Source organism: Williamsia sp. M5A3_1d (assembly GCF_053345315.1).
Map to the genome: position 1 here is coordinate 57672 of NZ_JBKEZX010000003.1, position 57671 is coordinate 115342.

The 57671-nt window shown below is 68.5% G+C and carries 47 protein-coding genes and 4 tRNA genes (2 of these 51 cut by a window edge); 43 read left to right on the forward strand and 8 right to left on the reverse strand.

Annotation, left to right across the window (positions count from 1 at the left end):
• A protein-coding gene (locus ACLBW1_RS12740) for an amino acid adenylation domain-containing protein (RefSeq protein ID WP_447812224.1) crosses the window boundary here: on the forward strand, positions 1–11200 show its 3' portion. 6734 nt of this gene lie to the left of the window's left edge; the window shows 11200 of its 17934 coding nt (coding positions 6735–17934); its start codon lies off the left edge, out of view; it ends in the stop codon at positions 11198–11200.
• Positions 11201–11202: 2 nt separating this feature from the next.
• Entirely contained in the window at positions 11203–12990 is a 1788-nt protein-coding gene (locus ACLBW1_RS12745) for a DUF4012 domain-containing protein (protein WP_447812225.1), read from the forward strand.
• A 20-nt stretch (positions 12991–13010) separates the two neighbouring features.
• Here the strand turns inward: ACLBW1_RS12745 and ACLBW1_RS12750 are convergent, their stop codons facing one another.
• Entirely contained in the window at positions 13011–13553 is a 543-nt protein-coding gene (locus tag ACLBW1_RS12750) for a YdcF family protein (protein ID WP_447812226.1), read from the reverse strand.
• Between the two features lie 56 nt (positions 13554–13609).
• On the opposite strand from ACLBW1_RS12750, the gene ACLBW1_RS12755 reads away from it, so the two are divergent.
• From ACLBW1_RS12755 to ACLBW1_RS12770, 4 genes are all read left to right on the forward strand, one after another.
• Positions 13610–14599, forward strand: coding sequence for an ATP-binding cassette domain-containing protein (locus tag ACLBW1_RS12755; RefSeq protein WP_447812227.1), 990 nt, complete (start codon positions 13610–13612; stop codon positions 14597–14599).
• Positions 14596–15450 (forward strand): ABC transporter permease, encoded by an 855-nt coding sequence (locus tag ACLBW1_RS12760; protein WP_447812228.1) that lies wholly within the window; start codon positions 14596–14598, stop codon positions 15448–15450. Before ACLBW1_RS12755 ends, ACLBW1_RS12760 begins: the two co-directional genes overlap by 4 nt.
• A gap of 143 nt (positions 15451–15593) precedes the next feature.
• Positions 15594–17141 (forward strand): sugar transferase, encoded by a 1548-nt coding sequence (locus tag ACLBW1_RS12765; RefSeq protein ID WP_447812229.1) that lies wholly within the window; start codon positions 15594–15596, stop codon positions 17139–17141.
• Between the two features lie 28 nt (positions 17142–17169).
• Positions 17170–17712, forward strand: a complete 543-nt coding sequence (locus ACLBW1_RS12770) for an arsenate reductase/protein-tyrosine-phosphatase family protein (protein ID WP_447812230.1) — start codon at positions 17170–17172, stop codon at positions 17710–17712.
• 422 nt (positions 17713–18134) lie between these two features.
• Here the strand turns inward: ACLBW1_RS12770 and ACLBW1_RS12775 are convergent, their stop codons facing one another.
• Positions 18135–19070: a 1,4-dihydroxy-2-naphthoyl-CoA synthase gene (locus ACLBW1_RS12775; RefSeq protein WP_447812231.1), complete on the reverse strand. Its 936-nt coding sequence runs from the start codon at positions 19068–19070 to the stop codon at positions 18135–18137.
• A 63-nt stretch (positions 19071–19133) separates the two neighbouring features.
• On the opposite strand from ACLBW1_RS12775, the gene ACLBW1_RS12780 reads away from it, so the two are divergent.
• Positions 19134–19751 (forward strand): PaaI family thioesterase, encoded by a 618-nt coding sequence (locus ACLBW1_RS12780; protein WP_447812232.1) that lies wholly within the window; start codon positions 19134–19136, stop codon positions 19749–19751.
• Positions 19752–19883: 132 nt separating this feature from the next.
• On the forward strand, positions 19884–21404 hold the full coding sequence (locus tag ACLBW1_RS12785) for a sugar transferase (protein WP_447812233.1): 1521 nt from the start codon (positions 19884–19886) through the stop codon (positions 21402–21404).
• A gap of 24 nt (positions 21405–21428) precedes the next feature.
• Here the strand turns inward: ACLBW1_RS12785 and ACLBW1_RS12790 are convergent, their stop codons facing one another.
• The gene (locus ACLBW1_RS12790; protein ID WP_447812234.1) at positions 21429–22685 is read right to left on the reverse strand and encodes a saccharopine dehydrogenase family protein; all 1257 of its coding nucleotides are present in this window, start codon (positions 22683–22685) and stop codon (positions 21429–21431) included.
• Entirely contained in the window at positions 22682–23824 is a 1143-nt protein-coding gene (locus ACLBW1_RS12795) for an AbrB family transcriptional regulator (protein WP_447812956.1), read from the reverse strand. Before ACLBW1_RS12795 ends, ACLBW1_RS12790 begins: the two co-directional genes overlap by 4 nt.
• A gap of 78 nt (positions 23825–23902) precedes the next feature.
• Here ACLBW1_RS12795 and ACLBW1_RS12800 point away from each other — a divergent pair, with 78 nt between their 5' ends.
• The 4 genes from ACLBW1_RS12800 (at position 23903) to ACLBW1_RS12815 (ending at position 25964) form a co-directional block, all read left to right on the forward strand.
• Positions 23903–24340, forward strand: a complete 438-nt coding sequence (locus ACLBW1_RS12800) for a MarR family winged helix-turn-helix transcriptional regulator (RefSeq protein ID WP_447812235.1) — start codon at positions 23903–23905, stop codon at positions 24338–24340.
• Positions 24341–24457: 117 nt separating this feature from the next.
• Positions 24458–24649: a hypothetical protein gene (locus tag ACLBW1_RS12805; protein ID WP_447812236.1), complete on the forward strand. Its 192-nt coding sequence runs from the start codon at positions 24458–24460 to the stop codon at positions 24647–24649.
• A 6-nt stretch (positions 24650–24655) separates the two neighbouring features.
• Entirely contained in the window at positions 24656–25357 is a 702-nt protein-coding gene (locus ACLBW1_RS12810) for a molybdopterin-dependent oxidoreductase (RefSeq protein ID WP_447812237.1), read from the forward strand.
• A complete protein-coding gene (locus ACLBW1_RS12815) occupies positions 25329–25964 on the forward strand; it encodes a cytochrome b/b6 domain-containing protein (protein WP_447812238.1) in 636 nt (211 codons plus the stop codon). Before ACLBW1_RS12810 ends, ACLBW1_RS12815 begins: the two co-directional genes overlap by 29 nt.
• Positions 25965–25982: 18 nt before the next feature.
• Here the strand turns inward: ACLBW1_RS12815 and ACLBW1_RS12820 are convergent, their stop codons facing one another.
• Complete coding sequence (locus ACLBW1_RS12820) at positions 25983–26831, reverse strand: helix-turn-helix transcriptional regulator (protein WP_447812239.1); 849 nt, start codon at positions 26829–26831, stop codon at positions 25983–25985.
• Positions 26832–26916: 85 nt separating this feature from the next.
• Here ACLBW1_RS12820 and ACLBW1_RS12825 point away from each other — a divergent pair, with 85 nt between their 5' ends.
• The 6 genes from ACLBW1_RS12825 to ACLBW1_RS12850 all read left to right on the forward strand — a co-directional run bounded on the left by ACLBW1_RS12825 (position 26917) and on the right by ACLBW1_RS12850 (position 33797).
• Positions 26917–27702 (forward strand): SDR family NAD(P)-dependent oxidoreductase, encoded by a 786-nt coding sequence (locus tag ACLBW1_RS12825; protein ID WP_447812240.1) that lies wholly within the window; start codon positions 26917–26919, stop codon positions 27700–27702.
• Positions 27703–27881: 179 nt separating this feature from the next.
• A complete protein-coding gene (gene menD, locus ACLBW1_RS12830; protein ID WP_447812241.1) occupies positions 27882–29525 on the forward strand; it encodes a 2-succinyl-5-enolpyruvyl-6-hydroxy-3-cyclohexene-1-carboxylic-acid synthase in 1644 nt (547 codons plus the stop codon).
• A 72-nt stretch (positions 29526–29597) separates the two neighbouring features.
• Positions 29598–30083, forward strand: a complete 486-nt coding sequence (locus ACLBW1_RS12835) for a hypothetical protein (RefSeq protein WP_447812242.1) — start codon at positions 29598–29600, stop codon at positions 30081–30083.
• Between the two features lie 82 nt (positions 30084–30165).
• Positions 30166–31311: a glycosyltransferase family 4 protein gene (locus ACLBW1_RS12840; protein WP_447812243.1), complete on the forward strand. Its 1146-nt coding sequence runs from the start codon at positions 30166–30168 to the stop codon at positions 31309–31311.
• A gap of 68 nt (positions 31312–31379) precedes the next feature.
• Positions 31380–32069 carry a demethylmenaquinone methyltransferase gene (locus ACLBW1_RS12845; RefSeq protein ID WP_447812244.1) on the forward strand — a complete coding sequence of 230 codons (690 nt, stop codon included), beginning with the start codon at positions 31380–31382 and terminating at the stop codon, positions 32067–32069.
• A 480-nt stretch (positions 32070–32549) separates the two neighbouring features.
• A complete protein-coding gene (locus ACLBW1_RS12850; protein WP_447812245.1) occupies positions 32550–33797 on the forward strand; it encodes a glycosyltransferase family 4 protein in 1248 nt (415 codons plus the stop codon).
• A gap of 254 nt (positions 33798–34051) precedes the next feature.
• Here the strand turns inward: ACLBW1_RS12850 and ACLBW1_RS12855 are convergent, their stop codons facing one another.
• Positions 34052–35326 (reverse strand): geranylgeranyl reductase family protein, encoded by a 1275-nt coding sequence (locus tag ACLBW1_RS12855; protein WP_447812246.1) that lies wholly within the window; start codon positions 35324–35326, stop codon positions 34052–34054.
• A 132-nt stretch (positions 35327–35458) separates the two neighbouring features.
• Here ACLBW1_RS12855 and ACLBW1_RS12860 point away from each other — a divergent pair, with 132 nt between their 5' ends.
• Complete coding sequence (locus ACLBW1_RS12860) at positions 35459–36475, forward strand: polyprenyl synthetase family protein (protein ID WP_447812247.1); 1017 nt, start codon at positions 35459–35461, stop codon at positions 36473–36475.
• Positions 36476–36558: 83 nt separating this feature from the next.
• Positions 36559–37425 carry a zinc metalloprotease HtpX gene (htpX, locus tag ACLBW1_RS12865; RefSeq protein WP_447812248.1) on the forward strand — a complete coding sequence of 289 codons (867 nt, stop codon included), beginning with the start codon at positions 36559–36561 and terminating at the stop codon, positions 37423–37425.
• 4 nt (positions 37426–37429) lie between these two features.
• Here the strand turns inward: htpX and ACLBW1_RS12870 are convergent, their stop codons facing one another.
• Positions 37430–37921, reverse strand: coding sequence for a YajQ family cyclic di-GMP-binding protein (locus tag ACLBW1_RS12870; RefSeq protein WP_434214487.1), 492 nt, complete (start codon positions 37919–37921; stop codon positions 37430–37432).
• Between the two features lie 219 nt (positions 37922–38140).
• Between ACLBW1_RS12870 and ACLBW1_RS12875 the strand changes: the two genes are divergently transcribed.
• From ACLBW1_RS12875 to ACLBW1_RS12935, 13 genes are all read left to right on the forward strand, one after another.
• Entirely contained in the window at positions 38141–39049 is a 909-nt protein-coding gene (locus tag ACLBW1_RS12875; RefSeq protein WP_447812249.1) for a hypothetical protein, read from the forward strand.
• 179 nt (positions 39050–39228) lie between these two features.
• Positions 39229–39312 (forward strand) — tRNA-Tyr (locus ACLBW1_RS12880).
• Between the two features lie 153 nt (positions 39313–39465).
• Positions 39466–39538: transfer RNA gene (locus tag ACLBW1_RS12885), tRNA-Thr, on the forward strand.
• A 38-nt stretch (positions 39539–39576) separates the two neighbouring features.
• A tRNA-Met gene (locus ACLBW1_RS12890) sits at positions 39577–39650 on the forward strand.
• Between the two features lie 83 nt (positions 39651–39733).
• Positions 39734–39901, forward strand: coding sequence for a 50S ribosomal protein L33 (rpmG, locus tag ACLBW1_RS12895; RefSeq protein ID WP_045823858.1), 168 nt, complete (start codon positions 39734–39736; stop codon positions 39899–39901).
• 160 nt (positions 39902–40061) lie between these two features.
• Positions 40062–41147 (forward strand): fused (3R)-hydroxyacyl-ACP dehydratase subunits HadA/HadB, encoded by a 1086-nt coding sequence (locus ACLBW1_RS12900; protein WP_447812250.1) that lies wholly within the window; start codon positions 40062–40064, stop codon positions 41145–41147.
• Between the two features lie 221 nt (positions 41148–41368).
• A tRNA-Trp gene (locus tag ACLBW1_RS12905) sits at positions 41369–41441 on the forward strand.
• A gap of 97 nt (positions 41442–41538) precedes the next feature.
• Positions 41539–41985 carry a preprotein translocase subunit SecE gene (gene secE, locus ACLBW1_RS12910; RefSeq protein WP_447812251.1) on the forward strand — a complete coding sequence of 149 codons (447 nt, stop codon included), beginning with the start codon at positions 41539–41541 and terminating at the stop codon, positions 41983–41985.
• 103 nt (positions 41986–42088) lie between these two features.
• The gene (gene nusG, locus ACLBW1_RS12915) at positions 42089–42934 is read left to right on the forward strand and encodes a transcription termination/antitermination protein NusG (protein ID WP_447812252.1); all 846 of its coding nucleotides are present in this window, start codon (positions 42089–42091) and stop codon (positions 42932–42934) included.
• A gap of 93 nt (positions 42935–43027) precedes the next feature.
• Positions 43028–43462: a 50S ribosomal protein L11 gene (gene rplK, locus ACLBW1_RS12920; protein ID WP_434214483.1), complete on the forward strand. Its 435-nt coding sequence runs from the start codon at positions 43028–43030 to the stop codon at positions 43460–43462.
• 92 nt (positions 43463–43554) lie between these two features.
• Entirely contained in the window at positions 43555–44277 is a 723-nt protein-coding gene (rplA, locus tag ACLBW1_RS12925; RefSeq protein WP_447812253.1) for a 50S ribosomal protein L1, read from the forward strand.
• Between the two features lie 108 nt (positions 44278–44385).
• Entirely contained in the window at positions 44386–45207 is an 822-nt protein-coding gene (locus tag ACLBW1_RS12930; RefSeq protein WP_447812254.1) for a DUF2786 domain-containing protein, read from the forward strand.
• On the forward strand, positions 45204–45707 hold the full coding sequence (locus ACLBW1_RS12935; RefSeq protein WP_447812255.1) for a TIGR04338 family metallohydrolase: 504 nt from the start codon (positions 45204–45206) through the stop codon (positions 45705–45707). The genes ACLBW1_RS12930 and ACLBW1_RS12935 overlap by 4 nt, the downstream gene beginning before the upstream one ends.
• Positions 45708–45875: 168 nt before the next feature.
• Here ACLBW1_RS12935 and ACLBW1_RS12940 read toward each other — a convergent pair whose 3' ends face one another.
• Positions 45876–47924, reverse strand: a complete 2049-nt coding sequence (locus ACLBW1_RS12940) for a CocE/NonD family hydrolase (RefSeq protein WP_447812957.1) — start codon at positions 47922–47924, stop codon at positions 45876–45878.
• A gap of 598 nt (positions 47925–48522) precedes the next feature.
• On the opposite strand from ACLBW1_RS12940, the gene rplJ reads away from it, so the two are divergent.
• The 10 genes from rplJ to ACLBW1_RS12990 form a co-directional block, all read left to right on the forward strand.
• A complete protein-coding gene (gene rplJ / locus ACLBW1_RS12945) occupies positions 48523–49095 on the forward strand; it encodes a 50S ribosomal protein L10 (RefSeq protein WP_447812256.1) in 573 nt (190 codons plus the stop codon).
• Between the two features lie 69 nt (positions 49096–49164).
• On the forward strand, positions 49165–49551 hold the full coding sequence (gene rplL, locus ACLBW1_RS12950) for a 50S ribosomal protein L7/L12 (protein ID WP_447812257.1): 387 nt from the start codon (positions 49165–49167) through the stop codon (positions 49549–49551).
• Between the two features lie 196 nt (positions 49552–49747).
• Entirely contained in the window at positions 49748–50869 is a 1122-nt protein-coding gene (locus ACLBW1_RS12955; RefSeq protein ID WP_447812258.1) for an ABC transporter ATP-binding protein, read from the forward strand.
• A gap of 44 nt (positions 50870–50913) precedes the next feature.
• Positions 50914–51720, forward strand: a complete 807-nt coding sequence (locus ACLBW1_RS12960) for an ABC transporter permease (RefSeq protein ID WP_434214478.1) — start codon at positions 50914–50916, stop codon at positions 51718–51720.
• A gap of 12 nt (positions 51721–51732) precedes the next feature.
• Positions 51733–52593 (forward strand): MlaE family ABC transporter permease, encoded by an 861-nt coding sequence (locus ACLBW1_RS12965; RefSeq protein WP_045823813.1) that lies wholly within the window; start codon positions 51733–51735, stop codon positions 52591–52593.
• Between the two features lie 3 nt (positions 52594–52596).
• Positions 52597–53928, forward strand: a complete 1332-nt coding sequence (locus ACLBW1_RS12970; protein WP_447812259.1) for an MCE family protein — start codon at positions 52597–52599, stop codon at positions 53926–53928.
• Positions 53925–54998 carry an MCE family protein gene (locus ACLBW1_RS12975; protein WP_447812260.1) on the forward strand — a complete coding sequence of 358 codons (1074 nt, stop codon included), beginning with the start codon at positions 53925–53927 and terminating at the stop codon, positions 54996–54998. Before ACLBW1_RS12970 ends, ACLBW1_RS12975 begins: the two co-directional genes overlap by 4 nt.
• A gap of 13 nt (positions 54999–55011) precedes the next feature.
• Entirely contained in the window at positions 55012–56055 is a 1044-nt protein-coding gene (locus tag ACLBW1_RS12980; RefSeq protein ID WP_447812261.1) for an MCE family protein, read from the forward strand.
• Positions 56052–57326, forward strand: a complete 1275-nt coding sequence (locus ACLBW1_RS12985; protein WP_447812263.1) for an MCE family protein — start codon at positions 56052–56054, stop codon at positions 57324–57326. Before ACLBW1_RS12980 ends, ACLBW1_RS12985 begins: the two co-directional genes overlap by 4 nt.
• Positions 57327–57378: 52 nt before the next feature.
• Positions 57379–57671 carry the 5' portion of an MCE family protein gene (locus tag ACLBW1_RS12990; RefSeq protein ID WP_447812958.1) on the forward strand. 976 nt of this gene lie beyond the right edge of the window, so only the first 293 of its 1269 coding nucleotides appear in the window; it begins with the start codon at positions 57379–57381; its stop codon lies beyond the right edge, outside the window.

Below are 57671 nucleotides of genomic sequence, written 5' to 3' on the forward strand. Positions count from 1 at the left end.
GTTGACCGCGCGGATGAGTGGCGTCGAGCCGCAGTGGGATGCGCGGGCCACGCCGTACCGCCGCTATGCCGACCGGATGACCGCGGCGATGCGCTCGTCGTACGCAGACGCCGAGTACTGGACCGCGCATCTCGCCGACGCGCCGGTACACCTTCCGCTCCCGCGACCCGGTGTGGTGCCTGCCGAGCGGTCCGAGCCCGAACCGGCACACCACATCGACGTCCATCTCGACGCCGCGGTGCGCACGGCTGCGGCACACACTGCCCGCGAGGCCGGCACCACGCTGTTCCACCTGATCCACGTCGCACTCGCGCAGACCCTGGCCGCGTTCACCGGCACCGACGACATCGTGATCGGCACCCCCACCGCCGGGCGCGACACCGTCGATGATCTCGCCGGGGTGGGCATGTACGTCCGGACCGTGTTGCTGCGCAGCGGAATTTATCGTGGGCTGTCGCTGAGGGAGATGCTCACCGCGAGCGATCGGGAACTCGCCGACGCCACACGGCACGGCACCCTCGCCTACGAGGGGATCGTGTCGGCGTTGGCGCCGCCGCGCACCAGCGACACCGACCCCTACCTCGACGTGCTGTTCGCCTTCGCCCAACCGATCGACAACCCGGCGCCTGGCGTTGACGCACTCGACGCCTTCGTGGTGCGACCGATGCGCGTACCGCATGCGCGGGTGCCGTTGGAGCTCAGCGTGATCGACCACGGCGCCGTCGAGGGGGTGGACCTGACCCTCGTCGTGGGGCAGTGGCGGGTCGACACCGACATCGCGCATCGCATACTGCTGCACCTCACCGACGTGATCACCGCGTTGGCCGGCACCGACCTCGACGCGACGCCGCCCGCGGTGGGCGCCCCTGCGGTCACCGACGCTCAGGCTGCGCCTGCGAATGACGACCCGATCGTCACCATCCGCGCGGTTGCCGCCGCGATGCCCGACGCGATCGCGGTGGTCAGCCCCACCTCGATGGTCACCTACCGCGAGCTTCTCGACGCCGTGGACAAGACATCGGCCACGTTGCGCGAGAACGGTATCGGCGTCGGCGACCGCGTGGCAGTGATCGCCGGCCGGACACCGGGCACAGTGGTGGCCGCCCTCGCCGTGATGTCGGTGGGCGCGGCCTATGTGCCCATCGACGGTGCCTATCCCACCGCCCGCGTGACCGATCTGATCGCGGCCGCCGCGCCGGCCGCCACCATCACCGTCGGCGACAGCTCCACCAGCGGCCTCGACATCGACGTCCTGCGGCCGGGCGGCCGCAACACCGTCGAGACCGGTGCGGTGCCGCCCGCCACGGCGCCGGCCTACGTGATCTACACATCGGGATCGACCGGTGCGCCCAAGGGCGTGGTGGTGACCCGCGGCAACCTGGCCGCGATGCTGGCGGCCGCACTGCCGACCGTGTCACCCGACGTCACCGATGTGTGGAGCTGGTTCCACTCGCCGGCCTTCGACTTCTCCGTGTGGGAGGTGTTCGGAGCCCTGGCCTCCGGCGGGCGCGTGGTGGCACTGGACCGCGACGAGACCCGCGACCCCGAACTGATGCTGGATGTCATCGACCGGGAGAGGGTGACGATCCTCAGCCAGACGCCCACCGCGTTCGCCCGACTCGCCGATCTCGACGCCGATCCCGCCCGGTTCGCCTCACTGCGGTGGGTGGTGTTCGGCGGCGAGCCCCTGATCCCCGACGCCGTGACCGACTGGCATCAGCGGATGCCGAGCGCAGGCCTGCTCAACATGTACGGCATCACCGAGACCACGGTGCACCTCACGCACGGCCTCGTCGACACCGATGACCGTCGCAGCCTCATCGGTGGTCCGCTCCCCGGCGTGACCATGCACGTGCTCGACCGATCGTTGTGGCCGGTGCCGCTCGGTGCCCGCGGTGAGGTGTACGTGGTGGGTGATCAGGTGTCGCTGGGCTACCTCGGCGATCCTGGTTTGACGGCAACGCGTTTCGTCGCCGCGCCTGCCGGGCCGCCGGGTGCTCGGATGTATCGCACCGGCGACCACGCGCGGCAGCTCGGGCCCGACCGGTTCCAGTACCTCGGACGCGTGGATCAGCAGGTGCAGCTGCGCGGATTCCGCATCGAGCTCGGCGAGGTGGCCGCTGCACTGCGCGCTGACGAGACCGTCGCCGACGTCCGAGTTCTCGTGAAACCCGGTGTCCGGGCGGGTGATGAGACGCTGGTGGCGTTCGTGATCGGCGTCCCACCAGCGGGGGAGCCCGACCCCGAACACCTGCGTCGTTCGTGCGCGGCGCGCCTGCCCGCCCACCTCGTGCCGTCGCTGATCCGTGTGGTCGATGCCTGGCCGCTGACCGTCTCGGGCAAGCTCGACGCGGCCACGCTGCTCGCCGACATCGCCACCGAACGATCCGGGCGCCCGTTGACCGCTACCGAGGACGTCGTCGCCTCGATGATCGCCGCGGTCACCGGCACCGACCCGCGCACCGTGGCGGCCGGCGCGAACTTCTTCGATCTCGGCGGCAACTCGTTGTCGGCGGCGCGCCTCGCCGCGGCCCTGGGGGAGATCGCGCCCGGGGTATCGGTGCGCACGGTGTTCGACCATCCGACCGTGGAGATGTTGGCGCAGTTGGTCGATCGACCGCATGCCGATGCCCGCCCGCAGGGTTCCCCGCCCGTCCCGCGCGCCCGGCCGCCGCGTCTGCCGCTCACGCCGCAGCAGGAGGAGATCTGGCTGCAGTGGCGGCTCGATCCCGACGACACCGGGTATCACCTGATCGCCCTGCTGCCGTTGACCGGGGACGAGCCGCTCGACCGGGTCGAGCACGCCGTCCGCGTGATCACCGAGCGCCACGACGCCCTGCGGACCAGTTATCCCGAAGACGTCGACGGGCCGTACCAGCGGCTGTGGGACGGCGACGGCGTCGCCGTCGACCTCACCCCACGCGTCGTCGACGACACCGAGGACGCACGCAGCGACCTCCGCCAGCCGTTCGACCTCACCGCAGAGGTGCCCTGGCGCGCAACGCTCTACCGGATCGGTGCATCGACGATGCTCGGTGTCGCCATCCACCACATCGCGTTCGACGGTCATTCCGTCACGATCGTCGAACGCGAGCTCGCCGCGCTGCTGTCGACCGGTACCGACAGCGAACTGCCGCCGGCTCTCGACTTCGCCTCGTACACACAGTGGTATGTCGAATCACTAGCGCTGCGTCGTGATGTGCTCGACGACTTCTGGTCGGAGACGTTCGCCACCGCACCCGTCGCACTGCGACTGCCCGGCGTCACCCACGGGGCGAGCGGCGACACCAGCGCGATGGTGTCGGCCGGTCTGACCCCCGACGCGGTGGCCGCCGTACGTGCCTTCGCCGCCGCACACCACACCACCGCGTTCATGGTCATCCACTCGGCCGTCGCGGTGGTGCTCGCGCGGCGCGCGGCGATCGACGACATCGTCATCGGCACAGCCACATCCGGTCGCGTGCACGAGGCGCTGGCCGACACCGTGGGCATGTTCGCGCGTACCGTTCCGCTGCGCACGCGGATCGACGTGGAGGCGCCGTTCGTCGAGATCGTGGCCGGGGTGACCGCGGCCGACCTCGACTCGTTCGCGCACGCCGACCTCCCGGCGAGCGTGATCGCCGCGCATGCCGACCCCCGAGGTGAGTACGCGGGCACCGCGGTGTCGGAGGTGTTCCTCGCCGATCTCACACAGGAATCCACCTCGGCGGCACGGGGCGTGACGACGTCGGCGACCGATGTTCCGCGTGCCCGCTTCGGTCTCGACTTCGCGATGCTCACCGACGCCACCGACGCCGACTCCCCGGACGGGATGCGGATCGCGCTCATCCACCGCGTGGCGATGCTCGACCCCGCCACCGCGCGGGGGCTGGTCGAGGAGATCGCGGCGACCATCACCGCGGCGGTCGCAGCGCCGGACCGCCCGGTTGTCGAACACCTCATCGGTGTGGGCCAGGAACCGATTCCGGCTTCCGCGGCGTCCCGGTCGCTTGCCGAGATCCTCGCCACCGGTGCGCGCACCCACACCGACCGGGTGGCCCTGACACTCCACGACGGCGAGTCGATCACCTACCGCGACCTCGCATCGTGGGCGGCGTCGGTCGCCGACGACCTCGCCGCCCGGGGAGTGGGCCGTGGCGATCTGATCGCCGTGCACACGACGCGCTCGGCGTGGTCGGTGGTCGCAATGTGGGCGGTCGCCTCGACCGGCGCCGCCTTCGTCCACCTCGACGCCAACGATCCGGTGGCACGCAACCGGGCGATCGTCACCGACGCCGCGCCACGGCTCGGGCTGCACGCCCCGGACGCGCCGCCGAACGGAGTCGATCTCGAATGGATCACGCTGCGCGACAGAGTGACCGGCGCGCCGCGTCCCCTGGCCGTGGTGGACACGGCGGCGTCGGATCTCGCCTACGTCTGCTACACCTCGGGATCGACCGGCGCACCCAAGGGCGTGATGGTCACCCACGGCGGTCTCGCCGATCTCGTCGAGTCGGTGATCGCAGCCGCGCCGATTTCGCCCGACAGCGTGGTGCTGCACAACTACGCGATCACCTTCGACGCACACCTCATCGAGCTGCTGCCGGCGTTCAGTGCGGGAGCGCGGGTGGTGGTGTGCCCGCCGGAGGTGATCGGTGGCGACGAACTCGCGGACCTGCTGACCGCGGCCCGCATCACCACGTTCTTCTCCACGCCGTCGACGCTGGCGACGCTGACATCGCACGATCTGCCGCTGCTCGAGACCGTGATCGTGGGCGGCGAACAACTACCGCCCAGCCTCGCCGCGCACTGGTCGGCGCAGCGGCACATGGTGAACTTCTACGGACCCACCGAGACCACCGTCGCGGTCACCGGCGACACCGCCGTGGGCACGGGACCGGTGACCATCGGTCGTGGGCTGGCGGGCATCACCACGCACGTGCTGGACGACCGCCTGCGACCGGTCCCCGACGACACCGTGGGCGAGCTCTACCTCGCCGGACCCGGGCTCGCCCGCGGCTACGTGGGACGCGCCGATTTGACCGCCGAACGTTTCGTGCCCGATCCCTTCGCGCCCTCGACCGGAGATGGCGCCGGTCGCCGGATGTACCGGACCGGCGACCTCGTACACCGGCGCCACGACGGCGCCCTCGTAATCCACGGCCGCAGCGACGACCAACTGAAACTGCGTGGGATCCGCCTCGAACCGGCGGAGATCGAGAGCGCGCTCACCGCGCTGCCGTCGGTGTCGGGTGCCGTGGTCGGCGTCCACCGCAGCCCGGGCGGTGCCGACGTGCTCACCGCGTGGGTGATCGCCGCGGACCCTACGGGCACCGACGCGACAGCGGCCGCCGCGATCCGCGATCAGATCGCCTCCACGCTGCCGCGTCGACTGGTGCCCGGCCTGGTGACGTTCGTCGACGAGTTCGTGCGTACGCGTGGGGGCAAACTCGACCGGGCCGCGCTGCCGCAACCGGTCTCGACGACCGCGACGATCCGGCCACCGACGACACCGCACGAACTGGCCGTCGCCAAGGTGTGGGCGGAGGTCGTGGGAACCGGCGCGCAGGCCATCACGGCCGATTCGGACTTCTTCGCCCTCGGCGGCACATCGTTGAGCGCGACACGTGCGGCCGCGCGGATCCGGGAACACACGGGGCGGCCCATCACCGTGCGGGAACTGTTCGACGCCCGCACGGTCGCCGATCTGGCGGTGGTCCTCGACGCGATGGCCTCGGGCCCGGCGGTGGTTCCGCCGGTGCACCTGCCGGTACTGGCCGACCTGCCGCTGTCGTATTCGCAACGGCGACTGTGGATTCTGAACCGCATCGATCCGGCGTCGACCGCGTACACGGTCCCGGTGGTCCTGCGGATCACCGGCGCCCTCGACGTCGACGCGCTGCGCCGCGCGGTGGTGGAACTGCCGAGCCGCCACGACAGCCTGCGCACCGTCTACCCCGAGACCCCATCCGGACCGCGGCAGCAGGTACGCCCGCCGGCCGAGGTCATCGTGCCCCCGATCCGTCGTGTCCCGGCCGACGGCGCCGCGCCGGTGGTGGCCGAGATCGTCTCGGCGCCGTTTGATCTCACCCGACAGCCGGGGTTCCGTGCCGAGGTGCTCGATCTCGGATCCGACGAGTGGCTGCTGGTGATCGCGATGCATCACGTGGCCGTCGACGGGTGGTCGATGCGGACCCTGCTGGGCGAGCTGGTCGCGGCCTACACCGACGGACCCGATCGCGCCGCCACCACCGACCTCACCTACACCGACTTCACGCAATGGCAGATCCAGCGCCTCGGCGACGCCGACGACCCGACTTCGGAGTTCGCACGGCAACTGCGGTTCTGGACCGCCGCACTCGCCGGGGCGGGTGAGCCGATCCGCATGCCCGGTGCGGCGGCACCCGGCACGCATCCAGGGGGTGGTGGTCGCGTCCACGCCGACCTCGACGACGACACGGTCGGCGCTCTCGACTCCCTGGCCGCCTCGGTATCGGCGTCGTTCTTCCACGTGGCGCATGCCGCGCTGGCGGCCACCATCGGGCGGTGGACGGGACGTCATGACCTGGTGATCGGGGCGCCCGTCCTGGGCCGCAGCGATCCGGCGTGGGAGCCGGTGGTCGGCATGTTCGTCAACACCCTGGCGCTGCGCACCGTGCTGGACCCGAGTGAGTCGATCCGCGACACGGTGCGGCGCGTGCGGAACACCGACCTCGCCGCCGGTGCCCACGAGGAGGTGCCCTACGACGCGGTCGCCCGCGCGGTGCGGCCCGACCACCACGGTCGCGCCGATCCGCTGATCTCGGTGCTGCTGGTGCAGCAGGAGGTGCAGGCGGTGTTCGGTGGCCGTCTCGACATCTCGATCCCCGGTGTGCAGGTGGAGCTCGCCGGCAACCCGGAACTGTTGGTGGGCGCCAAGTTCGATCTCGAGGTGGTGTTCGCGCGACTGCCGGGGGAGCCCCTGGGTGTGACGGTGATCCACTCCGGGGCGATACCGCCTGCTGTCGCGCAGCGATTCCTCGACGACTACGTCGCGCTGCTGCGCGCGATGGTCGCCGACCCGGCGCAGCCGTTCCCTGCCGGTGACGCCGTACCGCCGCCGATGCCTGTCACCTATCGCGTCGAGACTGTCGCCCCCGAGGCGTCGATCGGTGCGGATCAGCTGGCGGTGGTGCGCGAGGCGATGGCTCAGGTGCTCGGCATCGATGCCTCCGAGCTCGCCGACAGCGACGACTTCTTCGCCCTCGGCGGCACGTCGCTGTCGGCCACACAGGTGGTCTCGGCGATCGGACGCCGACTCGACGCACCGGTGTCGGTGGCGACGCTGTTCGATGCGCCGACGGTGATCGGGCTCGCCCGGGCGGTGGGCGATGTCGACCGACAGACGCAGATCCCCGCCCTGCGATCGGTTTCGGCACCCCACCGGGGCGACCGGGTGCCGCTGACCTCGGCGCAACGCCGGATCTGGTTCACCGACCGCCTACTCGACGACGCGGCATCGACACAGAACGTGGTGCCGGTGCTGGTGGAGGTACCCACCGATGTCGACGACGATCGTGCCCGTGCGGCGTTGCGCGCGGTCACCGATCGTCACGCCCCGCTGCGGTCGGTCTATCCCGACAGTGCGAGCGGTCCGTTCGCGCGCGAACTCGCCTCGTACACACCGACCCTTCGGGTGGTCGACTCCGGCACCGACCTCGGCGCCGCCGTCGACGCGCTGCTTCGCGCCGGGTTCGACATCACGCGGACGCCGCCCGTCCGCGCCGCCCTCATGACCGCGAACGGGCAGCGGATGCTGCTGGTGGTGGTGCACCACATCGCGATGGACGGCCAGTCGGTACCGATCCTCACCGCGGACCTGCGCGCCGCGATGGCGGGGGAGTGGCTGAATCCCCTCGACATCTCCTACCCGCGGTACGCGACGTGGGAGTCGGACGCGCTCGAGCAGGTACGCGACCACCAGTTGGCGCAGTGGGCCCAGGCGCTCGACGGGTACTCGGGGATCCTGGATCTACCGACCGACCACCTGCGGCGGCCGGACCGGTCGACGGCCATGGCGGTGATCGCATTCGACATCACCTCCGACCTCATCCCCGCGATCGACGCGACGGCGCTCGACTCCGGCGTCACCCGCTTCCACGTGCTGCACGCCGCGCTCGCGGTGACCCTCGGACAGTGGGCCGGCACCGACGACGTCGTCGTGGGCGCACCGGCCACCCTACGACGACATCCCGAGACCGCCGCGATGGTCGGCATGTTCGTCTCCACGGTGGCGTTGCGCATCCGGATCGATTCGGCCGCAACCGTTCTCGAGTTGCTCCGCACCGTTCGCGACACCGACGTGGCCGCGCTCGATGCCGCCATGGTCGGCTTCGACGATGTGGTGGGCGCGCTCCATCCACCTCGAGAGCCCGGGCGGCATCCGCTGGTGCAGGTGATGCTGTCACTCGTCGACACAACGGGGATGTCGGTAGCCGCAGGGGGTTCCGGTGATTCCTCTCCCGTGCCGGTCGCAGGTCCCGACTCCGACGTCGATCTCCAGGTGACCGTGTCGGGTGTGGGTGACCACCTGACCGTCGCGTTCGGTTACGCGTCGGCACTGTTCGAGCGCGACACCATCGACGCGCTCGCGGCACGATGGCGTCGCGCGATCGCAGCGATCACCGAGGCCGTGACCGACCAGGCGATGAGCGGCGTGGGAGTCCGCATCGGCGACCTAGACCTGCGACCGGCCGAGCAGATCGCGCGACACTCCGCGCTGGCCGCCGTCACCTCGACCCGAGACCCGATCACGCTGGGGGACATCCTGTCCCGGACCGTGACCGAGCATCCCGACGCGATCGCCCTCGACGACGGCATCGACACGCTGACATACGACGACCTCGACCAGTGGGCCGACGCCGCGGCCGAGGTGCTCGTCGACGCGGGGGTGGAGCGCGGAGACGTGGTGGCGGTGCGACTCCCACGCTCGATCGAATCGGTGGTCGCGATGTGGGCGGTCGCCCGCATCGGTGCGGTGTATGCGCCCATCGACCCGAGGTATCCGGCGCAGCGCATCGACCGCATGCTCGACGCGGTACACGCCCGCATCGAGATCGTGGAGGCACCCGAACAGGGCGTCGCATCGATGTCCCTGCCCGCGCGGCCCACCGAGCGGCGGGAGGCGCGGAGGCCACGGAGCGTTCCGATCGACGCACCCGCCTACATCGTGTTCACCTCGGGGAGCACCGGGACACCGAACGCGGTGTCGGTGACCCACCGCGGCCTGTCGCTGTACGCCGACCCCGCGACCTTCGGACTGGGGTACCTCGACCGTGTCGCGCACATGGCGACGCCGAGTTTCGATGCCGCACTGCTCGAGATCCTGATGGCGACCGCCGTGGGCGCCCGTCTGGTGATCGTGTCGCCCGACCGCGTCGGCAACGATGAGGGGACGACCGAACTCGCTCGCCGCGGCGTGACGGCCATGTTCATCACCCCCGCCGTGCTCGCGACCCTCGACCCCCGACGACTCGGCGGAGTGCGGGCCGTCTGGGTCGGTGGTGAAGCCGTCGATTCCGATCTCGTGCGCCGATGGAGGTCCGGTCGGCGGCTCGAGGTGGTCTACGGGCCCACCGAGGCCACGATGCTCTCGACGCATCGGGCGGCGACGGGGACCGGCCCGGTGGGTATCGGAGACACCTACGACACGCTCGGCTCACTGGTGCTCGACCACCACCTGCGGCCGGTGCCCGACGACACTGTCGGCGAGCTGTATCTGCTGGGTCCCGCTCTGGCCCAGGGCTATCACGATGGGCGGCTGACGGCGTCGCGCTTCGTGGCGGCACCCGGCGGCGACCGGATGTACCGCACCGGCGACCGTGTGCGCCGCACCTCCACAGGTCTGGTGTTCGAGGGCCGTACCGACAGCCAACGCCAGATCCGCGGTCTGCGCGTGGAACCCGGGGAGGTGAGCGCCGCGCTGGCCGATGCGGGGGCCACGCAGGCCGTGACCGTGGTGGTCGCAGGTCCGGTGGGCGACGTGCTCGTCTCGTACGTGGTCACCGACACCGCGACCGACGATCTGCGGGCGACCCTCGCCGCGCGGCTGCCCGCACATCTGGTGCCCGCGCAGATCATCGACCTCGACGCTCTGCCGTTGACCCCGGTCGGCAAGGTCGACACCGCGGCCCTGCCCGCGCCGCGCTGGGACGAGGTGCGGGGCGGACAACCCCGCACCGACACCGAAGCGGCCGTGCTGCAGGCGTTCCGGACAGTTCTCGACAACCCCGACATCGGTGTGCACGACGACTACTTCGCGGCCGGCGGCACGTCACTCCAGCTGGTGCGGATCGCCACGGAACTGCGGGAACGCTCGCATTCGACGCTGCCGGTGACCGCGGTGTTCAGCCACCCGACGCCCGCAGCACTTGCCGCGGCGATCGACGCCGGTGACGCCACGAGCGCCCCCGCCGACCTGCTCGACCACGTCATCGACCTCACCCCCGTCGATCGGGCAGGTAACGCCGTCGATCGTGCAGAAACGCCGCTGTGGCTGGTGCATCCGGCCGGCGGGGTGGCGTCGATGTACCGCCCACTCGCCGAGGCGCTCACCGCCGACGGGTCGGTGTTCGGTCTACAACTGCCGGGCCTGCTCGACGGGACCCCGACCTCGCCGCGGACCGTGGTGGAGCTGGCCGCAGCGCATCTCGAGGCAGTGCGATCACGACAACCTCACGGGCCGTACCGATTCGGCGGGTGGTCGGTGGGCGGGCAGATCGCGTACGAGATGGCGCACCTCGTCACCGATGCCGGGGAGACCGTCGAACTGCTCGTCCTGCTCGATGCGCGGGTGGGCGTCGACGTCGGTGATGTCGACGACGCGGTCGGCATCGACCCCGCGATCGCCGCAGACCTGCGCGCCGCAGACGCCGAGACCTACGACGCCTACGCGACGCGGATCGACGCGATCGCACGCTCGGCCGCGGGATTCGCGCCGGTCCCGATCCGCGTCGACGACACCGTCATCATCTCGGCATCCGACACCGCCGCCGAGGCCGTCGATCGGTGGCGGCCCGCGATCGCTGGGCGCATCGCCGTCGACCACATCGATGCCGCACACGCCGATCTCGGCGAGCCCGCGACGATGCGATCAATCGGTGAGATGCTCTCGGAGTTCCTCACCGGCACCGCCGCTGCCGACCCGACCACCGACGGCACTGATCCGAACAGGGGACCCTAGACATGGCCGAGCGCACGACCGCCGACGTACCCGCCCGCCCGCACCGACGACGCCGCCGGATCCTGCTGGTGATCGCGGCGGTCATTGTGCTCCTGGTGATCGCCGGCCTGTACCTCGGCTACCTCGCCTACAAGGCCAAGGGCGACCTGGAGACCGCACGCACCCAGGCGACCGCAGCCCGCGCCGCGGTGCTCGACGGTGACGTCACGAAGGCGAAGGCCGCGGCCGCCCAGGCGCAGTCGGCGTCGGAATCGGCGCGGTCGAAGACCCACAACGTGGTGTGGTCGGCGGCGGCGGCCGTTCCCTGGCTGGGTGCGCCGCTCGACTCGGTGTCGCAGATCTCCGACGTGGTGGCCGACCTGTCCCGTGAGGTGCTGAGCCCCATCGCCGATCTCGCGACCACCCTCGATCCGACCACCCTGCGCACCGGCGACAAGGGCATCAACACCACCCTCCTCGCGCAGAACGAGGCGAAACTCGGCACCATCGCCGACGCCGCCGAACGCATCGACTCCCGCGCCGAGGGCATCGACGGTTCGTGGTTCTCCACCGTCTCCGACGCGCGCGACCAACTCGTGGGGCAGACCACCAAGACCAGCCGCTTCATCCGCGGCACGGACACCGCAGCGAAACTCCTGCCGCCCATGCTGGGCAACAACGGGGTGCGCCGCTACTTCTTCGCCTTCCAGACCCCCGCCGAATCCCGCCCCACCGGTGGACTTCTCGGGGCCTACGGCGTGATCAGCGCCCGCGACGGACGGGTCAACGTCGACAACCTCGGACCCAACACCACGCTGCGCGCACCGTCGCGACCCATCGACCTCGGCGCCGAGTTCGACAGCAACTACGCGATCAGTCGCCCGTATGTGGACTCCCGCAACAGCAACGCGAGCCCGCACTTCCCGTACGCCGCGCAGATCTGGATGTCGATGTGGCGGCAGCAGACCGGGACGCGACTCGACGGGGCCCTGGCCACCGACCCGATCGCGCTGAGCTACCTGCTGAAGGCCACCGGACCGATCACGCTGAGCGACGGCGAACAGATCACCGGCGACAACGTCGTCGACGTCACGCTGTCGAGTTCGTACAAGAGGTTCGGTGGCGACAACCCCGCCCGCAAGGCGTATCTGCAGGAGATCGCCAGCAGGGCCATCACCACCCTGACCACGGCCCGCGGCAACACCGGCGGGGTGCTCGAGGCGCTGGGCCGCGCGGTTCACGAACGCCGACTGATGGTCTACAGCACCCGCGCCGACGAGCAGGCGCTGCTGGTGTCCTCAGGTCTCGCCCACGAGGTCGTACAGACCGATGCCCCCTACGCCGAGGTGACCGTCGGCAACCTCGCGGGCAACAAGATCGACTACTACCTCAAGCGCTCCATTCGCTACGAGTCCGGTTCATGCAGCGGCGACATGCGGCAGAGCACGCTCACGGTGTCGCTCACCAACACCGCGAGCGATCTGTCGTTGCCCGCGTACGTGATCGGCGGACTCGGCAACCCCGACAAGCGAATCCAGCCGGGCACCAACTTCGCGAACCTCACCGCCAACCTCACCAACGGTGCGGTGTTGCAGACCATCACGGTCGACGGCCAGGCCCCGCTCTACGGGACGGGCACCGAGCTGGGACACCTGCACGTGATGACGCAGTTGCGGATCAAGCCCGGGGCCACCGCCACGGTGAAGTACACGTTCCTGGAGCCGACCTCGGCCCGCGGTCCCGCCGTCGTGCCCGTGCAGCCTCTCGTCGACCAGCCGGCCGTGACCGTGAACGTGCCCCAGTGCCGTTGACGTACACGGCGATCAGACGCTCAGCACCCGTCCTGGGCGACGGCGCGGATGAAGCCGCCGGTCTGATAGAGGTACATGTACGCCCAGTAGAACAGCGGGATGTGTGGGTGGTAGTTCACCATCACCAGATCGCCGGTGAAGCAGCGCGAGACGATGTACTCCGATCGCGTCACGTGCGGGGTGAAGGTGATGACCATCGCCGAACGCCACCCGTTGGCCTTCGCCTGATCACGCAGGAACCGTGCCTCGCCCCGCGTCGTCTTCGGCGACGGGCGGAAGCAGATCACCCGAACCCGATGCGGCGCATCGCAGATCGCGTCCATGTAGTCGTCGGGTTCGCTGTACGGGTTGGAGACGAGGACGGTCGAGGCCAGCCCGCGCTCGGCGAGCGAGATCCCGTAGTCCTCGCGCCCGTCCTGCCGACCGCCGAGCACCATGATCACGTCGACCTTGCGGGGACTGTCGGCGACCTGGGGGAACACGTAGACGGGCAGGCCCGCGCCGCCGATCACCATCACCAGGGCGATCAGGCACAGCACGATCCTGCGCCAGCGTCGCCTCATGGGCCGAGCGTATCCACTCCCCGGGTGGCCTGCCGTGGGCATGACCGGTGTCACAGATGAGCTCCGACGCCCCGACGGCGACCACCCCCGGCGGTATCGAGGTGCGTGACCTCGTGATGCGTTTCGGTGCGGTCGAGGCATTGGCGTCGATCGATCTCGACGTCGCGCCGGGGACGGTGATGGCGCTGCTCGGCCCGAACGGCGCGGGCAAGACCACCGCGGTGCGGATCATCTCGACCCTGCTGACACCGACCTCCGGGCGGGTGACGGTGGCCGGTGTCGATGTCGCCGCCGACCCGCATCGGGTGCGCGGTTTGATCGGACTCTCGGGCCAGTTCGCCGCCGTCGACCCGGTGCTGACCGGTGTCGAGAACCTCACCATGGTGGCCCGTCTCGCCGGATACACCCGCCGTGCCGCGCGCCGACGCGCCCTCGACCTGCTCGAGCAGTTCGACATCGCCGTCGCCGGACGCCGCCGGGTCGGTGGCTACTCCGGTGGGATGCGACGTCGCCTCGATCTCGCGGGCGCGCTCGTCGCGAGCCCGCCGGTGGTGATCCTCGACGAACCGACCGCCGGTCTCGATCCCACGAGCCGCCTCGGGCTGTGGGCCGCGGTGCGTGACCTCGTGGCCGGCGGCAGCACCGTGCTGCTGACGACGCAGTACCTCGAGGAGGCCGATCAGCTCGCCGACGCGGCCACGGTGATCGATCGGGGATCGGTGATCGCCCGCGGCACCCCCGCACAGCTCAAGGCGGAGTTCGCGACGGCCACGGTGACGGTGGTGCTCGCCGATCCCGCCGACCGCGACCGCGCGTGGGAGGTGCTCGGCGAGCGGGGTGTCGGGCCCTGTGACACCGCTCGGGGCCCCGACACCGACCCGTGTCATGTCACCGTCGCGACCGACGACCCCGGTCCCGTGACCGCGCAGCTCGTCGGTGCGCTGTCGGTCGCGGGCATCGAGGTGGTCGACACCCGTACCGCGACGCCGTCGCTCGACGACGTGTTCGTCCACCTCACCGGGACCACCGAGGCGGCTGCCCCGTGACCGCTACCTCTGCCACCTCCGCGCCCGCACAGTTGCCGCCGCGGCGGAGGGGACCGATCCCGTTCGCCGTCGACTGCGAGGTGATGATCCGTCGGAACCTGATCACGCTGCTGCGTACGCCGCAGATGCTTCTGGGCGCGGTGGTACAGCCGCTGATGTTCGTGCTGCTGTTCTCGTATGTGTTCGGCGACGCCCTCGGCGGCGACCGCTACCGCGAGTTCCTCATCGGCGGGATCATGGCGCAGACCGTGGTGTTCAACTCCGGTTTCACCGCGCTGGGTCTCAATGCCGACCTGAACTCCGGTATAGCCGAACGGTTCCGGGCCCTGCCGATGTCGCGGCTGGGGTTGGTGGTGGGCCGCACGATCTCCGACCTCACCATCAACCTGATCGGTCTCACGGTGATGTCGCTGGCCGGGTTGGTGGTCGGCTGGCGCATCTCCGACGGTGCGCTGTTCGCGATCGGCTCGTACGCGACGGCGCTGGTCTTCGGCTACGCGCTGTCGTGGGCCGCGGTCATCATCGGGGTGGTCACCTCGACCGCCACCGCGGCGCAGAGTCTGCTCACCGCCATCGTGTTCCCGCTGTGCTTCGTCTCGTCGGCGTTCATCCCGTCGCGGCTGCTGCCGACTCCGCTGGAGGCGATCGCGAACTGGAACCCGGTGTCGGCGGTGGCGCGCAGCTTCCGGCAGGGATTCGGCAACCCGATCTCGGTCAACCCGCTGCTCGGTGAGCCGGTGACGTGGGCGTCGCAGCACGCGCAGGCCTACACGCTGATCTGTTCTGCGGTGATCGTCGCGGTGATGGTCCCGCTGACTGCGCGGCTCCTCGCGCGGTCGGCTGCGCGCTGAGTCAGACACCCACAGGGACAGTTCACGACGGCAACACGACTCTGTGCTGACTTGTACCAGCGGTGTCCAACTCGGGGTCGCCGACACCGGCCGAGACATATCCTGACCGATGTTCCGGGGGGTCACGTGCCGGAGGTGTTCGGGTGTCCCAAGCCAGGACCGACGAGGTGTCGGCGGATCAGCCGCCTCCCGTCCCGACCGACACCCGCGCACGCTCCCGCCGCAAGGCGCGGATGCGAGTCGCCCGCAGCGCGGCGCGACAGACGCCGTGGATCGACTCCTACATCCGACGGGTGGCCATCACCGACACCTTCATCGTCGTCGCCGTGGTGTTCGGCGCGCAGATGCTGCGCTACGGCCCCGTCTCGTTCGACGATCGCGTCGGGCGCGCACACGTGCCGATCGGGCTGGTGAGCGTGGGGGTCGTCGGAGGGTGGCTGATGATGCTTCGCCTGCGCCAGTGTCTGGACCGTCGGGTGATCGCCGCCGGTCCCACCGAATACAGCCGCATCGTCTCGGCGTGCTTCCTCACCTTCGCCACCCTCGCGATCGTCGATCTGCTGTTCGTCCTCAACATCGCGCGGTCGTTCGTCGCGCTCGCGTTCCCCGCCGGCACCCTGTTGCTGCTGGCCTCGCACTGGCTGTGGCGGTCGCGGCTCACCCATCGGCGCCGCCGGCGTCTCGATCTCGATCGGGTGCTGGTGATCGGTGGCCTCACCTCCGCGCAGCCGCTGATCGAGCACCTCGATCGGAACCCCGAACTCGGTTATGACGTCATCGGGTTGTGCGTGCCGCCGGAGCAGTCGATGGTGATCGGCCCGATCGCCGTCAACGGCCGGTCGGTGCCCATCCTCGGCGAGTTCACCGACGCCCGCGGCGTCGTCGAACTGTCCGGCGCGAGTACCGTCGCGGTGACCTCGGCCGAGGCACTGGGTCATTCGGCGATGCGCGAACTCTCCTGGGACCTCGAGGGTCTCGACGTCAGCATGGTGGTCGCGCCGGGCCTGCTCGACGTCGCCGGACCGCGCATGAGCATGCGCCCGGTGGCGGGACTGCCGCTGCTGCACATCGACAAGCCCAGGTATCAGGGCGCCAACCGCCTCGCGAAGGCGATGTTCGACCGGATCGGCGCCGCGGTGTTGGTGATCCTCGCCGCACCGGTCCTGCTGATCTGCGCGGTGGCGATCCGCATCGATTCCCGCGGACCGGTGTTCTACCGCGCCGAACGCATCGGGCTCGGCAACGAACCGTTTATGATGTGGAAGTTCCGGTCGATGGTGATCGACGCCGACCGCATGAGGGTCGGTCTCGCCGACCTCGACGAGGGTGCCGGTGCGCTGTTCAAGATCCGCGACGACCCGCGCGTGACCCGGGTCGGCAGGGTGATCCGACGGTTCAGCATCGACGAGCTGCCGCAGCTGTTCAACGTCATCGGCGGCTCGATGAGCCTGGTGGGTCCGCGACCGCCGCTGGCCGAGGAGGTCGAACGCTACAACGGTCCGATAGCCCGCCGGATGCTGGTGCGGCCCGGCATGACCGGGCTGTGGCAGGTGTCGGGGCGCTCGGACCTCACGTGGGAGGAATCGGTCCGCCTGGACCTGAGCTACGTGGAGAACTGGTCGGCGATGACCGACGCCATGATCCTGTGGCGGACATTACGTGCGGTCGTGAGTCGCTCGGGCGCCTACTGACCGGGTCGCGACCGCTACTGTCGCGGGCATGAGCGCGCCGGTGGTCCCGACCCGAATCCTCTTCGTCTGCACGGGCAACATCTGCCGATCCCCGATGGCCCAGTACCTGCTGGCCGACCGGGTCGATGGCGTCTCGGTGGCGAGCGCCGGTACGGCCGCCCTCACCGATTACCCGATGCACGTGCAGACCGAACGGGTGCTGACCGAGCGCGGCATCGCATCGCGGTTCCCGACCGACGATTTCCGGGCCCGTTACCTCACCGCGCCGGTGATGGCCGAGGCCGATCTCATCGTCGGGCTGTCGCGCGAGCACCGCGACCACGCGACGGCAGTGGTGCCGATGTCGTGGCGACGGGTGGTGACGCTGCGTGAGCTCGACGCCTATATCGCCGACGGGGGGCCGCTCACCGCCACACCGCAGATCGCCGCCGATCGCAACCGCGACGACCTCGACATCGCCGACCCCATGAACCAGCCCCCGGCCGCCTTCGACGCCCTCGCCGCCGACCTCGATCCGATGATCGAGCGGTTGGCGGAGTGGCTGCGTTCCGCCGACCGTGCCACACAGTGACGTCGAGCGTGCCAGTCCGAACGCACACCTGGCCTTCGTACGGAGCACGCTCGACGTCACTGTGTGGCACGGTCGGCGCACGAAGCGCACCGCCTTGAACGCGTCGTGGTCTCGTTCGGACTGTGAGCGGCAGTCGCGATCCGCTGCCTCGCGCAGGACGTCGGTGCGGTCACCCTTCGGGGAGTGGTCGTCGTCGGGGTTGTTCATCCCGGGTGCCGCCCCATTTCGCGATGTTCGAGCGGTGGTCGATTGAGTCTGGTGAATGTTGCTGAACGCTGGTGTATTTCGCGTGTCTGGTCGCGTTCGACCACCGCTGACGGTGCGGAAGCCGGTCGCCGAGTGTGCGTTGTCTCGTCGTCGGCTCACGTCGTGTGGCGAGCACACTCGACGAACGTTTCCGCACAGTCAGCACCGCTGGCTGGTCAGTAGTAGTAGGGGAACGGATCCCAGTTGGGGTCTCGCTTCTCGAGGAAGGCGTCGCGGCCCTCTACGGCCTCGTCGGTCATGTAGGCCAGACGGGTGGCCTCGCCGGCGAACACCTGCTGACCCATCAGCCCGTCGTCGGTGAGGTTGAACGCGAACTTCAACATGCGCTGTGCCGTGGGGGATTTCGCGTTGATCGCGCGGGCATACTCGATGGCGGTGTCCTCGAGATCAGCGTGATCGACGACCTCGTTGACGGCCCCCATGCGCTGCATCGTCTCGGCGTCGTAGGCGCGGCCGAGGAAGAAGATCTCACGCGCGAACTTCTGGCCGACCTGCTTGGCGAGGTAGGCACTGCCGTACCCGGCGTCGAACGACCCGACGTCGGCGTCGGTCTGCTTGAACCGCGCGTGCTGACGCGAGGCGATGGTGAGGTCGCACACCACGTGCAGCGAATGCCCGCCGCCCGCGGCCCAGCCGTTGACCACCGCGATGACGACTTTCGGCATGGTGCGGATCAGTCGCTGCACCTCCAGGATGTGCAACCGGCCGCCCTCGGCCTGCACACGCGCGGTGTCGACGGTGTCGGTGGTCTCGCCGCCGGCGTACTGATACCCCGACCGACCGCGGATCCGCTGGTCGCCGCCGCTGCAGAACGCCCAGCCGCCGTCTTTCTCGCTCGGGCCGTTGCCGGTGAGCAGGATGGTGCCCACGTCGGGGCTGCGGCGGGCGTGATCGAGGGTGCCGTACAGCTCGTCGACCGAATGCGGCCGGAACGCGTTGCGCACCTCGGGTCGGTCGAAAGCGATTCGCACGATGCCGTTCTCGCGCCCCGCACCGACATGGCGGTGATAGGTGATGTCGGTGAGGTCGCTGAACCCGTCGACGGGGGTCCAGTGCTCGGGGCGGAAGGGGTTCACGGCGTCGTCGCTCATGGGTTCCGAGCGTAACGGTGGGCCGTGTCCGGGCCGCTCACCTGGGTCGATAACGTTGCGGCCATGACCGATGACCAGCACGAGGGCGGCTTCCGCACCGACATGGCGATCAGTGTCGACAAGGGCGGACCCCGCTACGGCGAGTTCGTGGAGTCGGCGCGACTGTTCATGGACCGCGTGCGCGCAGCCATGCCGACCGAGGAACTGGTCGACGAACTGATCGACGAGCTCGCGGCGATCAACGCCAAACTCGAGGCCGTGGCCATCGACGAGTGGAACTCGCCCTCGGGCACACGGATCGACCTGCCGGCCCGCGGCAACATCACGCTGCCGCCGTATCTGGTGAAGCGGGCTGACGCCACGGGAGTCGAAGCGACACTGCGCTTCACGCGATTCCACCTCGGCGGCAACAACGCCGCACACGGCGGCTACATCGGCACCGCCTTCGACGACCTCCTCGGCATGACCGGTGCGCTGGCGACCGGAAAGGTCACCCGCACCGCCTATCTCACGGTCAACTACCGGTCGATCACCCCGCTCTACACCGACCTCACGGTGGCGACACAGGTGACGAAGGTCGACGGCCGCAAGATCTTCGTCGCCGCCCAGATGCACGACGGTGACCGACTCTGCGCCGAGGCCGACGGCCTGTTCATCGCCCTGAACCCCGGACAGCCCTAGAACTCGTCGCGGTCCTCCGAACGGGGGAATCGACATGCTTCACCGCGACATGGGGACATCGGTGAAATATCGTCATGTCTGAGTTGCGTAGGACGAGCGATACGCGCGGGGCGAATGTCTGGGGGGAGTTACTTGACGTCGGACATGAAGGCGGGCGAGAGAGCGCGGTCGACCGCGCGCATCGGGGGCATCGGCTCCCGCGAGCGGATGCAGACCCGCGAACACATGACGACGTGGGCCGATCGTCACCGCACCCGGTTGCTGTGGGCCGACGCCGTGGTCGTGGTGATCGCGGTGGTCGCCGCGCAGGTGATCCGCTTCGGGATGAACCCGACCGTGCCCGTCGCGACGACCCAGGCGCCGGTGATGATGGTGTCGGGACTGCTGAGCGTCCTGTGGATCGCCACCCTCAACGTGTGCCGGGTCGCCGACGTCCGCATCCTCGGCTCCGGTCCCGCGGAGTTCAGTCGGGTGATCAAGGCCAGCACCCTGGTGTTCGGGGTGTTGGCGATCATCGACCTGCTGTTCAAGCTCAACATCGCCCGCGGGTTCATCGCCATCGCCTTCCCGCTCGGCACCTGCCTGCTGCTTCTGACGCATCTCCTGCTGCGCGTCGCCCTCATGCACGAGCGCCGGCACCACAAGTGCATGAGCCACGTGGTGGTGGTGGGCAGCGAGATCTCGGCGCGGCCGCTGATCGCCCACCTCGACCGCAACCCGTCGTTGGGGTTCGAGGTGGTCGGTGTGTGCATGTCGCCCGACGAGGCGCCGCGGTTCGCATCGATCGACGTCGACGGACGCACGGTGCCGGTGCTCGGTGAGTTCACCGACGTGCGCCGCGCGGTGATGGAGTCACGCGCCACCACCGTCGCGGTCACCTCGGCCGAGGTGCTCGGTCACTCGGCGATGCGCGAACTGTCGTGGGAGCTCGAGGGTCTCCACGTCGACATGCTGGTCGACCCGGGCGTGATGGACGTCGCCGGACCGCGAATGCTGGTGCGGCCCGTCGCGGGGTTGCCGCTGCTGCACATCGACAAGCCGAACTATCACGGCGCGAACCGGCTGGCGAAAGTCGTCGTCGACCGGCTGGGCGCTCTCACGGCCCTGGTGCTCGCCGCGCCGGTGATGCTGGCGTGCGCGGTCGCGGTGAAGCTCGACTCGCGCGGTCCGGTGTTCTACAAGGCCGACCGCATCGGCATCAACAACGTGCCGTTCCGCATGTGGAAGTTCCGGTCGATGGAGATCGGCGCCGACACCCGGCTGGCCGACCTCTCGGTGCTCAACGAGGGCGAGGGTCTGCTGTTCAAGATCCGCGACGACCCGCGGGTGACCCGCGTCGGCAAGGTGATCCGTCGCTTCAGCCTCGACGAACTGCCACAGCTGTTCAACGTGCTGGGCGGCTCGATGAGCCTGGTGGGTCCGCGACCGCCGCTGCCCGCCGAGGTGGAGCGCTACGAGGGGCCGGTGCGTCGCCGCATGCTGGTGAAGCCGGGCATCACCGGGCTGTGGCAGGTGTCGGGCCGATCGGACCTGTCGTGGGAGGAGTCGGTGCGCCTCGACCTCCACTATGTGGAGAACTGGTCGGCCATGACCGACGCGATGATCGTGTGGCGCACGATCCGCGCGGTGATCAGTCGGTCGGGAGCCTACTGATCGACCGCGCGATCACACTCACCGTCAGTCGAGGGGTCCGGCGGTGAGGGTGAGACCCGCGTCGCGGAGTCGGTCGACGAGCGCGTCGCCCATCGCCGCGGCGGGGGTGAGCACGCCGGTGCGGTTGGGCAGCTTGTCGCGGTCGAGGGCGAGGGTGAGCGCGCTCTCGCCGAGCATCACCGCGGTCGCCTTGTAGCCGGGGTCGCCCTTGGCCTTCACACGCGAGGAGAACCGCTTGCCGGTGGTGGTGCGGGTGTACACGTCGACGGTGAAATGGCCGTTCTCGCGGGTCTTCTCACTCGGTCCGTCGCCCGCCTTGGGGAGGATGCGGTCGAGCACCTTACGGGTCGGCCCCATCGCCATCAGCCCGAGGAACCCGCCGAGACCGACGCTGACCAGACCCGCCGTGGCGGTCGACAGCACCGGGTTGCGGCCGACGGCCATCGCCTCGCCGTAGCGGAACTGCGCGCCGTAGGCGTTGTCCAGCAGGGCGTTGGTGCGGCGCACGATGCGGGTGTTATGCGCAGCCATCACGAACGGCGCCAACGTGCCCTTGATCGACGGGTCGATGCTCGACCCCTTCACGATCATCGCGTCGCTGGGCTGCTTGACCGCGGTGCGCAACCGGTGCTCACCCGGACCGGTCGACAGCGCGTACGGATCGAGCAGGATGCGTCGGGTCTCGGGGTTGCGGGCCTCGGTCGCGATGACGCGCATGGAGTCGACGGTGCCGCCGGAGACGCCGCCCGCGAACGAGCTGACCACCAGCGTGGTGTTGGTGAGTTCGCCTTCGCCCGCCTCCGTCACGGCCTTGTGGAGCAGGTAGACGCCGATGTCGGACGGCACCGAATCGAACCCGCACGAGTGCACGATGCGCGCACCGTTCGCCTCTGCCTGCTCACCGAACTTGTCGATGGAGTACCGCACGAACGGGACCTCGCCGGTGAGATCGACGTAATCGGAGCCGGCGTTGACCGTGGCCGCGAGCACCAGCTCGCCGTACTTCAGGTAGGGCCCGACGGTGGTGCAGACCACCCGGGTGCGTGCGGCCATCGCGTCGAGCGACGACGCGGAATCGGCGTCGGCGACGATCAACGGCCAGTCGTGCGCCGAGGCGGGCAGCGTCCGCCGCGTGGACGCCAACTTCGTCTCGCTGCGGCCGGCCAACGCGATGCGGGTGCCCGCGGGGGCATGTCTGGCCAGGTAGTCGGCGGTGAGGATGCCGACGAACCCGGTGGCCCCGAACACGACGACATCGAACTCACGAGTGGAATCGGTCATGACACCCGAGGGTAGACCGGCTCGTCGGCGGACGACACCGGCTCGGGGTGCACTGCTCGTCGTGAGCGCCAACGGTTGTAGCCCCGCGCCGCGAACGGCGCGACGAACAGCATCAGGAGCACGCGCACGATCTGCGAGGCCAGCACGAAGGTGATGTTCGAACCGGACGCCGCGGCCGCCGCCAGCACCGCGTAGATGCCGCCCGGTGTGGTCGCGAGGTAGCCGTCGAACATCGACTCGCCGGTCCAGACGCTGAGTGCCACACCGAGTCCCGCGCTGCCGACACCGATGAGGACGATGAGCAGCACGGCGAACGGGAGCACCCGACCGATCGCGCGCAGGCTGTCCTGGGTGAAGCCGAGTCCGGCCTGCCAGCCGATGACGGCGTATCCAGCCGTCACCAGCAGCACCGGGACCGCCGCATCACCCGCGACACCGGTCAGTTCGGCGACGACGGTCACGATGAGCGGCCCGAGCAGCCCGGCGGCCGGGAGTCGGATGAGGCGACCGACGCTGATGCCGACGGCCATCGCGCCCGCGCCCAGGAGCAGTCCCCACAGCTGATCGCCGGTCGACGCCGACTGCGTGGACGTCGCCGATCCGGTGTGCGCTCCGAACACGGTGGTCGCCACGATCGGCAGGCTGACCGTCACCAGACCCACGCGCACGTACTGGACCACCGCGACCATCCGCTCGTCGCCGCCGAGTTCGCGGGTGAGCGCGACCAGTCCGGATGCCCCGCCCGCCACCAGGGCCAGTGAGCCGGTGAGCGGGTCGACGCGCCGGTGCAGGCCGAGCAGCGCCCCACCCGCGACCGACAGCACGAGCGTGCCCAGCGCGATCACGATCACCGGGAGCCACGAGTCGGCGAGACCGGCCAGCACGCTCGGTTGCACCATCGTGCCGATGTAGACGCCGAGCACGCCCTGTCCGGCGATGCCGATCGGGCGGGGGAGTGGCGGCTTCTTCTGTGTGCCGCTCACGGTCGTCGAGGTGCGCTCGCGTGGGGCGAGGCCGGCGAGGGCGAGTGCGGCGGCCACCACGAGACCCGCGAAGAGCGCCGCCGACGGGACCGAGAGTTGATCGAGGACAGCGGTCGCCGCTGCCGTCACCACGATCAGTCCCAGCCAGCGCCGCATCATGAAACCAAGACTAGGCTTGCTAATACCCTGATGTAAACCGGTGAACATCGAGTGAATGTGAACTATTCTCTTGCCATGACCACGATCGACGTCGCCGAGGCGACCCGTCTTCGGGAGGCGATCATGTCCGTCGCCCGCGCCGCGCGAACCCATCGACCCGACCACGGTCTGCCGCTCACGCAGATCACCGTGCTGGGCTACCTCGACCGATCGGGGACCACCACCGTCGCCGAACTCGCCGACCGCATGCACGTCCGCGTCCAGTCGCTGACGGTGAGCATGAACAAGCTCGACGACGCCGGCCTCATCGTCCGCCGCACCGACCCCGACGACCGCAGGCGACAGCTCGTGGAACTCACCGAGGCGGGGCGTGCACTCATCCTCGACGACCGCGCCCAACGCGACGCCTGGCTCGCGCGGTCGTTCGCCGACAACTTCGACGACACCGAGCGCGGCCTGATGATGCTCTGCGTCCCCCTCTTCGAACGTCTCGCCACCGAGCGCGGTCGCTGACCCGACCCCACCCCGCCAGGTGGGCCGTCGTTTCCGCCAGCTGGGCCGTCGTTTACGCCGAATGGGCCGCAATGTGAATCGGTTGGGCCGACGTGGCCCCCGCGTACCCTGGCGCACATGCGCAAACCCATCGTCGCCGTCGTCGGAGTGGTCCTCACACTGTTCGGACTCGTCTTCGCGCTGCAGGGTTTCGGGGTGCTCGAGGGCAGCGCCATGAGCAACACCGTGACGTGGTCGGTGCTCGGGCCGATCATCGCGATCGTCGGGCTCGCGCTCGTCGTGGTCGGCGTGCGCGGCAAGCTCCGGTAGCACCTCGTGGAATCGCCCGATCACGACACCCGCGTCACCGGCACCCCGGTCGGTCGGCGCGTGGTGCTCGGGTTGATCGGGCTCGGCGGACTGGGCATCGTCGCCGGCCCTGCGGCACAGGGCGGCTTGTCGAAACTGCTTGCGCCGGTGCAGGTCCGCGACCCCACAGGTCTCATCGCGCTCCTGCCGCTGGGCGACAACTTCCGCTACTACTCCGTCGTCGGATCGGTGGACCAGAAAGCGGCAACCGACTACCGGCTGACCGTGGGCGGCGAGGTCGCGGCGCCCGCGGAGTACACGATGGCGCAACTGGCGCAGCTGCCGCAGACGTCGTTCACCGAGACCTTCCACTGTGTGACCGGCTGGACCGTGGCGGGAGTCGCGTGGAGTGGGGTGCGGCTGTCGACGCTGCTCGACCGCGCGGATCCTAAGGGCACCGCGCGGGCGGTGCGATTCCGATCGTTCGACGGGACCTACACCGAGAGCCTGCCGCTGGAGAGAGCCCGGGGCGACCGCGTGATCGTCGCGCTGCGGATGCTCGACGCCCCGGTCACACACGATCACGGCGGGCCGGTGCGCATGTACGTCGGCGGGGAGTACGGCTACAAGAGCACGAAGTGGTTGTCGGGCATCGAGCTGACGACCGAGGAGATCCCCGGCTACTGGGAAAGGCGCGGGTATGAGCTCGACGGCACCATCGACGACTGACGTCGCCCGCTTCGGTCCGACCGCCCGGTGGGTGCACCGCACGGTCGCGGTGCTGATGATCGTGTGCCTGGTGACCGCGGCGATCCTGTACGTGTCGTCGTTGGCGGTGCTCGTCGGTCACCGCCAGATCGTCGAGATCCTGCACGTGTACGCGGGTTTCGCACTGCCGGTGCCGATCCTCCTCGGGTTGGCGTCGCCGTCGTATCGCGACGACCTGCGTCGGCTGAACCGCTTCGCGCCGACCGATCGACGGTGGCTGCGGTCGAAGACCCGCCGCGACGGCACCATCCCGGTCGGCAAGTTCAACGCCGGACAGAAGTTGAACGGTGCGCTGTCGGTGGGGTCGATCATCGTGCTGTTCGTGACGGGCGTGCTGATGTACTTCCCGTCGCTGGTGGGCCTGACCTACCGCACGGGCGCCACCTTCGCCCACGACTGGTTCGCCTTCGGGGTCGGCCTGTTGGTGTTGGGGCACATGGCCTTCGCCTTCGGGGACCCCGAGGCGCGTCGCGGCATGCGCACCGGTCGCGTCTCGGTGAGCTGGGCCCGCAAGGAGCACGGCGCCTGGGCCGAGGAGATGGGCGTCGGCAGGACGCGCGAGTCCTAGGGGGCGCAGACGCCCGCATCAGCGGGCGGCGACACCATCTGCGCCGAGCGCTCCGAGGAATGCGAGGCTCTCGGCTGCGGCGGATCCGACCGGCGCGGTGTAGAGCACCAGGTGCTGGTCGCCGTCATTGAGATGCAGCACATCGCAGTCGAGGGTGAGCTCGCCGACGACGGGATGCCGGAAGGTCTTGGTCAGCATCGACGGTGGCTGCACATCGTTGCGGTCCCAGAGATGTGCGAATTCTTCACTGCCGTCGCGTAGTTCGTCGACGAGGGCTCGGATCGCGGGATCGTCGGGATAGCGGGCCGACGCGGTGCGCAGTTCCATCACCGCGCTCTGTCGGAATCCGGCGGCGTCGGAGATGCCGTAGAGCGCCTCGCCTTCGGGGACCGCCGGCAGGAAGGCGTGCCGGGCCAGGTTCCGGTCGTCGGGGGCGCGGGCGCCGAAGTCCTCCATCAACGCCGCGGCGAGATCGTTCCAGGCGAGGACGTCGAACGCCGCGGACATCACGAACCCGGCGGTCGCCGGAATGCGGTGCAGCAGTTCGACAATGCTCGGGCGGACCTGTCGGGAGTGCAGGCCCGATCGGTTGGGTGCGGTGCCGGCGAGGAGATGGAGGTGGTCGGACTCGGGACCGGTGAGCCGAAGTGCTCCGACGATCCCGGCGAGGACGTCTGCCGACGGGCGTGGGGCCCGGCCCTGTTCGAGCCGCACGTAGTACTCGGTGGAGATGTGTGCGAGGACGGCGATCTCCTCGCGCCGCAGCCCCGGCGTGCGTCGCCGTGGACCCGACGGCAGGCCGACGTCGGCGGGTCGGAGGCGTTCGCGCCGACTGCGGAGGAAGGCGCCCAACTGCTGCTTGTCCATGCTCCGAGTGTGCGCGCCGACCGTCGGCGGAGGGTAGTACCGACTGTGCCTGACTAGAAAACGGTCGCCGCCGCAGGCTCGTGTCATGACGAACTCACACGACAGCGCACCCATCGGACTCCTGGCCGGCAAGGTCATCTTCATCACCGGCGCGAGCCGCGGCATCGGTGCGGCGGCCGCCCACCTCTTCGCCGCGGAGGGGGCGTCGGTCGTCCTCGCCGCCCGCAGCACCGACGCACTCGACCGCATCGTCGCCGAGATCCGGGCCACCGGGGGTGTCGCCGACGCGGTGACCGTGGACCTCGCCGACGCCGCGAGTATCCGCTCAGCGGTCGGACGCGTTGCCGACCTGCACGGACGGCTCGACGGCGCGTTCAACAACGGCGGCATCGTGCAGCAGCCCGGTCCCCTCGAGGCCACCAGCGACAGCGACATCGACGACCAGTTCGCCGTGAACTTCCGGGCGCACTGGGTGGCGATGACCGCCGAGGTCGCCCTGATGCGCACCGGCGGTGGCGGCGGCGCGATCGTGAACACCTCGAGTGTCGGCAGCCGCCGCGCCAACCCCATGCTCCCGGCTTACGGCGCCATGAAGCGTGCGCTGAACAGCATCACCGAATCGGCCGCGGTCAGTTGGGCTCCGGAGGGCATCCGTGTCAACGGCATCACCCCCGGCGGCACCACCACCGAGATGATGCTCGACTGGGACGCGCGGTCGCCGGGCGTGATCGACGCGACGATCGCGGCGGCCCCGATGGGCCGGATGGCCCGACCCCGCGAGGTCGCCGAGGCCGCGGCGTGGTTGCTCAGCGATCGCGCCTCGATGGTCACCGGCGCGATCCTGCCGGTCGACGGCGGCGGCGGGGCCTGACGGCGCGGCGGAAGCCACGTCGTGCCCAACTGGCGGGAACAACGGCCCAACTGGGCGGGAACAACGGCCCAACCGGCGGGAACGACGGCCCAACCGGCGGGAACGACGGCCCAACCGGCGGGGGTGGGGTGTGGGGCACATCGCGTCGACCACCGGTGATCTGTCGTTAACCTGGAGTGATGAACCCGTCCACCGTGCAGGCCCGAGTGATCGTCGACGAGATGATCCGGGGCGGCGTGCGCGAGGCGGTGCTGTGTCCGGGATCGCGCAACGCGCCGCTCGCCTTCGCCCTGCACGCCGCCGACACCGCGGGCCGCATCCGGCTGCATGTCCGGATCGACGAGCGCACCGCAGGGTTCCTCGCGCTGGGGCTCGCCGTCGCGTCGGGGCAGCCGGTGCCGATCGTGATGACCAGCGGCACCGCCGTCGCCAACGTGAGCCCGGCGGTCTTCGAGGCCAACTACGCGCGCGTCCCGCTGGTGGTGGTGAGCGCGAACCGGCCGTATGAGCTGCTCGGATCGGGCGCGAACCAGACCATCGAGCAGTTCGGCATCTTTGGCACGCAGGTCCGGCTGGCCATCAGCCTCGGGCTCGCCGAGCAGGATCTCGACACCAACAGCCAGTGGCGTTCGGGAGTGGGGCGCGCGCTGGCCGCCGCCCGCGGCGCACGCACCGGCAACCCCGGGCCGGTGCAGTTCGACATCCCGCTGCGCGAGCCGTTGGTCCCCGAAGCGGGTGTCGGGCCGGGTGACCCGCTAGAGGGTTTCGCCGGCCGCGACAACGGCGCGCCGTGGACCATGGCCGCGGTCGGTCGCCTCGACGTCCCCATCGACATCGATCTCACCGAGCCGACCGTCGTCGTCTCGGGACACGGCGCGGGAGTGCGACCCGAGCTCGCCGGCATCCCGACGGTCGCCGAACCGACCGCGCCGGCGCCCGAGACCGCCCTGCACCCGCTGGCCCTGGGTCTGGTGCGTCCCACGCAGGCGATCATCTGCGGTCGGCCGACCCTGCACCGCGGGGTGTCGCGACTGCTGGCCGATCCGCAGGTGCGGGTCTACGCGCTGACCACCGGACCGCGCTGGCCCGACGTCTCGGGCAACGTGCTTGCGACCGGTACCCGCGCGGAGGTGTCGGGCACGCCGTCGGAGCAGTGGTTGAAGGACTGCGCCGACGCCCACCAGCGCGCGGTCGGCTCCGTCGACGCCGAACTCGACCGACCCGGCCCCGTGACCGGCCTGCACGTCGCGCGTGTCGTCAGCGCCGCGATGCACCCGGGTGAGCAGCTCGTGGTCGGGGCATCGAACCCGATCCGCGACGTCGCCCTGGCGGGCCGGGTGTCGCCGGAGGTGCGGGTGCTGTCGAACCGGGGTGTGGCCGGCATCGACGGCACCGTCTCGACCGCCATCGGTGCCGCGCTCAGCGCCGACCATCGGCGCACCGTCGCGTTCATGGGCGACCTCACCTTCGTCCACGACGCGACCGGCCTGCTGATCGGACCGGCCGAACCCCGCCCGCGCGACCTCACGATCGTCGTCGCCAACGACGACGGCGGCGGCATCTTCGCGCTGCTCGAGCAGGGCGAGCGTCGGTTCAGCGGACCCGAATACGACGGCGCCTTCGAACGCGTCTTCGGCACCCCGCACCGCACCGACATCGCCGCGGTGTGCGCCGGGTTCTCGGTGCCCCACCGCAGGGTGTCGGTGGCCGAGCTCCCCGCTGCGCTCGCGTCGTCGACCGAGGGTGGGGTCCGGGTGATCGAGGTGGCGACCGACCGCGACCGGCTGCGCGACCTCCACGCGGCCATCGGCGCCGGCCTGTGACCGAGACTGTCGTGTGGGTGGCCGTCGCGCACCTGCGCGTCGGTGGTGGAGCCCGTCGGTAGTCTGGCCCGCATGTCCGCCACCGCCCTGCGACGCACGCAGATCACGCTGCTGCTGATCGGCGCGATCGTGACGGTGATGATGATCGTGGTGGTGGCCGGGTGTTACCGCGATGACGCCTCGATCGACGCCCACCGCGCGACCGCCACCGCCGACGTCGTCACCGCGGGCGCCACGAAATCGACGGTCCGGTTCTACACCGAGAGCGGCGAACTCCGCAGCCCCCGCCTCGGCATCTTCTATCCGACGGAACTGACCGCCGGACAACGGATCAGCGTCGAGTACGACAGCACGAACCCCGATCTCGTGCGCGTCGCCGGTCGCGATGCGAGCCTCGCGATCATCCCCGCGGTGTCGATCGCGGGATACACCTGGCTGCTCATCGTGGTCGTGATGGTGAGCCTCGCCGAGGTGACCCGCAGGCGCGGGCGCGCGATCGACGGCACCACGTCCACGCCGGACACCGTGCGTGCAGGTGACGAACACCGGGTGAACTGACCCGCCGAGCGTTCACGCGGCATTCCGGGCCGTGTCACGTCGAGGTGCCGTGGCAGACAGGTGCGCTACACACACTGGGTGCGTGCGAGTGGCGATAGTGGCAGAGAGCTTCCTGCCCAACATGAACGGTGTCGTGAACTCGGTGCTCCGCGTCTGCGAGCACCTCACGGCTCACGGGCACGAGGCGATGATCTTCGCCCCCGACACCCCGCGCGGGTTGCCGGCGGCGCCCCGCGAGATCGACGGTGTGCCGGTGCATCTCGTGCCGTCACTGATGGTGCCGAAGGTGTCGAGCCTCCCGGTGGGTGTGCCGCATCGCTCGCTGTACCGCGCGATGGCCGATTTCGCGCCCGACGTGGTCCACCTCGCCTCGCCGTTCGTGATCGGCGCCGCGGGTGCCCACGCCGCGCGCCGTCTCGACGTGCCGACGGTCGCGGTGTTCCAGACCGACGTCGCCGGATTCGCCGCTAGCTACGGCATCGGGATCGGGACGCGCGCCGCCTGGTCGTGGACCCGCCGACTGCACGCCGCCTGCGATCGCACCCTCGCGCCGTCGACGGTGTCGGTGAAAGCGCTTCAGGACCACGGTGTCCCGCGTGTGTTCCGTTGGGGTCGTGGGGTCGACGCCGAACGCTTCCATCCCGATCGCCGCGACCACGAGCTGCGCGCGCAGTGGAGCCCGAACGGCGTGCCGATCGTCGGGTTCGTGGGTCGACTGGCCCCGGAGAAGCACGTCGAGCGCCTCGCGGTGCTCTCGGGTCGCCGCGATCGACAACTCGTCATCGTCGGCGGGGGACCCGAGCGGGCGCGCCTCGAGAAGCTGATGCCCGACGCGGTGTTCACCGGCGAACTCGGCGGCCTCGAACTCGCACGGGCCTACGCCAGCATGGACGTGTTCGTGCACCCCGGCGAGCACGAGACCTTCTGCCAGGCGGTGCAGGAGGCGCAGGCCAGCGGTATCCCGGTGATCGGCCCCGACGCCGGTGGCCCGAAGGACCTCATCGCGAACTTCCGCACCGGGTACCTGCTGGACGTCCCGACCTTCGGTGAGCGGCTGCCCGGCGCCGTCGACACCCTCGTCGATCCGGCGATCAACGCCGAGTTCGGTGCCGCCGCTCGACGCGGTGTCGCGGGCAAGACGTGGCCGTCGATCTGCGATCAGCTCCTCGGCCATTACGACGCCGTCCTCGGGCGCGCGGGCAGCCTCGGTGTGCGTCGTTCTGCCTGATCGGGTGCGCTGACCTGTGTCGGGGCTCTCGGTGCGGGCGGGTGGGGCGGGCACGTAACGTTGGCCGCATGACCACGATCCGCGCCGGCCTCGACAAAGCACCCGCCGACGTCGCCGCGATGTTCGACGGTGTCGCGCGTCGCTACGACATCACCAACACCGTGCTCTCCTTCGGGCAGGACCGGGGCTGGCGCACCGCGACCCGCCACGCGCTGGGTCTCGGTCCGGGTGATGTCGTGCTCGACCTCGCCGCCGGAACCGCCGTCTCGACCGAGGAACTGGCCCAGTCGGGTGCGCACTGCATCGCCGCCGACTTCTCGCTGGGGATGCTCAAGGCCGGACACAAGCGGCCGGTGCCCAAGGTCGCGGCCGACGCCCTGACGCTCCCGTTCGCTGACGAGAGCTTCGACGCGGCCACCATCTCCTTCGGTCTACGCAACGTCGCATCGGTCGACACGGCACTCGCCGAGCTGTATCGCGTGCTCAAACCCGCTGGGCGACTGGTGATCTGCGAGTTCTCGACGCCGGTGTTCGCGCCGTTGCGCACCGTGTACATGGAGTACCTGATGAAGGCGCTGCCGTCGGTCGCGACGAAGGTGTCGAGCAACCCCGAGGCGTACGTCTACCTCGCCGAGTCGATTCGTGCCTGGCCCGATCAGGCGGGTCTCGCGGCCAAGATCGAGACCGCCGGCTTCGGCAGTGTCCGCTGGCGCAACCTCACCGGCGGCATCGCCGCGCTCCACCGCGCCGTCAAGTAGCGCTCCAGCCAACGCCGCGACCGTGCCACAACCTTCCGCCGACCGTGCCGATATCCTTCGCCGACCGTGCCACAACCACCGCCGACCGTGCCGAAGGCCCGATCGGTTGTTCTCACAGTCCCGTTCAGAGACGACGTAGGGCGCCGGCTTCTTCACGTTGGCAGGGAGGCGCCGGGAAAAGGTGATGACCTTCTGATCAGAGTGATAGCGGTATCCCACTGGGGACTCGACGTTGTCGGTTCCGGGCGAGAAACAGACGCTGAGGGGTCGTGCAGATGATCTCGACGCCGACGTCCGGATTGTTGGTAATCTTCCGCCTGTCGCTGGGACGGATGTCGGGGGTGTCACGGACTTGCTGGAAGGTTCTGAGCGCGCGGACGATCATCTGAATTGCGAGAAGCGGTCTGAGGCTTTACGGGACATCATCGACGACGCCGTTCGCATCAGCAGAAGTCGACGACGGTCCGGTCGTGACGGATCATGAATCGCAAGAGAACCCTGGCGACTGTGGGCATGTACTTGCCATCATCACGCCTGGAGACCGCCGGAGGTCTTTACTACTATCGCTTTTCGCTGGCGACAAGCAAAATTTTGTCGGTGATCGCCTTCGCCGATGGTTTTCATGTGAGCCCTGACGCGGCCAAGGCGAATCGGAATGAGCCATTCGAGTCTCGTATCATTCCGCGAGCTCGTTGGACTCAGACGCTCGTGGGCGATTTTGTTCAGACGCGACTGCGTGGGCTGAGTCTGATTTCTCTCGACCGAGGATTCGTTCATGGCATCCGCTCCGACCCCGACTTCGTGTCCACGGTCAGAAGCGCGTCAATCGTAGAACTCCAATGGACGGAGTACTTCGGTTTGGCGCCGCTTGTCAGAAACATGAACCCACGGGCTGCTGTGGTGGGTGTTGTTCACGACGTGGTCCTGCAACGAATCGAGCGCGAGGTTGCGAGGAGGGGAGTCTTTTACAGATGCACTGCGGGCCGCACGAGAATAAAGATGCATCGCAGCCGTGAAAGGCGTCTCCTTTCACAGCTCGATCATGTAGTGGTGTTCAGCGAGAAAGACAAGTTGCTGGTCTCGGATATTCATGAAGACGCTGTTTGTCACATAATTCCTCCGGAGGTTCCGAGTTACGCGGTTTCGCCCGCCGAGAAGTGTGTTGTCCTGTTCGAGGGCGCCCTCTCCCGACCGGAGAATGTGGACGCTGTGCGCTACCTGGTCGGAACGATCTGGCCCGATGTCCTGCGAGCGAGACCCGACGCGATTTTGCGCATTGCCGGCTCGGGAGCACCGGACGATTTGAATGTTCTTCTCGAAGCTCACCCGTCAGTTCATGTGACTGGACGGTTGGCAGATATGGCAGACGCCTACGCCGGAATATCTTTGTGCGTTGCGCCTCTGCAACTCGGGGCCGGCCTCAAGTTCAAGTCTGCCTCCGCGATTCTGTCGGGAGTGCCCCTGGTGAGTACGACATGCGGGATCGAAGGAATACCTTTCGGAGGCGACATCTGGTGTGTCGCTGACGACCCGGCAGCGTTCGCTTCTGCAATTGTTTCCGCGCTTGAAGAACGCGGTCGGGCGTGGGCCGAGGCCGAACAACTGAAAGCAGCCGCAAGTCGCGAGTTCGGCTCGGATGCCCTGCAGGCACGTGTCGCACAGCTTTACACCGAGATTCTGCAGGATATGGACGACGACGCAGATGGCGCTTTTCGGTCAGAACGCTGACGGATACGCGACGCCCGGACGGACCCCGCAGCTCACCGGGTCCGGAGTGTGTACGAGGGCAACGCGAGTGGGACGAGGACTACGCGCGTACGTGGCGAACGGCTCCGATGGTCGCGGTTCGGTCCTGACAGGGCGTCGTCGCATTCGGCCGGCAGCTTCGGCACGGTGGGCGGGACTTTTCGGCACGGTCGGCGGCGGATATCGGCACACTCGGCGGGACTTTTCGGCACGGTGGGCGGCGATTAATGGCACGGTCAGCGGAAGGGCGGACGCGCGTCGATCGTGGTCGAGGCACGACCGGCCGTGCGCCACAGGCGTGCGACGAGGTCGGTGTCCTCGGGGGTGATGAGGTTGCCCATCACGCGCACCACCATCGACATCAACGCCGCTGATCGGATGCCCGGACGTCCCAGCACCGGCACCGCCTTCGGCACGGTCAGCACCCCGGCGAGACGTCGGGCCGCGGAGAACGCGGCGCCGTAGTGGTCGGCGAGCAGGGCGGGCCAGTCGGCGGTGTGATCGGCCTCGCCGAGGCGGGCCGCGGCGAAGCGCCCGGTCTCCATCGCGTAGTCGATGCCCTCGCCGTTGAGCGGGTTCACGCACGCCGCGCAGTCACCGACCAGCATCCAGTTGCGACCGGCCACCCCCGACACCGCGCCACCCATCGGCAGCAGCGCCGAGGTGACGCGCATCGGCTCGCCGTGCAGACCCCAGCGCTCGCGCTGGGAGTTCGTGTAGTGCTCGACGATCGGCCGTAAAGCCATGTGCGCCGGTCGCTTACCGGTCGCCAGTGCGCCGACGCCGATGTTCACGAGGCCGTCCTCGGAGCCGAGCGGGAACACCCACCCGTATCCGGGGAGCAGTCCGCCGTCGCCGTCGTGGAGTTCGAGATCGGACCCCATCCATTCGTCGCCCGCGCGATCGGACCGCACGTATGCGCGCGCCGCGACGCCATAGGCGGTGTCGCGGTGCCATTCTCGGCCGAGCTCGCGTCCGAGAGGCGAGCGCACGCCGTCGGCGACGATGAGCTGACCGACCCGGATCTGCGCCGGTCCGGCGGGTCCGACGACCTCGACCGCGCTCACGCGATCACCGTCGCGGACCACCCCGACCGCCTTGACGCCCTGCACCATCGTCGCGCCCCGATCGAGCGCGGCGACACGGATGCGATCGTCGAGTTCGGTTCGCGCGACGGCACTTCCGTGCGCCGGGAAGCGACCCGACGGCCACCGGATCTGTTGCGAGGCGCCCCACCCCCGCATCGCCAAACCGACGATCTTCGGCCGCGACGTCAGGTAGGCACCGAGGCCCAGGTGCTCCATCTCGGCGATCGCGCGCGGGGTCAGTCCGTCGCCGCAGGTCTTGTCGCGGGGGAACACCGCGTTGTCGAGCAGCACGACCTGATGGCCTGCGTCGGCGGCGTGCGCCGCGGTGGCCGAACCGCCCGGTCCGGCCCCGACCACCAGCACGTCGGCATGCGTCGGGAGGGGCGCGGGGGACTGCTGTTCCGCATCGGCGATGGAGGTCACCTGATCCAGTATCACCGAACCTTCGACGCAACGATTACGCTCGGTCGTAGACGGTCCGGCGAGAACAGTCTCGCCGACACAGTGGGAGATGGAGCGCCGAGTCGTGCAGACGAGGTTGACGGGAGTCGCGTCGTGAAGACGACGTTCATGGGGCTCGACATGGGCTCCGAGCAGTTCTCGGACGAGATCGGCGGGTCACTCGCCCGTGTCGAGGAACTGCTCCTCGCCGAACTGTCCTCGGGTGAGGACTTCCTCACCGAGGCGGCCACCCACCTCGCCAAGGCCGGCGGCAAACGTTTCCGCCCGCTGTTCGCGCTGCTCGCGGCGCAGTTCGGGCCCCGCCCCGATGCGACCGAGGTCATCACCGCGGCCACCGTCGTGGAGCTGATCCACCTCGCGACGCTCTACCACGACGACGTCATGGACGAGGCCGACATGCGTCGCGGCACCATCAGCGCCAACTCGCGGTGGGGCAACAGCGTCGCGATCCTCGCCGGCGACTTCCTGTTCGCCCGTGCCTCGCGCCTGGTCTCGACCCTCGGCCCGGAGTCGGTGCGCATCATCGCCGACACCTTCGCCGAACTGGTCACCGGCCAGATGCGCGAGACCATCGGCAACCAGGGCGGCACCGACCCCGTCGACCACTACCTGCGCGTGGTGTGGGAGAAGACGGCGTCGCTAATCGCCGCGTCGGGGCGCTTCGGCGGCATGACCTCGGGCGCCACCGACGACGACATCGAACGACTGTCGCGCCTCGGCGACGCCATCGGCACCGCCTTCCAGGTGTCCGACGACATCATCGACATCAGTTCGCAGTCCGACGACTCGGGCAAGAACCCGGGCACCGACCTGCGCGAGGGTGTCCACACACTGCCCGTGCTGTACGCGCTACGCGACTCCGGCCCCGACGCCGACCGACTGCGCGCCCTGCTCGTCAGCGAGTCGGGTGAGCGGATCCCGCTCGTCGACGACGCCGACGTCACCGAGGCGCTCACGCTCCTCAACGCCTCACCGGGGATGGACCGGGCGCGGGAGACCCTGCGTGGCTACGCCGACAAGGCGTTCGCCGAACTCGCCGCGCTACCGGCGAGCCCGTCGACCGACGCGCTCACGTCGCTGGTCACCTACACCGTCGACCGCATCGGCTGACGCGCGCCCACCGGAACTCCCGGGGCCACCTCGACCGTTGAGCCGGTGAACCACCACCGCTGAGCGCGAGGAGAACGACCACCATGCACGGGCACGCAAACGGCTTGAAGACGGTGCTGCTGCTGGGCGCCATGTCGGCGATCATCGTCGCGATCGGCGCCGCGTTCCAGAGCCCCGCGATCCTGTTGGTCGCGGTCCTCTTCGCGGTCGGCATGAACGCCTACGTCTACTTCAACAGCGCGAAGATGGCGCTCAAGGCGATGCACGCGCAGCCCGTCACCGAGGTGCAGGCGCCGGTCATCTATCGCATCGTGCGTGAGCTTGCGACCACCGCGCGCCAGCCCATGCCGCAGCTCTACATCAGCCCCACCGACGCGCCGAACGCCTTCGCGACCGGTCGCAACCCGAAGAACGCCGCGGTCTGCTGCACCCAGGGCATCCTGGGGATCCTCGACGAGCGCGAACTGCGCGCGGTGCTCGGCCACGAACTGAGCCACGTCTACAACCGCGACATCCTGATCTCGTCCATCGCAGGCGCCATGGCCGCCGTCGTCAGCGGCCTGGCCAACTTCGCTATGTTCGCCGGGATGTTCGGTGGCAACCGCGACAACGGCCCCAACCCGTTCGCGCTCATCCTCATCTCGCTGCTCGGACCCATCGCGGCCACCGTGGTGAAGCTGGCGGTGTCGCGGTCGCGGGAGTTCCAGGCCGACGCCTCGGGCGCCGAGCTCACCGGCGACCCGCTGGCGCTGGCCTCGGCCCTGCGCAAGATCTCCGGCGGCGTGCAGGCCGCGCCGCTGCCCCCGCAGACCGACATCGCCGCGCAGAGCCACCTGATGATCGCCAACCCGTTCCGCGGCGGCGAGCGCATCGGGAGGATGTTCTCGACGCACCCGCCGATGGAGGAGCGCATCGCGCGCCTCGAGGAGATGGCCCGCGGCGGGCGGTGAGTGCCTACCGGTAGTTCACGAACTGCAGGGCGATCTCGAAGTCCTTGCCCTTGAGCAGCGAGATGACCTCCTGCAGGTCGTCGCGCTTCTTGCTCGACACGCGCAGTTCGTCGCCCTGGATCAGTGCCTTCACGCCCTTGGGTCCCTCGTCGCGGATGGCCTTGGTGATCTTCTTGGCCTTCTCCGAATCGATGCCCTGCACGAGGGTGCCCGACAGGCGGTAGCCCTTGCCCGACGACGCCGGCTCACCGGCGTCGAACGCCTTGAGCGAGATGTCGCGGCGGATCAACTTCTCCTTGAACACCTCGAGCGCGGCCTCGGTGCGCTCCTCGGTGTCGGAGGTGATCACGATGGTCTCCTCGCCCGACCAGTCGATCTTCGTGTTGGTGCCACGGAAGTCGTAGCGCTGCGAGAGTTCCTTCGCGGCCTGGTTCAGAGCGTTGTCGACTTCCTGCCGATCGATCTTGCTGACCACGTCGAATGATGAATCTGCCATGCGGGCCAGGGTAGTCAGCCCCGCGCGGTTTTCCGATTCGGTGGGTGACGGGATCGTGCTCTGTCGAGCCGTTCGCACCATGTCGTGTCGTTCGCACCTCGGTGGCATGGCGCGAACGACGTCAGATGGCGCGAACACGTCGTGAGCAACTGTGGACAATCGCTCGCTGGTGGTCACATCGCGGGACTCCGTGTGTGCCGCGTCCGAGACGCTGAAGCCATGAGCGCGATCGCGACCACCCGCCGCCGCCTGGCGGCCCAGGGCCACACCCGCGCAGCCGTGGACGCAGCGCTACGCGACGGCAGGCTGATCGAGCTCGCGCCCGGCCATCTCGTGCCTGCCGCCGACATCGGCCGGTTTCCCGAGGACCGGCATCACGCCCTGGCCCGGGGGCTGCTCAGGGATCGGCCCGCCGGCGATGCATTGGCACGCGTGACTGCCGCGATCAATCTGCGACTCCCGGTCACCGGTGCCGACCTCAACCGGGTGCAGCTCGCGCGAAGGGGCGGAACCGCCTCGGGCTCGAAGCGGACGTCATTGGTGTCGCTGCATCGCAATGTGTCCGCGGCTGACCTCACGATCATCGACGGGGCCTGGTCGACCACGGTGGCACGCACAGTCGTCGATCTCGCACGATCGGAATCGTTGCGCACGGCGACCATCACCGGCGATGCGGCTCTGCATCGCAGACTGTGCACCGTCGACGAGCTCACCGCGGTGCTCGAGCGTATGGGTGCCGCCGACGGCTGCGGGCGAGCGAGAACGGTCCTCGCCGGTCTCGACTCGCGTGCCGAGAGTCCGCTGGAGTCATGGAGTCGACTCGTGATCGGTGAGTCGGCCCTTCCGACCCCGGTGCTCCAACACGAGATCTGTGATCGCGGTCGACTCGTCGCCCGTGTCGATTTCTGGTGGGAAGAGTTCGGGCTCGTCGGCGAATGCGACGGGATGGGGAAGTACTTCGGTGAGTACTCGACCAAGTCGCTGCGCGAGGTGCTCGACGAGGAGAAGTTCCGCGCACAGGAACTCGTCGACCTCGGCCACATCGTCGTCCGCTGGAGCTGGAACGAAGTGCAGCATCGGCCCCAGGCGGTCATCGCGCGCATCGAACGGGCGCTTCGGAGCCGTTGACGGCGATATTCGCCCCCGATCGCGTCGTTCGCGCCGTGCGCAAGCGGTGCGAACAACACGAACCGGTGCGGGCGACAACGCCGGCGAAACACGCGTGACCAGTGGTTTTCGCAACCGCGGGGGTGACGTTGTAATCTTCACGGCGTCGCCAAATCGCGCTGAGCGCGGGTCCGACACACGGCACGTTGCCCGAGCGGCCAATGGGAGCGGACTGTAAATCCGTCGCGAAAGCTACGTAGGTTCGAATCCTACACGTGCCACCACTCACCAAGGACTTCTGAAAGTCCTTGTGAGCTGCGCTTATACGGGTTCTCGCAACCCGTGCAGAGCGTCGGACCCCAGCGATTTGGCGACACTCGGGGCTGCTGTGTAACCTCGACAAGGCTCTCGGGGCGTCGAACAACGCCTCGGGTCCCGCCCCCTTAGCTCAGTCGGTAGAGCGTTTCCATGGTAAGGAAAAGGTCAACGGTTCGATTCCGTTAGGGGGCTCGCTGGACTCCCAGACCGTCACCGGCCTGGGCGGCCATGGCGGTGTAGCTCAGTTGGTTAGAGCGAACGACTCATAATCGTTAGGTCGCCGGTTCGAGTCCGGCCATCGCTACTGCGAGAGACAAGCTCAGCGGACGCGGCGCCCACCGGTGCCGGCATCCGTACCCGAGAACGATCCACCCGAAAGGCAGCCCCGTGGCCTCCTCAACAGATGTGCGCCCCAAGATCACCTTGGCCTGCGAGGTCTGCAAGCACCGCAACTACATCACCAAGAAGAACCGTCGCAACGATCCCGACCGGCTCGAGATCAAGAAGTTCTGCCCGAACTGCGGCAAGCATCAGGGCCACAAGGAATCGCGCTGACCCACCCGTCCCGCCGGTAGAACCGGCGGGACGCGTCATCTCCTGCAACGATCGGTCCGAGCATCCGTTGTCGGTGGGAGGCGGCGTCCAGGCGACCACGGCGCGTGCCGCGACAGTCGCCCTCACGGTCGAGAATCAACACAGATCAGGTCGGTGACACATGAGTGATCAGTCCATTGCGTCGGTCGAGGAACGCCTCGCCATCATGGCGAACCAGACGAGCCTGTCGCCCGAGGAGATCGCCGAGCGAACCGCCGCCCAGGTCGGGTTCCACTACACGGTCGAGGACTACTACGAGGTGGGCCGCGAGAAGGTCCGCGAGTACGCCCGCGCCGTGCAGGACGGCCACCCCGTGCACTGGAACGAGGCCGCGGCCACCGCGAACGGTCACTCGACCCTGATCGCCCCGCTGTCTTTCGTCGCCATCCCCGGCATGATCGCCCAGCGCCGTCTCTTCGAGGAGATGGTGGAGGGTTGGGATCTGTGGAAGATGCTGCAGACCGACCAGCGCCTCGTGTTCCACAAGCCCGTCGAGGTGGGCGACCGCCTGATCTGCGTGGTGTCGCTCGACTCGTACCGCCAGATGGGCGGCGCCGACGTGCTGGTGACCAAGAACCAGATCCACAACCAGCACGACGTGCCGGTCATGACCACCTGGACCACGCTGGTGGCCCGCGCCGGTGAGTCCCCGGCGCCGTCGTTCATGCAGACCGTCGCCCACACCATGCTGGTCGAGGGCGCGACCTACGACCACGGTCAGACGATCCCCGATCACAGTGGCTTCTTCACCGAGCCCGATCCGGCCGTCGAGCCCAAGCCGTACGGGGCGATCAGCTTCGACAGCCTCACCGTCGGCCAGGAGCTCGAGCCGCGCACGGTGAAGCTGACCCGCGGCAACCTCATCAACTACGCCGGTGTCGCCGGCGACCCCAACCCGATCCACTTCAGTGACGAGATCGCCGACATCGTCGGCCTCGACACCGTCGTGGCCCACGGCATGCAGACCATGGGCATCAGTGCGGGCTACGTCACCGACTTCGTCGGCGATCCGGGCGCGGTCTACGAGTACAACGTGCGCTTCACCGCGCCGGTCTACGTCCCGCGTGACGGGTACGGCCAGATGGACCTCACCGCCAAGGTGAAGTCGCTCGATCCCGAGACCCGCCGCGGACAGATCGCGCTGACGGCCAAGTCGAACGGCAAGAAGATCTTCGGCCGCGCTCTGGCCAGCGTCCAGTTCTCCTGACCTCGCCGACCGGTCCGGGCGTTCGGGTCCGTGACCACAGCGAATTGGAGTTCGCACGATCGGGTGTCGTACACTCGGGTGTCTGAGGTTCACCGAGCTGCGCGCTGCCCACGGGTGGCGCGTTGATTGTGTGGAACGAAGAAGGTATCGGCTTCTCCGGTGCGACGATGGTCGTGTACGGGGAGTCGTGTCCACCGGGTCGGTGCCTGCCACCGGCCCAGAGGGGCGTAGCTCAACTGGCAGAGCAGCGGTCTCCAAAACCGCAGGTTGCAGGTTCAAGTCCTGTCGCCCCTGCCCTCGCCGAGAACGGTGTCATCACGGCTCTCGGTGAACCGCAGGACATCACGCGGCTCGGCCACGTGACGGACACACGTTCGACGAGAGGATGAAGGTGAGCAGACGCGACAGAGCTGCCCGAGCGAAGGGGTCGGTACCCGACGCCGAGGCAACCGACGCCGACACCACCGCCGGCGCGGACAGCGCCGACGCCACCTCCGCGGACACCGACGCCCGGCCCAGCGGCAAGCGTTCGTCCACCCCGCGTGGCAAGCGCGGCGCAGCAACCGACGTCGACGGGGCCACCACCGCCGGTGGCGTCGCACTGAAGGAACGGTCCACCCGGACCGACACCTCGACGGCCACCAGCCGCAACCCGTTCGTCCGACTGTGGACGTTCCTGCGACAGGTCGTCGGCGAACTCAAGAAGGTCATCTGGCCGACCCGCTCGGAGATGGTCCGCTACACGATCATCGTGTTGATCTTCGTGGTCGTGATGACGGCGTTCATCTCGGGCATCGACCTCGGCTTCGCCAAGGCCGTGCTCTGGTTGTTCGGCTGACACCGACTGTCCAGAGACACCGGCACGGGCGTTCGCGCCAACCATGGTGTGCGTCGCTCGAAGCGACGTACACGGTAAGCAATGAAAGGGAGCGTGGGCTGCAGTGAGCACCCCTGAGCACGACACCGAGAGCATCCAGGATGCCGACCTCGAGGCCATCGAGTCGGGCAGTGATGTCCTGGACGCGCCGGTCGACGTCGCCGCGACCGAAGAGCTGACCGAGGCCGTCGCCGGATCCATCGTCGACGGGGCCGCCGGTACGGACGACACCGCGAGCACCGACGAGGCGGCAGGCACCGACGAGGCGCCCGCCGAGCCCGAGGAGGAAGTCGACCCGGTCGAGGAGCTGAAGAAGGAACTGCGTCGCGCCCCGGGTGACTGGTACGTGATCCACTCCTACGCCGGCTACGAGAACAAGGTGAAGGCCAACCTCGAGACCCGCGTGCAGAACCTCGACGTCGGCGACTACATCTTCCAGGTGGAGGTCCCCACCGAAGAGGTCACCGAGGTCAAGAACGGCCAGCAGAAGAAGGTGCAGCGCAAGGTGCTGCCCGGCTACATCCTGGTGCGCATGGAACTCAACGACGACTCGTGGGGCGCGGTGCGCAACACCCCCGGCGTCACCGGTTTCGTCGGCATGACCTCCAAGCCGTCGCCGCTGTCGATGAAGGAAGTGCTGCAGTTCCTGCTGCCGCGCGCCGAGGCCAAGAAGCCCGTCGCAGGCAAATCGGGCGCGAGCTCCGACGGTGGCGAGACCTCGTCGGCGTCGATCATCGAGGTCGACTTCCAGGTCGGCGAGAGCGTCACCGTCATGGACGGTCCGTTCGCGACGCTGCCCGCCTCGATCTCCGAGGTCAACGCCGAGCAGCGCAAGGTCAAGGTGCTCGTGTCGATCTTCGGTCGCGAGACCCCCGTCGAACTCGGCTTCGCACAGGTCGAGAAAATCTGAGATTTCGCGTCTGAAAGCGGACGCGATCCGTCCGACACCGGGTGCGACCGGGTCGTCGGACACACACGAAGACAACACGAAGGTAAAAGAGAGATGCCCCCCAAGAAGAAGAAGCTCGCCGGGATCATCAAGCTCCAGATCCAGGCCGGTGCGGCCAACCCCGCCCCGCCCGTGGGTCCGGCGCTCGGTCAGCACGGCGTGAACATCATGGAGTTCTGCAAGGCCTACAACGCCGCGACCGAGTCGCAGCGTGGCACGGTCATCCCGGTCGAGATCTCGGTCTACGAGGACCGCTCGTTCGACTTCAAGCTGAAGACCCCGCCCGCGGCGAAGCTGCTGCTCAAGGCGGCCGGTCTGCAGAAGGGCTCGGGAGAGCCGCACAGCAAGAAGGTCGGCAAGGTCACGATGGACCAGGTCCGCGAGATCGCCAAGACCAAGCAGGAAGACCTCAACGCCAACGACGTCGAGCAGGCCGCGAAGATCATCGCCGGCACCGCCCGGTCGATGGGCATCACGGTCGACGGCTGAGCCGTCTCCACCGAATCAACCAGAACGCGTGGGAGGACCGGCTCGGTCCGCACACCACCCATCCGCAGTAGCTGCGGAGAAGGAATGAACACATGAGCAAGAAGAGCAAGGCATACCTGGCCGCGGCCGAGAAGATCGACAAGGACAACCTGTACAGCCCGCTGGAGGCTGCAGCGTTGGCGAAGGCCACCGGTTCGTCGAAGTACGACGCCACCGTCGAGGTCGCCATCCGTCTCGGCGTCGATCCCCGCAAGGCCGACCAGATGGTCCGCGGCACCGTGAACCTGCCGCACGGCACGGGCAAGACCGCCCGCGTCATCGTGTTCGCCGTCGGCGACAAGGCCGCCGAGGCGACCGCCGCCGGTGCCGACGAGGTCGGCGCCGAGGATCTCATCGAGAAGATCCAGGGCGGTTGGCTCGACTTCGACGCCGCGATCGCGACGCCGGATCAGATGGCGAAGGTCGGACGTATCGCACGCGTCCTCGGCCCGCGTGGTCTCATGCCCAACCCGAAGACCGGCACCGTGACCCCCGACGTCACCAAGGCCGTCAACGAGATCAAGGGCGGCAAGATCAACTTCCGCGTCGACAAGGCCTCGAACCTGCACCTGGTGATCGGCAAGTCGTCGTTCGCGCCCGAGCAGCTCGCCGAGAACTACGGCGCCGCGCTCGACGAGATCCTCCGCGCGAAGCCGTCCGCGGCGAAGGGCCGGTACCTCAAGAAGGTCACCGTCTCGACCACCTCGGGCCCCGGCATCCCGGTCGATCCGGCCGTGACCCGCAACTACGCGGTTCCCGCCGACGCCCAGGCCTGAGCAGTCACAGCTGTACCGAGAACTCCCCGCGACGATCACCTCTCGTCGTGGGGAGTTCTCTTTTGCGCTGCCGTGGAACCGAATCGTGCTCTCGATAGTCTGAGGGATATGCGTGACGACAAACTCCTGACCCGGATCGCGGGGCTGCTCCGCCAGGCCGAGGGCACCGACAACGAGCACGAGGCCCAGACCTTCATGCAGGCGGCGCAGCGTCTGGCGACGGCGGCGTCGATCGATCTCGCGGTCGCCCGCGCGCATGATCCGGCCGCCGCACGCACCGCGCCGGTGGCACGTCAGATCGCGATCGGCACGAAGGGCAAGCGCGGCATGCGCACCTACGTGGCGCTGTTCGTCGCGATCGCCCACGCCAACGACGTGAAGGTCGATGTCGCCAGCAACTCCACCTTCGTTCTCGCCTACGGGTTCTCGGGCGACATCGACAGCACCGAGGCGCTCTACAGTTCGCTGGTGGTGCAGATGGTCGCGGCGAGCGACGCCTATCTCAAAGCCGGCGGCTACAAGAACGAGGTCGCCCACAAGGTGGTCACCCAGCACTCGCGGTGGCGGACCCGTCGGGTGGTCGAGCAGACCCCGCTGTCACCCATCACCGCCCGGCTCAACTTCCAATCGGCGTTCGCCGAGCGGATCGGTCTCCGCCTCACCGAGGCTCGCGACGAGGCGCGGGCCGAGGCCGTCGCGGCGACGTCGGCACGGTCGTCGTCGACCCAGATCGCCCTGCGGGACAAAGAGATCGCCGTCGTCGACTTCCATCGCGCAGAGTCGACCGCCCGCGGCACGTGGCGCGGATCGAGTGCCAGTGCCGGGTACTCCGAGGCGGCACGCCGCGCCGGGGACACCGCGGGGCGTCGTGCCCGGCTCGGCGAACAGGGTCACCTCGACGGGAGTCGCGGCGCGCTGGAATCGGGGTGAGTCCCGCCGCCGGTCGGGACTCGCAGCGTTCCGCGCTCTACGCCGCCGAGGCGATGGTGCTCTCGCTGTTCGAGTCGGCGCACCCCACGGTCGAACTCGCGGGCACGTCGATCACACTCCCGCCGGAGGGACGGTTCGGATCGGTCGAGTCGGTACGCACCTACGTCGACCGGGTGCTCGCGCGCCCGTCGGTGCGAGAGCGATTTCCCGCGGCGATCGATGCGGTCGCGGTTCGCGCCCGTCGCGGGCACCGCAGCGCCCACTACGAGATGTCGCCGGCACCGGTGATCGCCGTGCCCGAATCGGCGGAGGGCCGCTGGGCGCTGCGGGAACTGGTGGTGCTGCACGAGGTGGCGCATCATCTGACCGATCGCGGGGCCGCCCCGCACGGGCCGGAGTTCGTGACGACCCTCGTGGATCTGGTCACCGACGTCCTCGGCCCCGAGGCCGGGTTCGTCTACCGCGTGATCTTCACCGACAGCGGTATCGCGTTGCGCTGACGACCTGCCGACTCACGGAGGTGCCCAACTGCAGTCGTTACGTGCCCAACTGGCGAAAACGACGGCCCAACCGGCGGAAACAACGGCCCACCTGGCGGGAACGACGGCCCAACTGACGAAAACGACGGCCCAACTGAGGAAAACGACGGCCCAACTGGGGTCGTGCGGTCACCAGCCGGGGGAGCCTATGGCCTGGAAGGTCAGGTAGCTGGGGTGCTTCGGGTCGAGGACGAGGTCCTGCCTGCGACCGTGGGCGCGGATGAGGTCGGGGATCACCGTGAGGTAGCGCGGGACGCTGCCCGCGTAGACGTCGACGCGCAGGCGGTGCCCGATGTCGAGCACGGCGTCGGTGGGTACCAGGTCGACGTCGATGGGCAGCGCGACATCGGCGGGCACCGGCAGCTTGCGCTTGCGGCTGAGGTAATGGTGCGCCGTCAGCAGGGTGCCGTCCTCGGCGTACTCCGACAGGTCGTGGTCGATGGCCCGGTTCGACACCGTCAGCGCGCCGTTGGTGAGGACGCGCGACGTGCCGTCGGGGGCGACGTCGTTGACCGTGACCGCCCAGATGCCCTCCTGGCCGGAGGTCGAGACGTGCAGCCGAAGGTTCATCGCGCCGCTGATCTGGGTGCGCTCGGTGACCGGCGGCGTGGTGAACGCGAGCGCCCCACCCTCCTGGTGGCGGGCGTCGGTGGTGAAGTCCTTGCCGAGCATCGCGGTGATGCCTGCGGTCACCTGGGTCATGTCGCGCGACCGGAGCCCGCGCATGTCGGGCCGGACACCGAGCGATCGGCCTTTCGTGACCGGCGACCCGCCGAGGGTGCCGTCGTGCACGGCGTGCGACGCGGTGCCCGAACGCTTGTCGTCGAGATAGAGACGGCGGACCGTCGCCCCGGCCCGCGGGAAGCAGTCGCCGGAGGTCCACGAACCGCCCTGCTGCTCGAGGGTCACCGGCCCGTAGTTGTCGACGCCGTTGTCGATCCCCTTGAGCCACTTGTCGAACCACGCGCGTTCGAGCACGTCGACCCGCGGCGGATGTGTCGGTCCGCCGAAGCCCGACCCGGCGTCGACGTGATAGCCGTCGGCGACCACGAGTTGCTTGCGGCCGGGTTCCATCTTCAGGTGGGAGTAGATCGAGGTGGCGCTGCGACCGAACAGGTCGTGCCATCCGCCGAACAGGAACGTCGGTACGTCGATGCGGTCGACCACGGGGTCGCGTTCGTCGAAATACGGGTCGTCGTACACGCGGTCGTCGTGTCCGGTGAGGAAACCCCAGGCGAGGGAACCGACCTCGGTCGCCGGTGAGGCCACGCGGTCGGCGAACCACTTGACGGCGTTGCCGCGCAGGATGTCCCGCACCGACGTCGCCGGGTTCGGGATCCACTTGAGGACGTTGACGATCGACAGCCACAGCGGGATGAACGCCGACGGCAGTCCGCCGGTGATGTAGATGTCGCGGACGATGTCCTCGCATCCCTCGACCGCGAACACCGCCTTGAGTCCCTCGGGTCGCTTGTCGGCGGCCTGCAGCGAGTTGATCGCCGAGTACGACCAGCCGGCCATGCCGTAGGTGCCGTCGCACCACGGCTGTGCGGCGACCCACTGACAGATCTCCACCGAGTCCTGCTGCTCGCGGGCACCGAGGATCTGCCACTTGCCGTGTGAGGCACCGGTTCCGCGGACGTCGACGATCACCTGGGTGTAGCCGCTGCGCACCAGGTTGCGGTTGATGCCGAAGACATCGAGCGCGCCGCCGGAGAGCGTGCGGGTCACGTCGGTGACCCCGGAGAGCGGGGTTCCGGTCATGTTGACCGTGCCCGCGAGACCGCGGACGCCGCGTCCGACCACGGGTGAGTGGATGGCCGTGTCGATCATGTCGAGCAGGGCACGGTTGTACGGGTTGATGTTGACCACGGCCGGATAGACCGTCGACACCGCGCGGCGGTGGGCGTCGGCCGGTCGGATCACGGTGGCGCGCAGCAGCACGCCGTCGGACATCCGGATCTCGACGTCGCGGTCGATGCTGACGTGCGGGTGGCGCAGCGGGCCGTCGACGAGGTGCTTCCACCGCAGGGCGTCGGCGCCGCCGGTGGGGTCGCCGAGGGGGAGCGTGGGCAGGGGGGTGGGGCGCACACGACGCTCGGGACCCGGTGTCGACGGATGGGGGAGGGCGGGGGCGGTCTGGGCTGCGGCGGTGGCGCCGCCGAGACCCTCGGCCATCGGCAACTCGGGTGGATCGACCTGCACGCTCATGGGTGTCGCCTCGCTGTGGGGAGCGAGGCCGGCAGGGCCGGGATCTCGCTGTGTCCACTCCGTCATGGTCTGGCGTGTGCACCCCGTCATGTGGCACAGGTCACGTCAGCTGCTCCAGCCGAATGTAACCCAGCCTATTGGGTATGGATACGGCACCGTAGGAACTTGTGACCAGAGCGGGATGGACCTCCCCGATTTGGTAACGATGTCTACACCTTGAGACGTGCGTACCGGATTTCCGTCCGTTCCGCGGCCGCCGGAACGCGCTCACCTGCGTCGATTTGGCCGATCGGTGCGTGCGCCGCTACTCTGGCCACCGATGCACTCGCGGGCCCAGGCCCGCGGGACCATCTGTTCAACCAGAGACCGTCGGTCGACGTCTCCCTCCCGGGAGGTGTTCGAAGGTCCGGCTCATCGCCGGCGACCCACGCAGGGTGGACGTGTGAAGTTCGGTGGCCGATGTCCTGGCCGTCTTTCCTCTACGCCCCGATGCCCTGCGCTCGGGGCGTTCGTCGTGAGTGGGCCCTTCCGGCCGACACCGAATCGACATGAGAGGAGGCGAAGTATGGCCAAGTCCGACAAGGTCGCCGCAGTTGCGGAGATCGCCGAGCAGTTCAAGGGCTCCACGGCCACAGTCATCACGGAATACCGTGGTCTGTCGGTCAAGCAGCTCTCGGAGCTGCGTCGTTCACTCGGCGAGGGCGCAACCTACTCCGTCGCCAAGAACACCCTCGTCAAGCGCGCCGCCACTGAGGCAGGCGTCGCTGGCCTCGACGAGCTTTTCGTCGGTCCGACCGCGATCGCCTTCATCGAGGGTGAGCCGGTCGTCGCCGCCAAGGCGATGAAGAATTTCGCCAAGGACAACAAGGCTCTCGTCATCAAGGGCGGCTACATGGACGGCCGCGCGCTGTCCGTGGCCGAGATCGAGCAGATCGCCGACCTCGAGACCCGAGAGATCTTGCTGGCAAAGCTCGCCGGTGCCATGAAGGGCAACTTGGCAAAGGCTGCCGGGCTGTTCAACCAGCCCGCATCGCAGGTCGCGCGTCTCGCCGCGGCTCTGCAGGAGAAGAAGTCCGCCGAGGGTGGCGCACCGGAAGCAGAGCCTGCTGCCGATGCACCGACCGAGGCTGCCGAATAAGCGCATCCGCGCGCACCACCACACCAGGAACATTCCCCCGTCCCGGGGGACAACAGGAAGGACGCCACCATGGCGAAGCTCAGTGCTGACGAGCTCATCGATCAGTTCAAGGAACTGACCCTGCTGGAGCTCAGCGATTTCGTGAAGAAGTTCGAAGAGGTCTTCGAGGTCACCGCGGCCGCTCCCGTCGCCGTCGCCGCCGCCGGTGCCCCGGCTGCTGGCGCCGAGGCCGCTGTCGAGCAGGACGAGTTCGACGTCGTGCTCGAGGGCGCGGGCGACAAGAAGATCCAGGTCATCAAGGTCGTCCGTGAGGTCGTCTCGGGTCTGGGTCTGAAGGAGGCCAAGGACCTCGTGGAGAGCGCCCCCAAGGCCATCCTCGAAAAGGTCGACAAGGATGCCGCCGAGGCCGCCAAGGCCAAGCTCGAAGAGGCCGGCGCCAAGGTCTCCGTCAAGTAATTCCATCTGGACGCTTTTCGTTCCAGATCTGCACAAGGCCACCCCGCGGTGCGGGGTGGCCTTGTCGTATCTGCAGGTCACAACAGTTATTTTCGGTGTGCGCACGAATTGTCGCGTTGATGTTCGTCGATGGCGAACGGTGGGTTAGAGTGACTCCAACCACAGACCGGGGTGGCACAGCAGTAGGGAGTTTTACGTGGGTGTGGAGGTCAGCGTCGAGGGACTCACCAAGTCCTTCGGATCGCAGAACATCTGGCGCGACGTCACACTGACGCTCCCCGAGGGTGAGGTGAGCGCGCTGCTCGGCCCGTCGGGTACGGGCAAGTCGGTGTTCCTCAAGGCCCTCATCGGGCTGCTGCACCCCGAGCAGGGGTCGGTGATCGTCGACGGCACCGACATCACGAAGTGTTCGTCGAAGGAGCTCTACGAGATCCGCAAGCTGTTCGGCGTCCTGTTCCAGGACGGCGCGCTGTTCGGCTCGATGAGTCTCTACGACAACACGGCGTTCCCGCTGCGTGAGCACACCAAGAAGTCCGAGAGCGACATCCGGTCGATCGTGATGGAGAAGCTCGACCTGGTGGGTCTCGGTGACGCCGGCGACAAGCTGCCCGGTGAGATCTCCGGCGGTATGCGCAAGCGCGCCGGTCTGGCCCGCGCCCTGGTGCTCGATCCGCAGATCATCCTGTGCGACGAGCCCGACTCGGGTCTGGACCCGGTGCGTACGGCCTACATCTCGCAGCTGTTGATCGACATCAACGCCGAGATCGACGCGACGATCCTGATCGTCACGCACAACATCAACATCGCGCGGACCATCCCCGACAACATCGGCATGCTGTTCCGTAAGGAGCTGGTCATGTTCGGGCCGCGTGAGGTCCTGTTGACCTCCGAGGAGCCCGCGGTGAAGCAGTTCCTCTCCGGTGACCGTTTCGGTCCGATCGGCATGTCCGAGGAGAAGGACGACGCGACCGCGGCGCAGGAGCAGGAGCTGGCCGATGCGGGCATCGGCGGCGGCGGCACGAAGGACGATTTCTCGGAGATCATCCCGCAGGTGCAGCCCAATCCCGGTATGCCCGAGCGCAAGGCGTCGGCGCGGCACCGTCAGCGCGTCGAGGACATGATGCACGAGCTGCCGGAGAACGCGCAGCGGGCGATCCGGGAGTCGCAGGAGGCCGAGGACGAGGTCCGCCGCAACAACGCCGAGGCCCACGAGCGTTCCGGCCAGTCCGACCGGTCGCAGAAGGTGGACACGGAGAAGCAGTTCGCCGGGTCGAACGACAACACCGAGCAGTTCCCCGCCTACCGCGGAGGGAACTGAATGATCGTCGGATCACGGCGTACCCGCCCGATGGTGGGTCGTCGATGAGCTCAGCCACCACGCGTGGCGTCGAGAAGGTGCAGCGGGCCGGTAACTCCGCGCTCACGCAGACGGGCAACATCGTCCAGCTCTTCATCGACGTCGCACGCAACATCTTCGTGCGCCCGTTCCAGCTGCGGGAGTTCATCCAGCAGGCCTGGTTCATCGCCAGTGTCACCATCCTGCCGACGGCGCTCATCGCGATCCCGTTCGGAGCGATCGTGTCGCTGCAGACGTCGTCGCTGATCAAGCAGCTCGGTGCGGAATCGTTCACCGGTGCCGCCAGCGTCCTGATCGTGCTGCAGCAGGCCGCGCCCATCATCACCTCGCTTCTCATCGCCGGCGCCGCCGGATCCGCGGTGGCCGCCGACCTCGGGTCGCGCACCATCCGCGAGGAGATCGACGCGATGCGGGTGCTGGGCATCAACCCGATCCAGCGTCTCGTGGTGCCCCGTGTGCTCGCGATGGTGCTCGTCGGTGCGCTGCTCAACGGCCTGGTGTGTGTCGTCGGCATCGGCGGTGGGTACTTCTTCAACGTGGTCGTGCAGAACGGCACGCCCGGTGCGTATCTCGCGTCGTTCAGCGCGCTCGCGCAGCTGCCCGACCTGTACGTCGCGACCCTCAAGGCCGCGATCTTCGGTGTGATCGCCGGCGTCATCGCCGCCTACAAGGGCCTCACCCCCAGCGGTGGCCCGAAGGGTGTCGGCGAGGCGGTCAACCAGAGCGTGGTCATCACGTTCCTGCTGCTGTTCTTCGCCAACCTGATCATCACTGCGGTGTATCTGCAGATCGTCCCCGCCAAGGGTTCGTAGGGGAGTGCATAGATGACCATCGCCAAGAGCAGGGCCGACCTGCTCAACTACCGCATCCGCAAGGGTGTCGCGGCACCGCTGAAGGTGCTCGACGGTGCCGGCACGCAGATGTCGTTCTACGGTCGCGCCGTCGCCTGGACGCCGCGCACCATCAAGCACTACCCCAAGGAGCTGCTGCGGCTGCTCGCCGAGGTCGCCTTCGGTGCGGGTGGTCTGGCCATCATCGGCGGGACCATCGGCGTGATGGTGCTGCTCACCGGCTTCACCGGTGTCGTCGTCGGTCTGCAGGGGTACGCCGCGCTCGATCAGATCGGGTCGCAGGCACTGACCGGCTTCCTCTCCGCGTACGCCAACACCCGTGAGGTCGCGCCGCTCGTCGCCGGTCTCGCGCTCTCGGCCACGGTCGGTTGCGGCTTCACCGCCCAGCTCGGCGCCATGCGCATCTCCGAGGAGATCGACGCCCTCGAGGTGATGGCCGTCCCGTCGGTGCCGTTCCTGGTGACCACGCGCGTCATCGCCGGCTTCATCGCCGTCATCCCGCTCTACGTGCTCGGACTGCTCGCCGCGTACATCGCCACCCGTGTGGTCAACACACAGTTCAACGGCCAGTCGTCGGGTTCCTACGACCACTACTTCAACCTGTTCCTGCCACCGGCCGACGTGTTGTGGTCGTTCGGCAAGGTGTTGGTGTTCGCCTTCGTGATCATCCTGGTGCACTGCTACTACGGCTACTACGCCAGCGGCGGCCCGGCCGGCGTCGGCGTGGCGGTCGGACGTGCCGTCCGATCGGCACTGGTGCTCATCGCGGTCCTCGACTTCTTCCTGGGTCTCGCGATCTGGGGAACCAGCACCAGCGTGAGGGTGGCGGGCTGATCCATGAGTGTTCTCCGTACCCGCCTGCTGGGCCTGGTGTTCTTCGTCGTGGTCGCGCTGTTCATCGGCGGCACCATCCTCAAGTTCAACCAGAGCTTCCAGTCGTTCACCGACGTCAACCTGACCACCGATTCCGCCGGTAACGCGTTGCCCGACAAGGCCGACGTCAAGGTCCGCGGCCTCATCGTCGGTCAGGTCAACAAGGTCGTCGCGTCGGAGAACGGCGCCGTCACCGTCCAGCTCGGACTCCAGCCCGACAAGGCGAAGATGCTCCCCGCGGGCACCACCGCCCGCATCCTGCCGAAGACGCTGTTCGGTGAGCGCTACGTCGCGCTGCAGCTGCCGTCGGATCCCGGCGGCCCGACGCTGACCAACGGCTCGACCATCCGCACCGACTCCAGCGGCAACGCACTGGAGCTGCAGGCACTGTTCGACAAGCTGCTGCCGGTCCTCGAGGCGATCCCGCCGCAGGACCTCAGCGTCACGCTCGGATCCCTCTCGAAGGCGCTGACCGGCAACGGTGAGCGGCTGGGGACCAGCTTCGAGGAGCTGAACAACATCTTCACCCAGGTCAACCGGAACATGCCCGAGCTGCAGGGGACCCTGCGTGGTCTGGCGTCGTTCTCGCAGACGTACTCGCAGGCGCTGCCCGACATCGTCGACGCCCTCGACTCGCTGCGCACCACCACCAACACCCTGGTGGGGAAGCAGGGCGACCTGCGCGGGTTCATCTCGACGGTGACCAAGGCCGCGGTCGACACGACCGACTTCCTGGCCACCAACCGTCGCGATCTGCTGACCCTGGCGATCGACTCCGAGCCGCTGCTCTCGGCGATCGCCGAGCAGTCACCGGCGTTCGGCTGCACGTTCAAGAACTTCGCGGGACTCATCCCCGAGGTCGGCAACATCGTCGGCAAGGGGACGAAGAACCCGGGCGTGCGAGTGAGCCTGACGTTCTCGAACCCGCGCGGTCGGTACCTGCCGAACCAGGACGAGCCGCGACTGCTCGAGAACCGCGGACCGATCTGCTACCCGCACCACTACCAGTCGGGTCGCCCGTTCCCGCAGTACCCGGGCGGATCGCTCAACGACGGCTCCTACCAGCCGCCGTCGCGTAACCCCGGCCCGCGCAACGTGCAGGAACTGCCGGTCCCGGACTTCTCGGGCAAGCCGGCGGGCACCATCACGCCCAGCGTCTACGACGACCCGCAGAACAAGGTCGCCCTCCAGGCGATCATGGCGTCGGAGGCGGGCACCACGCCCGATCAGGTCCCCGGCTGGATCGCGCAGATCGTCGCCCCGGGCATGCAGGGGGCGCAGGTGACCGTCAAGTGAAGAACAACTTCTACTCGCCGCTGATCAAGCTGATCATCTTCGCGGTGATCACCGTGGTGGCGACCGCGACGTTGGGCATCACGATCGCCAACTCCGGCGCCGGCGGTGGCAACGACTTCAAGGCCGTCTTCTCGGATGCCTCGCTGCTGAACCAGGGCGACGACGTCCGGATCGCCGGTGTGCGTGTCGGACAGGTCAAGTCGGTCGAGGTCTACGACCACGACAAGGCGATGGTGGCCTTCTCCATCAACCGCGACAAGTTGCCCGACGGGGTGCAGGCCTACATCAAGTTCCGCAACCTGACGGGTCTGCGCTACCTGGCCCTCGAACGGGGACCCGGTGACAACGGCGCGATGTTGTCGAAGGGGTCGACGATCTCGATCGCCAACACCCACCCCTCGGTCAACCTCACCGACCTGTTCAACGGTTTCCGTCCGCTGTTCCAGCAGCTGACCGCCGAGGACGTCAACAAGCTGTCCGACGAGATCATCAAGGTCTTCCAGGGCGAGGGCGGCACCATCACCGACCTCGTGTCCGACACCGCCGACCTGACGAACACGATCGCCGACAAGGACAAGGTGATCGGCGAGCTGATCACGAACCTGACCACGGTGCTCGACAACATCAACCAGCACGACGACCAGTTGACGTCGTTGCTGACGACCACCGAGAAGTTCGTGACCGGCCTCGCGGCGCAGAAGAACTCGGTCGGCTCGGCGATCACGTCGGTGTCGAACCTGACCGCGGTGACCAACTCGATCCTCACGCCGGTCCGACCGTCGCTGCAGGGATCGATCGCGAGCCTCGACCAGCTCTCGCAGCGCATCAACGAGCGCCGCGGTGAGGTCGAGAAGACGCTGACCAACCTGCCGATCAAGGCGGCCAAGATCGGCCGTGCGGCGACGTTCGGCTCGTGGTTCCAGTTCTATCTCTGCGGTATCGACCTGGTGGCCGGCAACGGCAAGTCGACGATGCTGAGCCAGCCGCTGATCCCGCTGCCCGATCTGAACTACGTGTTCTACACCAACGTCGCGACGCGATGCTGGGCCAACGACGATCCGCCGAGCTGAGGGGAGGGACAACATGGCTGACAAAAAAGAGAACCGCCGCCCGGACACCCCTCTGCGGAGCCCGGTCACCGTCGGAGCGCTGGGTCTGGCGATCCTGATCATGGCGGCGCTGTCGTCGTTCTATCTGGCGAACCTGCCGCTGGTGGGCGCGGGCACGGTCTACAAGGCCGACTTCACCGAGGCCGCGGGGCTCAAGCCGCGCGACGAGGTGCGTGTCGCCGGCGTGAAGGTGGGCACCGTGCAGAGCGTCGACATCGTCGACAACAAGGTGCAGGTCGCCTTCGGTGTCGGTGACACCTGGGTGGGCGACCAGACCTCGGCGTCGATCCAGATCAAGACCGTGCTCGGGCAGAAGTACCTCGCCATCGAGCCGCGCGGTGACAAGCTCGCCGATCCGGGCAAGACGATCACCCAGACCACGTCGCCGTACGACGTGATCGAGGCGTTCAACGATGCGTCGGAGAACATCCAGGAGATCGACACCGATCAGCTCGCGACGAGCTTCCGGACCCTGTCGGCCGCGTTCTCGGGCACCCCGCAGGAACTCGGTGGTTCACTCGACGGCCTGACCCGGTTGTCGACCACGATCGCCAGCCGCGATCAGGAGGTGCGCAAGCTCCTCGACGCGACGAAGGGCACCTCGAAGATCCTGGCCGACCGCAACCAGGAGTTCACCCGCCTGATCGCCGGTGCCGGTGATCTGCTGCAGGAGCTCAACACCCGCCAGACCGCGATCTCACGGCTACTGAGCAGTACGTCGCAGCTGTCGACGACGCTGACCGGCATCGTCCGCGACAACGAGAAGCAGATCGGCCCGGCCCTGGAATCGCTCAAGGGCGTGACCGACCTGCTGCAGAAACAGGATCAGAACCTGCGTGACTCCATCACCAATCTCGCGCCGTTCTACCGGCTCTACGCGAACGTGCTCGGCAGCGGTCGCTGGTTCGACTCGGTGATCACGAACATCCTGCCGCCGGGTCTGCCCGCGCAGAACACCACGCGGCCGCCGAACAAGAACCAGCAGCTCAACAACGGTGGAACGGGGGCGACAGGATGATGACGACGAACGCACCCCGCCACGACCTGCGCGACTCCTCGGGTCCCGGGCGCTGGTTCACCCCGCGCCACATCGCCTTCCTGGTGGTGGGTGTCGTGGTGGCGCTGATCATCGCCGGGTCGCTGTGGTGGCTGTTCACCTCGCTGAACCAGACGAAGGTCACGGCCTACTTCAAGTCCAGCGTCGGCATCTACTCCGGCACCGACGTGCGCATCATGGGCGTCAAGGTCGGCTCGGTCGACACCGTCGACCCGCAGGGCGACAAGGTGAAGATCGTGTTCACCGTCGACGGCGGACACGACCTGCCCAAGGACGTGCGCGCGGTGCAGATCACCCCGTCGGTGGTCGCCGACCGCTACATCCAGCTGACCCCGACCTACCAGAAGGGGATGGCCAAGGCCGGCGGCGAGATCAACCTGAGTCTCAACCAGACGATGGTGCCGGTCGAGATCGACCAGCTGTACTCGAGCGTGCAGAAGCTGTCGAACTCGCTCGGCCCGCAGGGCGCCAACAAGACCGGCGCGCTGAGCCAGGTCATCACGACCGGTGCCCAGAACCTGAAGGGCAACGGCGAGAAGCTCGGTGCCACCATCGACCAGCTCTCGAAGGCCGCACTCACCCTGAGCGACTCGCGCGGCAGCCTCGTCGACACCGTGAAGAACCTCGACGTGTTCGTCGGTGCGCTGGCCGAGAACGACGCGCAGGTACGTCAGTTCAACACCCAGCTCGACTCGTTCTCCTCGTTCCTCGCGGGTGAGCGTTCGCAGCTCGGTGAGGCCCTGAACAAGTTGTCGGTCGCCCTCGGCGACGTCGCCGGCTTCGTACAGGACAACCGGATCGCCCTCGGCGACCGCGTGAAGGAACTGATCCCGACCGCGCAGACCCTGGCCGACACCACCGACCAGCAGAAGGAACTGCTGACGGTGCTCCCGGTGACGATCAACAACCTCATCAACGCCTACAACGCCGAGTCGGGAACCCTCGACCTGCGTGTGGTGCTGCCGGAGCTGCAGAACCTCGCCGGCGCCGGTTGCAAGCTGCTCGACCTGGGCAAGCTCAAGCCGGGCGACCCCGCGTTCACGCAGTTCAGCAACACGCTGCGTCCGCTTCTCGATCAGTGCGGCAACATCACCGACCAGATCAACAAGGGCATCACCACCCCGACGCTCAACCTCCCGTTCGGCATCATGAGCGGCGAGAACCAGCAGCGGCGTGGACCGGTCCCCGGGACCCGTCCCGGTACGCCCTCGCCCGGATTGACAGGTGGCTGAGCCGATGTCCTCTCGCAGATCCCGTTTCTCGCCGGTCCCCGTGAGGTCGGTGCTGACCCGTCGCGGCCTCGTCGCGGCCGGCGCGGCGGCGATGACGTCGATGATCGTGCTCACCGGGTGTTCCAACGGCGTCTACTCGTTGCCGTTGCCCGGTGGTGCCGACGTCGGCGACAACCCGCGGACCTACAAGATCCAGTTCTCCGACGTCCTCGACCTGGTGCCGCAGTCGGCCGTGAAGTTCGACGGCGTGACCGTCGGCAAGGTCACCGACATCGGTATCGCACCGGATCAGTGGTCGGCGCAGGTCACCGTCGAGGTCAAGAACACCATCGACCTGTCGACCAA

Coding starts and splice junctions, on each gene's coding strand:
- ACLBW1_RS12780 (WP_447812232.1), top strand. CDS start 19,134: ATGACCGATGACCAGCACGAGGGCGGCTTCCGCACCGACATGGCGATC.
- rplK (WP_434214483.1), top strand. CDS start 43,028: ATGCCCCCCAAGAAGAAGAAGCTCGCCGGGATCATCAAGCTCCAGATC.
- ACLBW1_RS12980 (WP_447812261.1), top strand. CDS start 55,012: ATGGCTGACAAAAAAGAGAACCGCCGCCCGGACACCCCTCTGCGGAGC.
- ACLBW1_RS12755 (WP_447812227.1), top strand. CDS start 13,610: ATGAGCTCCGACGCCCCGACGGCGACCACCCCCGGCGGTATCGAGGTG.
- ACLBW1_RS12930 (WP_447812254.1), top strand. CDS start 44,386: ATGCGTGACGACAAACTCCTGACCCGGATCGCGGGGCTGCTCCGCCAG.
- rplJ (WP_447812256.1), top strand. CDS start 48,523: ATGGCCAAGTCCGACAAGGTCGCCGCAGTTGCGGAGATCGCCGAGCAG.
- ACLBW1_RS12815 (WP_447812238.1), top strand. CDS start 25,329: ATGAGCTCGACGGCACCATCGACGACTGACGTCGCCCGCTTCGGTCCG.
- ACLBW1_RS12875 (WP_447812249.1), top strand. CDS start 38,141: ATGAGCGCGATCGCGACCACCCGCCGCCGCCTGGCGGCCCAGGGCCAC.
- ACLBW1_RS12965 (WP_045823813.1), top strand. CDS start 51,733: ATGACCATCGCCAAGAGCAGGGCCGACCTGCTCAACTACCGCATCCGC.
- ACLBW1_RS12970 (WP_447812259.1), top strand. CDS start 52,597: ATGAGTGTTCTCCGTACCCGCCTGCTGGGCCTGGTGTTCTTCGTCGTG.
- ACLBW1_RS12745 (WP_447812225.1), top strand. CDS start 11,203: ATGGCCGAGCGCACGACCGCCGACGTACCCGCCCGCCCGCACCGACGA.
- rplA (WP_447812253.1), top strand. CDS start 43,555: ATGAGCAAGAAGAGCAAGGCATACCTGGCCGCGGCCGAGAAGATCGAC.
- ACLBW1_RS12870 (WP_434214487.1), bottom strand. CDS start 37,921: ATGGCAGATTCATCATTCGACGTGGTCAGCAAGATCGATCGGCAGGAA.
- ACLBW1_RS12805 (WP_447812236.1), top strand. CDS start 24,458: ATGCGCAAACCCATCGTCGCCGTCGTCGGAGTGGTCCTCACACTGTTC.
- ACLBW1_RS12845 (WP_447812244.1), top strand. CDS start 31,380: ATGACCACGATCCGCGCCGGCCTCGACAAAGCACCCGCCGACGTCGCC.
- ACLBW1_RS12960 (WP_434214478.1), top strand. CDS start 50,914: ATGAGCTCAGCCACCACGCGTGGCGTCGAGAAGGTGCAGCGGGCCGGT.
- ACLBW1_RS12850 (WP_447812245.1), top strand. CDS start 32,550: ATGAATCGCAAGAGAACCCTGGCGACTGTGGGCATGTACTTGCCATCA.
- ACLBW1_RS12940 (WP_447812957.1), bottom strand. CDS start 47,924: ATGGCCGAGGGTCTCGGCGGCGCCACCGCCGCAGCCCAGACCGCCCCC.
- ACLBW1_RS12900 (WP_447812250.1), top strand. CDS start 40,062: ATGAGTGATCAGTCCATTGCGTCGGTCGAGGAACGCCTCGCCATCATG.
- rplL (WP_447812257.1), top strand. CDS start 49,165: ATGGCGAAGCTCAGTGCTGACGAGCTCATCGATCAGTTCAAGGAACTG.
- ACLBW1_RS12750 (WP_447812226.1), bottom strand. CDS start 13,553: ATGAGGCGACGCTGGCGCAGGATCGTGCTGTGCCTGATCGCCCTGGTG.
- htpX (WP_447812248.1), top strand. CDS start 36,559: ATGCACGGGCACGCAAACGGCTTGAAGACGGTGCTGCTGCTGGGCGCC.
- ACLBW1_RS12825 (WP_447812240.1), top strand. CDS start 26,917: ATGACGAACTCACACGACAGCGCACCCATCGGACTCCTGGCCGGCAAG.
- menD (WP_447812241.1), top strand. CDS start 27,882: ATGAACCCGTCCACCGTGCAGGCCCGAGTGATCGTCGACGAGATGATC.
- ACLBW1_RS12775 (WP_447812231.1), bottom strand. CDS start 19,070: ATGAGCGACGACGCCGTGAACCCCTTCCGCCCCGAGCACTGGACCCCC.
- ACLBW1_RS12820 (WP_447812239.1), bottom strand. CDS start 26,831: ATGGACAAGCAGCAGTTGGGCGCCTTCCTCCGCAGTCGGCGCGAACGC.
- ACLBW1_RS12790 (WP_447812234.1), bottom strand. CDS start 22,685: ATGACCGATTCCACTCGTGAGTTCGATGTCGTCGTGTTCGGGGCCACC.
- ACLBW1_RS12985 (WP_447812263.1), top strand. CDS start 56,052: ATGATGACGACGAACGCACCCCGCCACGACCTGCGCGACTCCTCGGGT.
- ACLBW1_RS12770 (WP_447812230.1), top strand. CDS start 17,170: ATGAGCGCGCCGGTGGTCCCGACCCGAATCCTCTTCGTCTGCACGGGC.
- ACLBW1_RS12835 (WP_447812242.1), top strand. CDS start 29,598: ATGTCCGCCACCGCCCTGCGACGCACGCAGATCACGCTGCTGCTGATC.
- ACLBW1_RS12795 (WP_447812956.1), bottom strand. CDS start 23,824: ATGCGGCGCTGGCTGGGACTGATCGTGGTGACGGCAGCGGCGACCGCT.
- ACLBW1_RS12800 (WP_447812235.1), top strand. CDS start 23,903: ATGACCACGATCGACGTCGCCGAGGCGACCCGTCTTCGGGAGGCGATC.